At 59.5% G+C, this 54,298-nt stretch carries 53 protein-coding genes; 34 read left to right on the top strand and 19 right to left on the bottom strand.

Translation table 11 applies throughout. From position 1 onward, the window contains the following. Window positions 1-172: 172 nt before the first annotated feature. Both K0U62_11240 and K0U62_11235 read right to left on the bottom strand, forming a co-directional pair. The gene (locus K0U62_11240) at window positions 173-1,816 is read right to left on the bottom strand and encodes a glycerol-3-phosphate dehydrogenase/oxidase (protein ID MCH9802087.1); all 1,644 of its coding nucleotides are present in this window, start codon (window positions 1,814-1,816) and stop codon (window positions 173-175) included. 45 nt (window positions 1,817-1,861) lie between these two features. Further along, window positions 1,862-2,611 carry an SDR family NAD(P)-dependent oxidoreductase gene (locus K0U62_11235; GenBank protein MCH9802086.1) on the bottom strand — a complete coding sequence of 250 codons (750 nt, stop codon included), beginning with the start codon at window positions 2,609-2,611 and terminating at the stop codon, window positions 1,862-1,864. A gap of 98 nt (window positions 2,612-2,709) precedes the next feature. Between K0U62_11235 and K0U62_11230 the strand changes: the two genes are divergently transcribed. Together K0U62_11230 and pyrE are read left to right on the top strand one after the other, a co-directional pair. After that, complete coding sequence (locus K0U62_11230; protein MCH9802085.1) at window positions 2,710-4,518, top strand: acyl-CoA dehydrogenase; 1,809 nt, start codon at window positions 2,710-2,712, stop codon at window positions 4,516-4,518. Continuing rightward, window positions 4,515-5,069, top strand: a complete 555-nt coding sequence (pyrE, locus tag K0U62_11225) for an orotate phosphoribosyltransferase (GenBank protein ID MCH9802084.1) — start codon at window positions 4,515-4,517, stop codon at window positions 5,067-5,069. The genes K0U62_11230 and pyrE overlap by 4 nt, the downstream gene beginning before the upstream one ends. Window positions 5,070-5,073: 4 nt before the next feature. Here the strand turns inward: pyrE and K0U62_11220 are convergent, their stop codons facing one another. Both K0U62_11220 and K0U62_11215 read right to left on the bottom strand, forming a co-directional pair. After that, on the bottom strand, window positions 5,074-5,772 hold the full coding sequence (locus K0U62_11220) for a VTT domain-containing protein (GenBank protein ID MCH9802083.1): 699 nt from the start codon (window positions 5,770-5,772) through the stop codon (window positions 5,074-5,076). A gap of 177 nt (window positions 5,773-5,949) precedes the next feature. Then, window positions 5,950-6,270: an SHOCT domain-containing protein gene (locus K0U62_11215; GenBank protein MCH9802082.1), complete on the bottom strand. Its 321-nt coding sequence runs from the start codon at window positions 6,268-6,270 to the stop codon at window positions 5,950-5,952. 309 nt (window positions 6,271-6,579) lie between these two features. Between K0U62_11215 and K0U62_11210 the strand changes: the two genes are divergently transcribed. The 4 genes from K0U62_11210 (at window position 6,580) to K0U62_11195 (ending at window position 10,426) form a co-directional block, all read left to right on the top strand. Then, window positions 6,580-7,698, top strand: a complete 1,119-nt coding sequence (locus K0U62_11210) for an AI-2E family transporter (protein ID MCH9802081.1) — start codon at window positions 6,580-6,582, stop codon at window positions 7,696-7,698. A 1-nt stretch (window position 7,699) separates the two neighbouring features. After that, window positions 7,700-8,362, top strand: coding sequence for an RNA methyltransferase (locus K0U62_11205; protein ID MCH9802080.1), 663 nt, complete (start codon window positions 7,700-7,702; stop codon window positions 8,360-8,362). Next, window positions 8,292-9,800, top strand: a complete 1,509-nt coding sequence (locus K0U62_11200; protein MCH9802079.1) for an FAD-dependent oxidoreductase — start codon at window positions 8,292-8,294, stop codon at window positions 9,798-9,800. Before K0U62_11205 ends, K0U62_11200 begins: the two co-directional genes overlap by 71 nt. A 122-nt stretch (window positions 9,801-9,922) precedes the next feature. Further along, window positions 9,923-10,426: a DinB family protein gene (locus tag K0U62_11195; protein MCH9802078.1), complete on the top strand. Its 504-nt coding sequence runs from the start codon at window positions 9,923-9,925 to the stop codon at window positions 10,424-10,426. 39 nt (window positions 10,427-10,465) lie between these two features. Here K0U62_11195 and K0U62_11190 read toward each other — a convergent pair whose 3' ends face one another. The 3 genes from K0U62_11190 to K0U62_11180 form a co-directional block, all read right to left on the bottom strand. Then, window positions 10,466-10,615: a hypothetical protein gene (locus K0U62_11190; GenBank protein ID MCH9802077.1), complete on the bottom strand. Its 150-nt coding sequence runs from the start codon at window positions 10,613-10,615 to the stop codon at window positions 10,466-10,468. An 85-nt stretch (window positions 10,616-10,700) separates the two neighbouring features. Beyond that, the gene (locus tag K0U62_11185; GenBank protein ID MCH9802076.1) at window positions 10,701-11,213 is read right to left on the bottom strand and encodes a hypothetical protein; all 513 of its coding nucleotides are present in this window, start codon (window positions 11,211-11,213) and stop codon (window positions 10,701-10,703) included. Window positions 11,214-11,261: 48 nt separating this feature from the next. Further along, entirely contained in the window at window positions 11,262-11,414 is a 153-nt protein-coding gene (locus K0U62_11180) for a LacI family DNA-binding transcriptional regulator (protein MCH9802075.1), read from the bottom strand. A gap of 100 nt (window positions 11,415-11,514) precedes the next feature. Here K0U62_11180 and K0U62_11175 point away from each other — a divergent pair, with 100 nt between their 5' ends. Next, entirely contained in the window at window positions 11,515-12,354 is an 840-nt protein-coding gene (locus tag K0U62_11175) for an SDR family oxidoreductase (protein ID MCH9802074.1), read from the top strand. Between the two features lie 4 nt (window positions 12,355-12,358). On the opposite strand, the gene K0U62_11170 is transcribed toward K0U62_11175, so the two are convergent. Continuing rightward, a complete protein-coding gene (locus K0U62_11170; GenBank protein ID MCH9802073.1) occupies window positions 12,359-13,420 on the bottom strand; it encodes an alpha/beta hydrolase in 1,062 nt (353 codons plus the stop codon). A 104-nt stretch (window positions 13,421-13,524) separates the two neighbouring features. Here K0U62_11170 and fbaA point away from each other — a divergent pair, with 104 nt between their 5' ends. From fbaA to K0U62_11135, 7 genes are all read left to right on the top strand, one after another. Next, window positions 13,525-14,544, top strand: a complete 1,020-nt coding sequence (gene fbaA, locus K0U62_11165; protein MCH9802072.1) for a class II fructose-bisphosphate aldolase — start codon at window positions 13,525-13,527, stop codon at window positions 14,542-14,544. Window positions 14,545-14,689: 145 nt separating this feature from the next. After that, a complete protein-coding gene (locus tag K0U62_11160) occupies window positions 14,690-15,976 on the top strand; it encodes an adenylosuccinate synthase (GenBank protein ID MCH9802071.1) in 1,287 nt (428 codons plus the stop codon). A 64-nt stretch (window positions 15,977-16,040) separates the two neighbouring features. Then, entirely contained in the window at window positions 16,041-16,469 is a 429-nt protein-coding gene (locus K0U62_11155) for a pyridoxamine 5'-phosphate oxidase family protein (GenBank protein MCH9802070.1), read from the top strand. Then, window positions 16,466-17,740 (top strand): phosphoribosylamine--glycine ligase, encoded by a 1,275-nt coding sequence (purD, locus tag K0U62_11150; protein MCH9802069.1) that lies wholly within the window; start codon window positions 16,466-16,468, stop codon window positions 17,738-17,740. Before K0U62_11155 ends, purD begins: the two co-directional genes overlap by 4 nt. Before the next feature lie 108 nt (window positions 17,741-17,848). Then, complete coding sequence (purB, locus tag K0U62_11145; GenBank protein MCH9802068.1) at window positions 17,849-19,267, top strand: adenylosuccinate lyase; 1,419 nt, start codon at window positions 17,849-17,851, stop codon at window positions 19,265-19,267. A 176-nt stretch (window positions 19,268-19,443) separates the two neighbouring features. Further along, complete coding sequence (locus K0U62_11140; protein MCH9802067.1) at window positions 19,444-20,544, top strand: phosphoribosylaminoimidazolesuccinocarboxamide synthase; 1,101 nt, start codon at window positions 19,444-19,446, stop codon at window positions 20,542-20,544. A 101-nt stretch (window positions 20,545-20,645) separates the two neighbouring features. Further along, window positions 20,646-21,497 (top strand): pentapeptide repeat-containing protein, encoded by an 852-nt coding sequence (locus K0U62_11135; protein ID MCH9802066.1) that lies wholly within the window; start codon window positions 20,646-20,648, stop codon window positions 21,495-21,497. Window positions 21,498-21,546: 49 nt separating this feature from the next. Here the strand turns inward: K0U62_11135 and K0U62_11130 are convergent, their stop codons facing one another. Next, window positions 21,547-23,172: an AAA family ATPase gene (locus K0U62_11130; GenBank protein MCH9802065.1), complete on the bottom strand. Its 1,626-nt coding sequence runs from the start codon at window positions 23,170-23,172 to the stop codon at window positions 21,547-21,549. A gap of 521 nt (window positions 23,173-23,693) precedes the next feature. Here K0U62_11130 and K0U62_11125 point away from each other — a divergent pair. From K0U62_11125 to purL, 4 genes are all read left to right on the top strand, one after another. After that, window positions 23,694-24,815, top strand: a complete 1,122-nt coding sequence (locus K0U62_11125; protein MCH9802064.1) for a calcium/sodium antiporter — start codon at window positions 23,694-23,696, stop codon at window positions 24,813-24,815. A 99-nt stretch (window positions 24,816-24,914) separates the two neighbouring features. Then, window positions 24,915-25,166 (top strand): phosphoribosylformylglycinamidine synthase subunit PurS, encoded by a 252-nt coding sequence (purS, locus tag K0U62_11120; protein MCH9802063.1) that lies wholly within the window; start codon window positions 24,915-24,917, stop codon window positions 25,164-25,166. After that, a complete protein-coding gene (purQ, locus tag K0U62_11115) occupies window positions 25,163-25,855 on the top strand; it encodes a phosphoribosylformylglycinamidine synthase subunit PurQ (GenBank protein MCH9802062.1) in 693 nt (230 codons plus the stop codon). The genes purS and purQ overlap by 4 nt, the downstream gene beginning before the upstream one ends. Next, the gene (gene purL / locus K0U62_11110; GenBank protein MCH9802061.1) at window positions 25,852-28,152 is read left to right on the top strand and encodes a phosphoribosylformylglycinamidine synthase subunit PurL; all 2,301 of its coding nucleotides are present in this window, start codon (window positions 25,852-25,854) and stop codon (window positions 28,150-28,152) included. Before purQ ends, purL begins: the two co-directional genes overlap by 4 nt. Window positions 28,153-28,301: 149 nt before the next feature. Here the strand turns inward: purL and K0U62_11105 are convergent, their stop codons facing one another. Then, on the bottom strand, window positions 28,302-29,390 hold the full coding sequence (locus tag K0U62_11105) for a hypothetical protein (GenBank protein MCH9802060.1): 1,089 nt from the start codon (window positions 29,388-29,390) through the stop codon (window positions 28,302-28,304). Window positions 29,391-29,658: 268 nt separating this feature from the next. Here K0U62_11105 and K0U62_11100 point away from each other — a divergent pair, with 268 nt between their 5' ends. The 4 genes from K0U62_11100 to K0U62_11085 all read left to right on the top strand — a co-directional run bounded on the left by K0U62_11100 (window position 29,659) and on the right by K0U62_11085 (window position 33,090). Then, window positions 29,659-30,636, top strand: coding sequence for a glycosyltransferase family 2 protein (locus K0U62_11100; protein MCH9802059.1), 978 nt, complete (start codon window positions 29,659-29,661; stop codon window positions 30,634-30,636). After that, on the top strand, window positions 30,633-31,610 hold the full coding sequence (locus tag K0U62_11095; GenBank protein ID MCH9802058.1) for a sulfotransferase domain-containing protein: 978 nt from the start codon (window positions 30,633-30,635) through the stop codon (window positions 31,608-31,610). Before K0U62_11100 ends, K0U62_11095 begins: the two co-directional genes overlap by 4 nt. Before the next feature lie 211 nt (window positions 31,611-31,821). Beyond that, window positions 31,822-32,238, top strand: a complete 417-nt coding sequence (locus K0U62_11090) for a hypothetical protein (protein MCH9802057.1) — start codon at window positions 31,822-31,824, stop codon at window positions 32,236-32,238. Window positions 32,239-32,265: 27 nt separating this feature from the next. Then, window positions 32,266-33,090: an aquaporin gene (locus K0U62_11085; protein MCH9802056.1), complete on the top strand. Its 825-nt coding sequence runs from the start codon at window positions 32,266-32,268 to the stop codon at window positions 33,088-33,090. A gap of 141 nt (window positions 33,091-33,231) precedes the next feature. Here K0U62_11085 and K0U62_11080 read toward each other — a convergent pair whose 3' ends face one another. Both K0U62_11080 and K0U62_11075 read right to left on the bottom strand, forming a co-directional pair. Continuing rightward, complete coding sequence (locus K0U62_11080; GenBank protein MCH9802055.1) at window positions 33,232-33,963, bottom strand: DNA alkylation repair protein; 732 nt, start codon at window positions 33,961-33,963, stop codon at window positions 33,232-33,234. A 41-nt stretch (window positions 33,964-34,004) separates the two neighbouring features. Then, window positions 34,005-34,430, bottom strand: coding sequence for an Rrf2 family transcriptional regulator (locus tag K0U62_11075; GenBank protein MCH9802054.1), 426 nt, complete (start codon window positions 34,428-34,430; stop codon window positions 34,005-34,007). Window positions 34,431-34,533: 103 nt separating this feature from the next. On the opposite strand from K0U62_11075, the gene K0U62_11070 reads away from it, so the two are divergent. Then, window positions 34,534-36,237 (top strand): MFS transporter, encoded by a 1,704-nt coding sequence (locus tag K0U62_11070; protein MCH9802053.1) that lies wholly within the window; start codon window positions 34,534-34,536, stop codon window positions 36,235-36,237. Window positions 36,238-36,254: 17 nt separating this feature from the next. Here the strand turns inward: K0U62_11070 and K0U62_11065 are convergent, their stop codons facing one another. Further along, window positions 36,255-37,325 carry a TerC/Alx family metal homeostasis membrane protein gene (locus K0U62_11065; protein MCH9802052.1) on the bottom strand — a complete coding sequence of 357 codons (1,071 nt, stop codon included), beginning with the start codon at window positions 37,323-37,325 and terminating at the stop codon, window positions 36,255-36,257. A 68-nt stretch (window positions 37,326-37,393) separates the two neighbouring features. Here K0U62_11065 and K0U62_11060 point away from each other — a divergent pair, with 68 nt between their 5' ends. The 5 genes from K0U62_11060 to purM all read left to right on the top strand — a co-directional run bounded on the left by K0U62_11060 (window position 37,394) and on the right by purM (window position 41,656). Further along, window positions 37,394-38,059, top strand: coding sequence for a hypothetical protein (locus tag K0U62_11060; protein ID MCH9802051.1), 666 nt, complete (start codon window positions 37,394-37,396; stop codon window positions 38,057-38,059). Further along, window positions 38,056-38,427 (top strand): hypothetical protein, encoded by a 372-nt coding sequence (locus K0U62_11055; GenBank protein ID MCH9802050.1) that lies wholly within the window; start codon window positions 38,056-38,058, stop codon window positions 38,425-38,427. The genes K0U62_11060 and K0U62_11055 overlap by 4 nt, the downstream gene beginning before the upstream one ends. After that, window positions 38,424-38,930, top strand: coding sequence for a DUF3558 domain-containing protein (locus tag K0U62_11050; protein MCH9802049.1), 507 nt, complete (start codon window positions 38,424-38,426; stop codon window positions 38,928-38,930). The genes K0U62_11055 and K0U62_11050 overlap by 4 nt, the downstream gene beginning before the upstream one ends. A gap of 63 nt (window positions 38,931-38,993) precedes the next feature. Beyond that, window positions 38,994-40,517 carry an amidophosphoribosyltransferase gene (gene purF, locus K0U62_11045; protein ID MCH9802048.1) on the top strand — a complete coding sequence of 508 codons (1,524 nt, stop codon included), beginning with the start codon at window positions 38,994-38,996 and terminating at the stop codon, window positions 40,515-40,517. Further along, on the top strand, window positions 40,514-41,656 hold the full coding sequence (gene purM / locus K0U62_11040; protein MCH9802047.1) for a phosphoribosylformylglycinamidine cyclo-ligase: 1,143 nt from the start codon (window positions 40,514-40,516) through the stop codon (window positions 41,654-41,656). Before purF ends, purM begins: the two co-directional genes overlap by 4 nt. A 21-nt stretch (window positions 41,657-41,677) precedes the next feature. On the opposite strand, the gene K0U62_11035 is transcribed toward purM, so the two are convergent. After that, on the bottom strand, window positions 41,678-41,881 hold the full coding sequence (locus K0U62_11035) for a DUF3073 domain-containing protein (GenBank protein MCH9802046.1): 204 nt from the start codon (window positions 41,879-41,881) through the stop codon (window positions 41,678-41,680). A 379-nt stretch (window positions 41,882-42,260) separates the two neighbouring features. On the opposite strand from K0U62_11035, the gene K0U62_11030 reads away from it, so the two are divergent. Further along, window positions 42,261-42,545 carry a BldC family transcriptional regulator gene (locus K0U62_11030; GenBank protein MCH9802045.1) on the top strand — a complete coding sequence of 95 codons (285 nt, stop codon included), beginning with the start codon at window positions 42,261-42,263 and terminating at the stop codon, window positions 42,543-42,545. A gap of 143 nt (window positions 42,546-42,688) precedes the next feature. On the opposite strand, the gene K0U62_11025 is transcribed toward K0U62_11030, so the two are convergent. Continuing rightward, complete coding sequence (locus K0U62_11025) at window positions 42,689-44,815, bottom strand: alpha/beta-hydrolase family protein (GenBank protein MCH9802044.1); 2,127 nt, start codon at window positions 44,813-44,815, stop codon at window positions 42,689-42,691. Between the two features lie 192 nt (window positions 44,816-45,007). Between K0U62_11025 and K0U62_11020 the strand changes: the two genes are divergently transcribed. Next, the gene (locus K0U62_11020) at window positions 45,008-45,616 is read left to right on the top strand and encodes an ATP-binding cassette domain-containing protein (protein ID MCH9802043.1); all 609 of its coding nucleotides are present in this window, start codon (window positions 45,008-45,010) and stop codon (window positions 45,614-45,616) included. Continuing rightward, window positions 45,613-46,404, top strand: a complete 792-nt coding sequence (gene fetB / locus K0U62_11015) for an iron export ABC transporter permease subunit FetB (GenBank protein MCH9802042.1) — start codon at window positions 45,613-45,615, stop codon at window positions 46,402-46,404. Before K0U62_11020 ends, fetB begins: the two co-directional genes overlap by 4 nt. Window positions 46,405-46,407: 3 nt before the next feature. Here fetB and K0U62_11010 read toward each other — a convergent pair whose 3' ends face one another. Both K0U62_11010 and K0U62_11005 read right to left on the bottom strand, forming a co-directional pair. Beyond that, entirely contained in the window at window positions 46,408-47,376 is a 969-nt protein-coding gene (locus K0U62_11010) for a pyridoxal-phosphate dependent enzyme (GenBank protein MCH9802041.1), read from the bottom strand. An 86-nt stretch (window positions 47,377-47,462) separates the two neighbouring features. Then, window positions 47,463-48,614: a PQQ-dependent sugar dehydrogenase gene (locus tag K0U62_11005; GenBank protein MCH9802040.1), complete on the bottom strand. Its 1,152-nt coding sequence runs from the start codon at window positions 48,612-48,614 to the stop codon at window positions 47,463-47,465. Between the two features lie 144 nt (window positions 48,615-48,758). On the opposite strand from K0U62_11005, the gene K0U62_11000 reads away from it, so the two are divergent. Further along, complete coding sequence (locus K0U62_11000) at window positions 48,759-49,469, top strand: spermidine synthase (protein MCH9802039.1); 711 nt, start codon at window positions 48,759-48,761, stop codon at window positions 49,467-49,469. A 111-nt stretch (window positions 49,470-49,580) separates the two neighbouring features. Here the strand turns inward: K0U62_11000 and K0U62_10995 are convergent, their stop codons facing one another. Then, window positions 49,581-50,555: a nucleoside hydrolase gene (locus tag K0U62_10995; protein ID MCH9802038.1), complete on the bottom strand. Its 975-nt coding sequence runs from the start codon at window positions 50,553-50,555 to the stop codon at window positions 49,581-49,583. A 564-nt stretch (window positions 50,556-51,119) separates the two neighbouring features. On the opposite strand from K0U62_10995, the gene K0U62_10990 reads away from it, so the two are divergent. Together K0U62_10990 and K0U62_10985 are read left to right on the top strand one after the other, a co-directional pair. Further along, complete coding sequence (locus K0U62_10990; GenBank protein ID MCH9802037.1) at window positions 51,120-51,365, top strand: glycosyltransferase family 2 protein; 246 nt, start codon at window positions 51,120-51,122, stop codon at window positions 51,363-51,365. A gap of 18 nt (window positions 51,366-51,383) precedes the next feature. Beyond that, window positions 51,384-52,076: a hypothetical protein gene (locus K0U62_10985; GenBank protein ID MCH9802036.1), complete on the top strand. Its 693-nt coding sequence runs from the start codon at window positions 51,384-51,386 to the stop codon at window positions 52,074-52,076. Window positions 52,077-52,245: 169 nt separating this feature from the next. Here K0U62_10985 and K0U62_10980 read toward each other — a convergent pair whose 3' ends face one another. Beyond that, the gene (locus tag K0U62_10980; protein ID MCH9802035.1) at window positions 52,246-53,787 is read right to left on the bottom strand and encodes a CotH kinase family protein; all 1,542 of its coding nucleotides are present in this window, start codon (window positions 53,785-53,787) and stop codon (window positions 52,246-52,248) included. Window positions 53,788-54,298: the final 511 nt, after the last annotated feature.

Raw genomic sequence — 54,298 nt, 5'->3', positions numbered from 1 at the left:
ACCTTGGCCGAGGTTGATGGCACCTAGCCGGGCGGCCTTAGCCGACATATCCCCAAAGATAGTTTTCTCGTGTGGCTGCATGCGCTGCACCAAGCGATCCGGCATATCACTATCGTGCCGCATTCGAGTATCGAATCGTTGGGCTATTGCCGGTGGCCTTGCGGCGGTTGCGTCAAGGCGCTCGCAGTTCGGCCAATTCGGCTCGGCGCTCTTCGGTGAAGTACTCGTCGTAGCGTCGCTTAGCCTCCGAGCCGAAAAGCAGTTCGCAGGCTTCGTGGATACCTTCGGCATCCTCGACTTGATCGTTGCCGATCACCAGCGCGATTTTGGATCGGCGGCGCATGAAGTCGTCCAGCTTGGTGATCATTTCGGTCTTGGCTGCGTAGTACAGCTCCACCCGCACGTAGTCGGCCCCTTCGATCACGTCATCAGCCATAGTGGGGTCGTCCCGAATAGCCTCCAACATCGCGAAGGCTCGTAGGCCGTATCGCCGCCACAGTCGGGTGGCCAACGTCTCGTAGAGCCGTCCCTTGCGCACCCGATCCAAACCCATGAGCCGCGCCTGACGGAAGAACTCAGTCCGAGTCGCCTTCGGTGGTTCGCCGTACCAAGATTTACGGTCCTTGCTCAGTTGGATGCCCAGGCTAGCGATTTCATCACACACCTCATGACCCACGTTGACGCAGTCGGTCAGCTTGCCGCCGAAAATACTCACCCAGTTGTGGGCCTGATCAGTTTCCATCGCGTGCTTGCGAGATAGCGATGTCCAATCCACCTCATCAGAAGAATCGTCATCGGCAGTCACCACTAGTGGTCGCACGCCGCAGCGGGCTGAGATAATGTCATTGGGCGTCAACGGTGCAGCAAGTGCCAGCCTTGCGTTGATTTGTCCGAGCAGGAAGTCGCGGTCCTCCTTGGTCACGTGTGTCACCGGATCGTCGACGCGGTCATCGGTGGTTCCGATCACCGAACATGGGCCCATCGGGATCACGTAGAACAGTCGCTGAGTGTCATCAAAAAAGGCCAGCACACGCTCGTTTTCGGCTAGCCGCGGCACGATCAGGTGGATGCCTTTTGAAAAGACGATCTTGTGTCTGCTGCTGATGCCGTGCCGTTGATTGATCTCGTCGACAAACGGGCCGGCGGCATTGATGACGGTTTTGGCCTGTACCTGGAACTCTCGGTCGCCATCAGTGTCGCGTAGTTGGGCATGCCACATGCCATTGCGCTGTTGGGCTTGCTGCAACTCCACGTAGTTGGCGCAGATGGCACCGGAGTTGAGTGCCGACCGGATGAATCCGAAGACAAATCTGGAGTCGTTGTCGACGATGTAGGCGTCTGAGTACTCAATGCCGCCCAAGATGTTATCCGTGCGAATAACCGGCTCGCGATGGTGAATCTTATCGGTGCTCAGTACCGCCGGCGGTTTCGTAAAACCGCTGCCAATGACCCAGTAGGCGGTAGCTCCCAGCCCGGCGAACCATGCGGGGTAGGGCGAGTTATTGTCCAAGGCGGCTAGGAAGCGGATCTCTCGCAGATTGGCTGGATAGGAGCGAATCAGGTGATTGCGGGACTTGCACAAGTTGCGGACAAGCCGCAACTCGTAGTTCTCCATGTACTTGAAGCCCCCCCAAACCAGATTGGATGAATGCATGGAGGTGAAGCCAGCGAAGTCGCCGCGGTCCACCAGCGCCACCCGTGCACCTCGGCTAGCCAAGGCGGCTGCTGATACCGCGCCATTAATACCGCCGCCCACGATTAGGACGTCAAAGACTCCACCGTCGAACTTGTCGATATTTGCGTCTCGTAGCCCCATGATTGCAACGTAGGGCAACCAGTCGCACAGTGCGCGGCGAGCGAACTATCGGGGCCGAATCCGACGGATCAGCGGACGAGGCGCGTATCGAGTGAACAGGCTGATAGCCCGGTACTGCCGGCCGGCGACGCTAATCGGCTTGCCGCGACCGGCGTCCCGCAGTGCTCGCTCAACAACTTGATCGGCGTTCAGCCACAACCACTCGGGGGCGTGATCAACGCGCATGTCGGCTCGTTCGTGGAATTCGGTGTGGGTCAGGCCAGGACATACCGCCACCGCCTGCACGCCAGTCCCGACTAGATCGCGGGACAGGCTCTCGGTGAAGGTCGTCAGCCAAGCTTTCGCGGCGCTGTAAGTGCCGTTGACCATCCAGCCAGCGATGCTGCTTACGTTGATTACGGCGCCGGAGTTGCGTTTTACCATCCCGGGCAAGGCGGCGTGGCTCAGCCGCATCGGTGCGGCGACAAGGACGTCAAGCAGCTGCTGTTCAGCTTCGAGGTCGCCGCCGATGAACCCGTCGTTGATGCCGAAGCCGGCGTTGTTCACCAAAATCTCGATCGGCTGCGCTTCCTCGGCGAGTCGGGCTCCGACCCGATCGACCGCGGTGCGGTCGCTGAGATCAGCTGGCAACACCGCAACGGAGTTTCCGTGGGTAGCGCTCAAACGAGTCGCCACCTGATCTAACGTCTCACGCTTGCGTGATACGAGGACGAGATCCATGCCTTCGGCGGCAAGTCTTTCCGCGAAAGCTAGTCCAATTCCTGCAGATGCTCCGGTGACAAGGGCTGTGGCCATAAGCCGAGGTTACGTTGCCGTAGGTCAAGTGTGCTCAAGTCCACACCGCATCCGGTGTCGTGGCGCAGCTAGTTTCCGCGTATTCTCGTTCTAAGGCCTTGGAGGAGATTTCTGTGTCCCTGCTGTTCAATCCACGCACCTACGACCCATCTAACTTTGACCCGGAGACCCAACGGCAGCTGAAGTTGCTGATCGAGTTCTTCGAGAGCAAGGGCAAAGACATCAGCAAGGAAGAGTTCTACTCCGGGGTTTGGTACAGCGATTTCCTCGAAATGGTCGCCGATGAGGGCATCTTCTCCACCTTTGCTACCCCGTCCGAGGTGGGTCAACTCCTCGGTGGTGTTGAAGGTGGCGAACAGGCCCGCTGGGATACCGCCCGGATCAATGAGCTGAACGAGATTTTGGGTTTCTACTCACTCGCCCACTGGTACGTGTGGCAGGTCAGCGTTTTGGGTCTTGGCCCGGTGTGGACCAGTGACAACGATGATGCCAAAGCGACTGTTGGCAAAATGTTGGAGGCCGGCTCGATTTTCGGCTTCGGGCTGTCGGAGAAAGAGCACGGCGCCGACATCTACTCCTCAGACATGATCCTCAGTAGGTCCGGCGAGGGCTGGACTGCGAGTGGTGGTAAGTACTACATCGGCAACGGCAACAAAGCTGGTCGGCTGAGTGTGTTCGGGAAGTTTGCTGATGATGATCCGGAATATCCCGGCGAGTACGTCTTCTTCCTCGTAGATACTCAGCATGAAAAGTACGAGTTGCTGAAGAACGTCGTGCACTCGCAGATGTACGTGGCGGCTTTTGACCTTCATGAGTACCCGGTCTCCCGGGCGGACATTCTGCACGTGGGCAAGCCTGCGTGGGATGCAGCACTGGCAACGGTCAACGTCGGCAAGGTCAACCTCGGGTGGGCCAGCATTGGCATTGCTGAGCATGCCTTTTTTGAGGCGATCACCCATGCCAACAATCGGATTCTGTACGGCAATCGGGTCACCGACTTCCCACATGTCCGGCGGATGTTGGCGGATTCCTACGCCCGTCTGATTGCGATGAAGGTGTTCTCCGCTCGCTCCGCGGATTACTTCCGCTGCGCGTCCGAGGACGATCGACGCTTTCTGCTGTTCAACCCCATTACAAAAGCGAAGGTCACCAGCGAGGGCGAGCGGGTCATCGACCTGCTGTGGGACGTTATCGCCGCTCGAGGTTTCGAAAAGGACACCTATTTCAGTCGCGCCGTTACTGATATTCGGGCTCTGCCGAAACTAGAGGGAACTGTTCACGTCAACATCGCTCTGGTGCTGAAATTCATGCCGGCCTATCTGGGTGCAGCGCATGGCGCTGCGCAGGATTACGACGCGATTCCGGTTCGCCAAGATGTGGGAGACGACGGTTACCTGTTCAAACAGGGCCCAGCCAGCGGCCTGAGCAAGATCCGATTTGCGGACTGGACCCCAGCACTGAAGCGATACGCACACCTTCCCAACGTGACTATCTTCCTCGAGCAAATCGATGCATTGACCCAGCTAGTGATGACCGCGCCGCCAACCGAAGCGCAGGAGAAAGATCTGGACTACTTGCAGGTGCTCGGCCAACTGTTTGCCCAGGTGGTCTACGCCCAACTCATTTGCGAGTCAGCTGCGCTGGCCATGGACGACGGCGAGACCCGACCCGGCTCGGTGAGCGACCTATCAGAGCTCACTGAGGCACACATCGATCGGATGTTTGCGGTGTTCGTGCAGGACACCGCCGAGCAGGCGGTTGCATTGCATGGACAGGCATCCGCCACCGACCAGCAGCGCTCCGGTGCCTTCGGCCTGATCCGACATCCCGTCTTGGATGCTGATGCTGAGGCGAAGTTTGTCGATGAGGTGCTGTCTTACGACGGAGCTTACGAGTGGCGGCCGTGAGCGCCAGCCAAGACTCGGCAGTCAGACAGGAACTGCAACAGAAGATTAAGGACAAAGCAGTTGTCCACGGCAAGGTCGTCTTGTCCAGTGGCCGAGAAGCCGACTACTACGTAGACCTGCGTCGGGTGACGCTGGATGCGGAGGCAGCCCCGCTCGTGGGTCAGGTCATGCTGGATTTGACGTCCGACTGGGACTACGACGCTGTCGGTGGGCTGACGTTAGGCGCTGATCCGGTTGCGACCGCCATGTTGCATGCCGCGGCGGCGCGAGGCGAGAAGCTTGACGCTTTTGTAGTTCGCAAAAGCGAAAAGACCCATGGCCTGCAGCGCCGGGTCGAAGGCCCAGATGTTGCCGGACGGCGAGTGCTCGCGGTGGAAGACACCTCTACCACCGGCGGCTCTGTCCTCACTGCGGTGGAAGCGCTGCGTGAGGCCGGGGCGGAAGTTGTTGGGGTAGCGGTCATCGTGGACCGAGGCGCGGCCCCGAAGGTGGAGCAAACTGGTTTGACTTACCGCACCGGCTACACCCTGGCAGACCTGGGATTGGCCTAGCTGGCTAGGAGGTCGGATCGGTTTCGGTCTCGGGCTGGGCCGTTTTGACGGTCAGTGATTCTGCCGCAGCCGGCTTCTTCTGCCGGCGGTGCCGGATGTACTCGATGATGATGGGGATGATCGAGACGAACACGATCAGCAAGATCATCGCCTCGAGATTGTCCTTCACCCACGGAATGTTTCCGAGAAAGTAGCCGGCGATTGTCAGGCCAGCTGCCCACAGCACCGCACCGATCGCGGAGTAGATGAAGTACCGACGGAAATCCATCCGAGCTACCCCCGCGGTTGCAGTGATAAAGGTACGCACGATCGGGACGAACCGAGCCAGCACGATGGCGCGGTTGCCGTGTTTATCGAAGAATTCGTGGGTCTTGTCGACGTATTCCTTTTTGAAGATTTTCGAGTCAGGTTTGTCGAACATGGGTGGCCCGGCTTTGGCTCCGATCCAGTAGCCCGTCAGATTCCCTAGCATGGCCGCTAGGGCAAGAATCGCCGCGGCGGCCCAAATATTCAATGTGATGAAGCCGCTGCCGATGAAAATTCCGACAACAAACAGCAGCGAATCGCCCGGGAGGAAGAAGCCGATAAGCAAGCCACATTCAGCAAAGATGATGGCGACTGCTCCCCAAAAGGCCCACGGGCCGAGTTGAGTGAGCAGGTTCTCGGGGTCTAGCCAGTCAGGCAGTAGGGCAATCTGATCCACGCCACGAGGATATCTCGGGTTCGGGCCGACTGATCCGCATGGTGGCCATAACGGTTGGTGGGCGCAGCAACCGTTATGCGGCAAGCCAGGGGGCAAGGCTTAGAGCAGACTAGCCATGAGCAGCAGAAAGCCCCGACCGGATACTCGGCCGGGGCTTTCTGACAGCTAAGGCGGCTGCTAGGCCAGTGCCTTGGCCTTCAGATTGTCGAACTCTTCCTGGGAGATGACGCCCTGGTCGAGCAGCTGCTTCGCTTTGGCGATCTGCTCAGCCGGATCGGTTCCGGCGGCAGTCACGTTGCGGATGTATTCGTCCTGAGCCTGCTTCATCTTTTCGGCTTCTGCCACGGCGCGCTCGGACATCCCCTTACCGCGAGCGATGAGGTAGATCAGCGCAGTAATCGGCGGGAAGATAATCAAGAAAACGACCCAGATGCCTTTAACCAAACCCGAAGTGGTGTGGTCGCGGAACAGGTCGGAGAAGATGTAGAACAGGACCATCAAGAACGCGAATAGCAAGAAGATCCATAGGGTGGTCAGCAACACTGACCCAAAAGTCCACTCCACGAGGGACACCTTTCACTAGGAGCTACCGGTGCGGCGTTGCGCAGCGGTAACGTCGAATTGTGATCTGAGCCTAACAAGGCAGGGTGCTTGTTCTGCGTACCCCGCTGCTGTGGTGTGCTGTAATGCACACAAGATTTGTATGCCTCGTGCGGAAAGAAACGAAGAGTTGCGCAAGTTGCCCAGGGAGGTGCGATGTCGGTAACAACCCAAGACGCTCCATCTGAGGAGAAGCAGGGCCGGGACATCACCATCGTGCTGCAGAGCCGCAACGTTTGGCGAATCTCATTCGCGGTACTCGCCGCGGTTGCCGTGGCGCTCTTCCTCCGGTTCATCTTGGAGGACGGCGGGAACGTCATCTTCACCGTGCTGATGTCCTGGTTCGCGGCCATCGCTATGGCTCCGGCGGTCAACCGAATGTCACGCAAGATGCCGCGTGGCGTCGCGACGATTCTTGTGATGATCAGTTTCGCGATTTTCGTCATCCTGTTCACTATCGCTTTCGGTCAGCTCCTGCTCGATCAAATCGTGGGACTGATCCAGTCATTGCCGGGTCTGGTTGACAGCACGATCGCTTGGGTGAATCAACAGTTCAACCTTGAGCTGGACCAAGAAGCGATCCTGGAATCCATCGGGATCTCCACGGAGAATCTCGCCGAAGTCGCCCAGGAGGTGGGTGGGCAGGCCATCGGGATTCTTGGTTCGGTCCTCGGTGGCGTATTCAGCGTCTTCACCTTTGGTTTGTTCACCTTCTACTTGTCGGCTGATGCCCCGAGGTTCCGCCGCTGGCTGGCTACGCTGTTCCCGCCCCGGGCGCAGAGCGTGGTGATTAACGTGTGGGACATCACTGCCGAGAAGACCGGCGGCTACATTAGCGCGCGCGTCATCCTGGCATTCCTTAACGGCTCCACAACTGCCATCGTATTCCTGATCATCGGCATGCCGAACTGGTTGGCGCTGTCGATCTGGACCGGCATCGTGGCGCAGTTCGTCCCGACCATCGGAACCTACATTGCAATTACGCTGCCGGTCTTGGTCGGTCTGCTGAGCGACGAGCCCATAGTTGGTGTGCTGGCGTTGATTTGGGGTATCGCCTACCAGCAGGTTGAGAACCTGACCTTCGAACCGAAAATCAGCGCGAAGGCGGTCAACGTCCACCCGGCTGTCGCTTTCGGTTCGGTGATGATGGGAGCCGCACTGTTCGGAGTTGCAGGTGCCTTCCTGGCAGTTCCGGTCTCCGCCATGCTGCTCTCGCTGCTGAACATCTACACCCACCGCTACGAGTTACAGGGCGAAGGCGGCCGCATTGCCGATCGGGCGCCACCCGACAGCGAACAGTTGGAGCCGGCGGTCTCCGCTGACTGAGATGACTGACTCCGCTCACCAGGAGGACGGTGCGCCGTCATCCGCCGAGTCGGCCCCGCCGGTAGGTGTCGGCCCGCACCCGTTGCCGTGGCCGACGGACGACCGATTCGATCCGGACCTGCTGCGCGAAGGTGATCGCCGCAATGTGGCGGATCGCTATCGGTATTGGCGCATGACAGCCATCGTCGCGGACTTGGATGAACACCGATTCCCGTATCACGTAGCCATCGAGAACCTGCAGCACGATTTCAACATCGGTTCTATCGTGCGTACGGCCAATGCGTTCCTAGCCGCAGAGATTCATGTGGTGGGTCGCCGGCGATGGAATCGGCGGGGAGCCATGGTGACTGACCGGTATCAACACATTCGCCACCATGAATCGCCAGCAGAACTGGCCGAATGGGCAGCGAGGACTCAGATTCCGATCATTGGTTTGGACAACGTGTCTGGTTCGGTGCCGCTCGAGGGGTTCGTCTTTCCCCAGGAGTGCGTGTTGTGGTTCGGTCAAGAAGGTGCCGGATTGTCACCGGAGGCACTGGCCGCCTGCAATGACGTCGTGGCAATCGCTTCTTTTGGCTCCACTCGAAGCATCAATGTGGGAGCCGCCGCTGCGATTGCGATGCACTCCTGGGTCAGTCAACACGCCGGCGACCCGCCGGATTAGGGGCCAAACGGCTCTTCCCGGGCGTATTGCTACCGAGCGTGGCAGTGTGGGGTCCGTGCATGTTGTAGTAATCGGTGGCGATGCCGCCGGGATGTCATCGGCCAGTCAGATCAAACGGAAACTGGGCGAGAGCGTCGAAATCGTTGTTGTGAATGAGCAGGACTGGACCTCGTACTCTGCCTGCGGCATCCCTTACTGGGTTGCCGGTGAGGTAGCGGACGGGCCGGAGGCCCTCGTCGCCCGTAGCCCCGAAGAGCACCGCTCCAGAGGGATTGATGTCCGTAGCCGAGTGCGAGCTACGGCTATTGATCCCGTTGCACAGGTCGTTACCGCGGTTTCGGTCGATGCGCCTGCCGATGAGCAACAACTTGCCTACGACCACCTCATCATCGCCACTGGAGCCGCGCCGCTCACGCCGCCGATCCCAGGCATTGATCTGCCCGGCGTTCATCGGGTGCACACGTTAGACAACGGTCTGACCGCCATCGATGCGCTTGCCGAGTCACCCCGCACTGCGGTGGTGGTCGGAGCTGGCTTCATTGGATTGGAGATGGCTGAGGCTTGTGTGATGCGTGGCCTGGCGACAACCGTGCTCGATTTAGCACCAGAGCCGATGGCTGTCATGGACCCAGACATGGGAACGCTGATTCGCGAAGCCATGTCCGACCACGGCGCTGATTTCCGCGGTGACGAGCCTGCAACAGAGTTTGTGGCAGGTGCGGATGGCACGGTCGCCGCTGTTCGTACCGCTTCAGGGGAATACCCCGCCGACATTGTCTTTCTCGGCCTCGGTGTTCGGCCGCGCAATGAACTGGCCGTGGCCGCAGGGCTGCCGGTGGGTGATTCGGGCGGGATCGCTATTGACGATCATTGCCGGGTCGTCGGGACGACGAATATTTGGGCAGGTGGTGACTGTGTCGAGAACTATCACCGAATTTCTGATCGACCTGCCTACGTTCCGCTGGGAACCCACGCCAACAAACACGGTCGAGTGATCGGTCTCAACATCTCTGGTCTCGACGTCACTTTTCCCGGGATTCTGGGGACCGCGATCACCAAGTTTATGGATACCGAAATCGCTCGGGTCGGGCTCAGTGAACAACAAGCGATTGACTTGGGGTTGAACCCGGTGACGGCCACTATTACATCCCGCACCAAACCTGGTTACTTTCCGGGTTCGTCACCGATTTCCGTCAAGGTCGTGGCTGGTTCACCAGAGTGTCGACTGCTGGGGTATCAGATCGTTGGCGGACCTGGGTCAGGTAAGCGCATCGATACCGCGGCCGCTGCCCTGTGGAGTGGCATGACCGCAACGGACGTGGTTGACGTTGACCTGTCCTACGCCCCACCGTTCTCGCTGGTCTGGGATCCGGTGCAGGTGGCTGCTCGACGAGTGATGGCGGCACGGGACTTGCGTTGCCTGACGCCGCCAGATTGAGGCGCAGTGCCGCCGTTCACTCAGCAACGATCGGTGGTGAGGATCATGATGTTGCTGGGTAGCGGACAACTCGCTACGAAATGAACTGTCCAAGAGTTGGATCAGGAAAGGTGGCGATCACTATGGCCTATTCCGGTATTGACACTACGGCGGACGAGAAACGCATGTTGACGGGATGGTTGGACTTTCACCGGGCCACATTGGAGCGCAAGGCCGAAGGGCTCGATCCCGAGCGAATGAAGCGACAGAGCGTTCCGCCATCCAACCTGACCATGCTGGGACTGGTGCGTCACTTGGCGGACGTGGAGCGGCATTGGTTCCAGCGAGTACTGCAAGGAGAGCGGATCAAGCCGTTGTACTGGTCCAAGGATATTGCCGACGCGGACTTCACTGACTTGGCTGATGCAGATCCCTCGGCGGACTTCGCCGCTTGGTACGCGGAGGTGGAGAAGTCGCGCCAAATCGTGGCCGAGATTGCTGATCTCAACACGTTGGCGAAGTATCCGAAACTCGATGGCCCCACAAGTTTGCGGTGGATCTTGGTTCACCTGATCGAGGAATACGCCCGCCACAATGGTCATGCGGATCTGCTCCGAGAGACTATCGACGGTACGACCGGGCTCTAGCGACAACTCGCGCAACCTGCGAAAGCAGCCACCGGTCAGCTAGCCCGGAAATTTCCGTGGGCCGAGCAGCCAGGTCAGCCGCAGTGGCTGGGCTGGCTGGCCAGCAATCACGGCGCCAGCAATGTCGGCGAGTTGCTTGCCGAGGTCCTCGCCATCCAGGGTGAGTTGCTCGATCGATTGCTGCGCCATCGAACCCTGCGGCTCGGATCCGAGAGTGATAACCGGTAAAGCGCTGACCTCACGGCCCTGGCGGGTGAGTTGATCCACCAGCCAGTCAGGATCTAGCAGAACACCAAAAAATCCCGTCAGTCGTCTCGGGCACTTCGGCTAGTTGGTCTGATTCCGAGATCAACATCGTTGGCGGTATTGACTGGTCAGCACACCATTGCCGGTAGCAGGCTGCGGCGGGGTGCTGGGAGTCTGCGCCAGGGGGGAGAAACAGCGCTGGTTGCTTGGATCCCCGCTCGGCAAGGGCGTCAAGGGTCCAGGAACAGAGTCGTTCAAATTGACCCCGCAGATCTGCTGTTGAGCGGGAGTCACTGGTGAAGTCGATATCCACTACCCGGTAGTTGCGCCGGATTTCTGCGGGTAGGTCGTCCCCCACCCGCAGGTGTGCAAATACGATCAGGTCAAAAGGCAGACCATCGAGTTGTGCTAGATCCTGCAGCCTCATGGTGCAGGCGACGAAACCGCGAGCCAGCAGTTGCTCAGTGAACTCGGCCTGCAACTTTGGCCAATAGATTCGGGGCGCCGCGGCGGTGTCGTGGTCCTGAACGACAAGTGCCACGATCTGGCTGTGCCCGGTGGCGAGCGCACGCGCTTGCGCACTGGGGCGCTAGCCCATGGACTCAGCAGTCGCGATGATTCGCCGGCGAGTCTCGTCACTCATGCGGCCTTTGCCGCGTAAGGCATCCGACGCGGTCCCGAGACTGACCCCGGCATGCATCGCAACGTGCGCGAGTTTTGGGCGCCGAGGCGAGGTAGCCATGATTCGATTGTGGCCTACTCGAGCCACTGTCTGTCGCTGCGCAAGCTAAATCCCCGGCTTCGATCTGCCAGCAGGGCGATATTCTCCCTACGCTGAGGCCATGACTCAGGCATTACAGGTCGATCTATCCGGCAGGCGAGCATTCGTGACCGGGAGCAGTCGCGGGCTAGGTCTTGCGAGTGCACGAGCCCTAGCCCGTGCTGGCGCCGACGTGGGACTACTGGGTCGGCAACCAGAATCGGTAGCGGCCGCCGTGACTGATGTTGAACAGCACCGCGCCACCCCTGGGCAACGGGTAATGGCCTTTACCGGCGATCTGGCCACAACGGAAGGTGTGCAGGGCGTGATTGCCGACGCCACTAGGAGCCAATGGGACATTGTGGTGAACTGCGCTGGGGTGGCCCATCCAGGCTCGCTGGCTGAAATTGACCCGGCGGATTGGTCGGCAACAATGGCGGTGAACGTGACCGCACCCTTTCTCCTGAGCCAAGCGTTGTCAGTGCCGATGATGGAGCGCGGTTGGGGAAGAATCATCAGCGTCTCTTCGCACAGCGGTCTCCGACCAAGTAGAGGCTCGTTGGCCTACTCGGTATCGAAGGCAGCCCTGCAAATGCTCAGTACTTGCCTGGCAACCGAGTTGGGGCCGCACGGGGTGAGATCCAACGTCATTTGCCCCACCATTTTTCTTTCCGATATGGGTCGGGAATTTTGGAGTGACCTCGATGTGCTGAGCGGAAAGATTGAACAGATACCGGCCAAGCGGCTAGCGCGGGTAACGGAACTGGCAGATGTCATCCTCTTCCTGGCCAGCCCCGCCGCTGACTACATCAACGGTGCGGTGCTTCCAGTAGATGGGGGGCTTTTTGCTGGTAGACCGGCCGCCTCTGGGGTGACGCTGGCCAACCTGGACGAAGCCGAGTTGTCGCCGAATCAGCGATAGCGGCTCACAGTTGACTGTGGATCAGGGTGGCCAGTTGCTGCCCGAGACTGCGGGTTCGCGCCGCCCCACCGGGAAGAAAACCCATGTTGGCGAAACCGTGCACTTGATCGGTGAAGCACTGCTCCTGAACCATAATGCCGCTGTCACGAAGCTGTTGTGCGTAGGCGGAGCCCTCGTCTCGCAGCGGGTCAAACCCGGCAGTCCACAGCGCCGTGGCGGGCAGTCCGCGGTGATCACCGGCCAGCAGCGGTGAGACCTGCGGGTTGCGCCACTGTTCTGGGTCCGGCGCGTAGTGGCTGCGGTACCACTCCATGTCTGCTTTGGTGAGGAAGAAACCGTCGGCGAACTTGTTAATCGACGGCATGCCCATGCGCAGATCTGTACCCGGATAGATCAGGCCCTGGGCTGCCGGAAGCTGCTCGCCGGCGTCCCGCATGGCCATCGAGGTCACTGCCGCCAGGTTCCCACCAGCGCTATCACCCATGACGGCGACGATCCCAGGGAGATCTTCCGGCTGCGGGTTGTCTCGTAGCCAGCGAAAGGCGGCGACAGCGTCAATGACGGCAGCCGGGAATGGATGTTCCGGAGCCAGTCGGTAAGCCACGGACACGACCGTGCAGCCGCTGCCTAGCGCGAGTTGTCGACAGACGGCGTCGTGGCTGTCGAGATCACCTACCACCCAGCCCCCACCATGTAGATACATGATCACCGGTCGGGCTGCATCGGACCAGCCTCGATCCCGATACCGGCGTGCGGGTAGTGCTGTCGCGGATGTGGGAATGGTTAACTCGGCCACGGCGACCTGCCGCGGCGGTGTCATAGCCAGTTTGGCGCCCCGGACCATATCCTGTCGACGCCGAGTTACCGAGCTGCTGCCCGTACCGGCCACGGCGACTGCCTGATTCATTCGAAGCATCATCTGCACGGCTGGCTGTAACGTCTCACCATCCATGCTGTGGGGCGAGCCGGCCAGGCGACGGATCACTGATTCCGGCAGACCGAGCAAACCGGTAGCGGCTGCAGTCCCCAGTCGAGTGAGAATGTCCAACACAGCATCATTGTCCATCAAACGACGCAAGTGGCTCCGATTTGTTCTGGCATGCAGACCGGCTCTGCCTCACCGGGTCCAGTCTGCAAGGATTACGGCGCACCGCAAGAAGTGGAGATCCCATGCCCATTGCAACACCCGAGGTCTACGCACAAATGTTGGACCGGGCCAAAGCCGGCAAGTTCGCCTATCCCGCCATCAACTGCACGTCGTCACAGACGATCGTGGCGGCGCTACAAGGATTTGCCGAAGCCGAAAGTGACGGCATCATTCAGTTTTCCTGGGGTGGTGCGCAATACGCGTCTGGCCAAACCGTTAAAGACATGGTGCTCGGGGCAGAGGCACTAGCCGCCTTCGCGCACACGGTCGCGGATAAGTACCCCGTGAATATCGCGCTCCACACCGACCATTGCCCGCAGCAGCATCTCGACGGCTACATGCGCCCGCTGGTCGATATCTCACTGGAAAGGGTTGCCAAGGGGGAGCTACCGCTGTTCCAGTCGCATATGTGGGACGGCTCGGCTATCCCCCTAGACGAGAACTTGGATATCGCCGAGGAACTCCTCGATAAGTGCCATCGGGCCAACATCATCATGGAACTGGAGATCGGGGTAGTCGGTGGTGAGGAAGACGGCATCGAAGCAAAGCAGGATGCCAAGTTGTACTCCACACCAGAGGATGGCCTAGCAACCGCCGCCAAACTGGGGCTGGGTGAGCGGGGCCGCTACATGGTGGCTGCGACCTTTGGCAATGTTCATGGGGTCTACAAGCCTGGCAACGTCAAGCTTCAGCCGAAAATCCTGGACACCATCCAAAAAGCAGTCGGCGAGAACTATGGGGTGGAGAAGCCGTTTGATCTGGTGTTCCACGGTGGCTCCGGATCGCTGTTGTCCGAGATCCGGGAGTCATTGGATTTCGGTGTGGTGAAAATGAACGTCGACACTGACACCCAGTACGCCTTCACCCGACCGGTGGCCGACCACATGTTCCGCTATTACGACGAAGTACTCAGGATCGACGGCGAGGTCGGCAACAAAAAGAAGTATGACCCGCGTGCTTGGGGTAAGGCTGCCGAAGCAGGTATGGCTGCTCGGGTGGTACATGCTTGTGAGGATTTGCGTTCCGCGGGCACCAAGATCTGACCTGCAACGACGCCGGCCGCTGTCGGGTGGGGATGCGCCATTCCAGCTGTTGGAGCTGGGTGGGTGTGCTTTCTGACCACGCAGTCGTCCCGGTGCGTTACGCTCACTCACTGAATGCTGCAGTTGAAAAGAAAGGCTGCGACTGATGCCTGCAATCGTGCTCGTCGGCGCCCAATGGGGCGATGAGGGCAAGGGAAAGGCCACGGACCTGCTCGGTAGCCGGGTCGAGTACGTGGTGCGTTACCAGGGTGGAAACAACGCTGGCCACACCGTAGTGGTGGGCGAGCGGAGTTTTGCACTCCACCTGCTGCCCAGCGGAATCCTGTCCCCGGACTGCACCCCCGTCATCGGCAACGGTGTGGTGGTGGATCCAGGTGTCTTGTTTGAGGAGATCGCCGGACTTCAGCAGCAGGGGATTGATACCTCTCGGCTACTGATCAGCCCAGATGCCCACTTGATCACCCCGTATCACGTGACCTTGGACAAAGTTGCCGAACGCTTCCTCGGAAAATCCCGGATTGGGACTACCGGCCGCGGAATCGGGCCCACCTACGCCGACAAGGTCGCACGGCTAGGCATTCGGGTGCAGGACCTTTTCGACGAATCCATCCTGCAGCAAAAGGTCGAAGCAGCCCTCGATCTGAAGAATCAGATTCTGGTCAAGATCTACAACCGACGCGAGATTTCGGTTGCGGAGATCACCGACTACCTGCTGGAGTTCGCCGATCGGATGCGTCCCATGGTGGTCGACACCTCCCAAGTGCTCAACAAGGCACTCGATGCTGATCGGGTAGTGCTGTTGGAAGGCGGGCAGGGAACACTGCTGGATGTCGACCATGGCACCTACCCGTTTGTCACCTCCTCCAACCCAACTGCGGGTGGTGCCTGCACCGGTGCCGGCATCGGTCCCACCCGGATCAACCGCGTCGTGGGGATTCTCAAGGCCTACACCACTCGCGTGGGATCGGGGCCGTTTCCGACCGAACTGCTGGACGAGGACGGCGAACGGCTACGCACTATTGGCCACGAGTTCGGGGTGACTACTGGCCGGGACCGCCGATGTGGCTGGTTTGACGCGCCGATTGCGCGCTTTGCCGGTCGAGTGAACGGACTGACTGACTTCTTCCTCACCAAACTGGACGTCCTCAGTGGTTGGGAAAAGATCCCGGTATGTGTGGGCTACCGCATCGACGGTGGTACCACGGAGGAATTGCCGCCGTCCCAAAGCGACTTCCACGGCGCAGAGCCCATTTACGAGCTCCTGCCAGGATGGCAAGAGGACATCTCCGAAGTCCGAGACTTCAACGACCTGCCCCCGAATGCGCAGTCCTACGTAGAATTCCTTGAACAAGTCAGTGGCACGCGAATTTCGGCTATTGGGGTGGGACCCGACCGAGACGCCACCATCGTGTTGCATGATCTATTGGATTGAGGTGTCAGCGGCGCAACATCGGGGGGCGAGTGAGCCCCCGTACTAGGTCTGGGAGGATCGAACTATGGAGATTGACCCCCGCAATGGAATCCAAATTTTGGACGAATCGTCCTGCTGGGAAATGCTCGCCCGGGAAGCCCACGGCCGGCTCGCAGTAGCACCAGCCGGACTTCCGGACATCTTCCCCGTGAACCACCTCCACCACGACAATCGGTTGCTGTTTCGAACCGCTGAGGGTTCCAAGCTGGTCTCAGTTGCGGTGAATTCCAAGGTCGCCTACGAGGTAGATGGCTACCTCCCCGAAACCGGTGAAGCGTGGAGTGTTGTGGTGCAGGGAACGGCGCGCATCGTGGAATCCGACGAAGAGTCGGCGATGTTAGAAGAGTTGCCACTGACCCCGTGGAACGCTGGTCCCAAGAACAACTTCGTCGAAATAGTCCCAGAGCGGGTGAGCGGTCGTAGGTTTCGGCTTGGACTGGGACCAGACGCGTGAAGGTTCTGGTCGTTGGGTCCGGCGCCCGAGAACACGCGTTGGTAAGCAAATTACTCAGCGATCCCGGTGTTGAGCAGGTAGTTGCGGCGCCAGGCAATGCTGGCATCGCTGCGGTCGCTCCCGTGCTGCCGGTTGACGTCGCTGACCCGGTAGCAGTAGCTGATCTGGCAGCGCACGGTGAGTTCGATCTCGTCGTGATCGGTCCGGAACTGCCGTTGGTCAATGGTGCTGCGGACGAAATCCGGAGCCGGGGGTTGTTGTGTTTCGGCCCGAGTGCCGCTGCCGCGCAACTGGAGGGCAGCAAGGCCTTCGCGAAAGAAATCATGGCTGCTGCTGGCGTTCCCACCGCGGCGAGTGTGACCTGCACCGATGAGGATCAGGTTGTAGCCGCGCTGGACTGTTTCGGCGCTCCTTACGTGGTGAAGGATGACGGTTTGGCCGGTGGCAAGGGTGTCGTGGTGACCGACGATCGTGCTGCTGCGCTGCGGCACGCCCAAGAATGTCTCAGCAAGGGCAGCAGTCTTGTGGTGGAAGAGTTTCTCGACGGACCCGAGGTATCACTCTTCGTCATCACCGACGGTGCCGATGCAGTGCCACTGCTCCCCGCGCAAGACCACAAGCGGGTGGGGGATGACGATGCCGGACCGAACACTGGCGGTATGGGCAGCTACACCCCACTCCCGTGGGCGCCCCCCGATTTGGTTGAGCAGATCATGACTCAGGTGGCACGACCCACGATCACAGAGATGGCCCGCCGCGGAACTCCATTCGCGGGTGTCTTGTACTGCGGGCTGGCGCTGACTAGCCGCGGTTTGAAAGTGGTCGAGTTCAACGCTCGCTTCGGCGATCCCGAGATCCAAGCGGTGCTACGACTGCTGGATAGTCCGCTATTTCCGCTGCTGCGTTCCGCAGCTGCAGGAAGTCTGGGCCAGCAACCGGATCCGGTCTGGTCCGATGGGGCAGCGGTGTGTGTCGTGGTAGCGGCGAAGGGCTACCCGGTTTCGGTCCAGACTGGTGATTCGATCACAGGTATCCCCGAGGCTGAGCAAGTCACCGAAGTAGCAGTGGTGCATGCGGGGACTGCGACCGGTGAAAGTGGGTTGGTCACCAGTGGCGGTCGAGTACTCAGTGTCACCGCACGAGGCGCAGATCTCGCAGAGGCTGCTGATCGGGCCTACCAGGGCATCGATCGAATCGAGATCCGTGGCTCGCATCACCGTAGCGATATCGCCCGGGCGGCTCGGCTCGGCGCAATCGTGTTGCCCGGCTGAGGGACGGATCAGGATCGCGACGAAGACCAATGACCCGGTTCGATCGAGTAGCGGGATACTGCTAGCGCAAAGCGGTAGTTGAGAGAGGATGATAGAAGCGTGAGTTCTTTGGACATCGGAAATGTTTTGGCCTCGCGCTACGCCTCAGACCCGATGGCCGACATCTGGTCGCCGGAGCACAAGATCGTGTTGGAGCGGCAGTTGTGGCTAGCGGTGCTGGCGGCACAAGCCGATCTTGGCGTGGACATCCCCCAAGGCGTAGCTGCTGACTACGAGAAGCAGTTGAACGTCGTTGACCTCGCCGCAATTGCTCGCCGTGAACTGGTAACCAAACACGATGTGAAGGCCCGGATCGAGGAGTTCAACTCACTCGCTGGACACGAACACATTCATAAGGGGATGACCAGTCGCGATCTGACCGAGAACGTCGAGCAGATGCAGGTCCGAGATTCGCTGGTGGTGATCCGGGACAAAATGGTGGCTGCGTTGGCGATGTTGGCCGATCTTGCGGTGCAGCACAGTGAGGTGCCGATGGCCGGCCGTTCCCACAACGTCGCGGCCCAGATGACCACCCTAGGCAAACGATTCGCGTCAGCCGCCGAAGAGCTCCTGGTCGCCTACGAGCGGGTGGAGAGACTGATTGGTCAGTTGCCGTTGCGGGGCATCAAAGGGCCGATGGGGACCGCCCAGGACATGCTGGATCTGCTGGGTGGCGATACCAACAAGTTGTCCGAGTTAGAGGAGCGCGTCGCCGCTCATCTGGGGTTCCAGCGAGTGCTCGCTTCCGTCGGTCAGGTGTATCCGCGATCGCTGGATGCGGAAGTGCTGGGCGCGCTCACCCAAGTAGCGGCCGGTCCGGCCTCGCTTGCCACCACGATTCGATTGATGGCAGGACAGGAACTCGCCACCGAGGGGTTCCAGCCGGGGCAAGTTGGATCCTCGGCGATGCCCCACAAGATGAATGCTCGATCCTGCGAACGCGTCGGCGGGTTCATGGTGCTACTGCGGGGCTACGCGACCATGGCCAATGACTTGGCTGGGGCGCAGTGGAACGAAGGGGACGTGTCCTGCTCGGTGGTCCGCCGGGTGATGCTGCCGGATGCCTTCTTTGCAGCGGACGGCATGTTTGAAACTTTCCTGACAATCCTGCGCGACTTCGGTGCCTATCCGGCGGTGATTGCAACCGAACGCGACCGCTACCTGCCCTTCCTCGCTACTACGAAGGTACTGATGGCTGCCGTTCGTAACGGTGTTGGTCGCGAAGAGGCGCACGAGGCGATCAAACGGAACGCAGTTGCGGTCGCGCTAGCGATGCGCGAATCCGGTGCTGACAATGACTTGATCGAGCGGCTGGCGTCAGATGATCGACTAGGGCTTTCGACTGAGCAGATCGAGACCGTACTAGCTGATCCGATGACGTTCACTGGAGACGCGTCGAGCCAGGTACGCACCGTGGCAGATCGGATTGCCGCAATCGTTGCCGAGCACCCGCGGGCCGCCAACTACCAACCAGGAGAAATTCTGTGAGCGAGCAGGAGCAACTGCCCACGATCAAAGTCGCGGCTCTTGGCGGCGCTGTCGGTCCGGAGCTCAAGGAGCAAATTCTTAGTGGCGATCGGGTGGCGATTTTCGTCGCGGACCAGAGCCGGGCTTGGCTCCCGGGGGAGAAGTTTCGCCTAGTTGACGAAAGCGACGCGACCATAATGGTGGCTGAGGTAGTGGATGCGGCGAGTACCACGATAGTGACCGCCACCTGGGCGCAGGCGGAAGCAGAAGGGTCAACAGTCGTTTCGCTAGCGGAATGGCAATCGGCAGCATCAGCTCGGGCTGAGGAAGTGACAGGTGACGTTGAGCCGATAGCGCCACTCACCTGGTTACGCTTTAGGGTGATAACGCCGTGGCTGCCGCTGCCGCCTAGACCTACTGCCGGTGACCTAGATCTACCGGAGGGCTATCGGCACGCCTATTCCGGAAAAGTAAGAGATCTGTTTGCCACCCCTGACCACAATCTGCTGGTCGTGGCCAGCGACCGGATTTCCGCTTACGACTGGGTGTTGCCAACACCGATCCCGGATAAGGGCGCCATTCTGACCCAAATGAGTCTGTGGTGGTTCGACCAGCTGAGCGATATCGTTCCTAACCACGTGATCTCAACGGAAGTTCCCCACCGGGTTCGAGGTCGAGCCGTGGTGTGCGAGACGTTGCAGATCTATCCAGTGGAATGCGTTGTGCGTGGCTACTTGGCTGGCTCCGGTCTGGCGGACTACAACGAATCGGGCAAGGTGTGTGGCGTGCCGTTGCCGGGGGGCTTGGTCGAAGGCGATGCATTGACGGAACCGATCTTCACGCCAGCCACCAAGGCTGACATCGGCAACCATGATGAAAACATTTCCCTTGAACAGATGAAGGAAGTTGTCGGTCGGCAGACGGCAACCCAGTTGCGGGAGTTGTCGCTGCGGGTCTACTCCCGGGCAGAGGAGGTCGCCCGCGACCGGGGCATTATTGTCGCCGATACCAAGTTCGAGTTTGGACATCGCGCTGACGGCAGCGGCGCGATCCTGGCTGATGAGGTGCTGACCCCAGATTCCTCCCGATTCTGGCCATTGGACACCTGGCAACCGGGCCGCAGCCAGCCATCCTTCGATAAACAGTTCGCTCGGGATTGGCTGAAGTCTTCGGAATCCGGTTGGTCACCGAGCAGCGATGAACCGCCGCCGCCACTTCCCGATCAGATCGTTGAGCAGACTGCTGCGAGGTATCGAGAGGCCTACCGACAACTCGTCGGTTCAGATTTTTCTGGCTAGCGGCTGCTCGGGAGTCCGATTACCTGAGTGATTCATCCAGGATGGCCGGAATATCCGATTTAGCCTGACTCACATGACTCAGCAGAGGTAGCGTCATCTTCATGAAGAGTTCCCCGATACCTGCGCTGAAGCCCTCATCCATTGCGCTCGCAGTCGTAGCCTTGCTGGTGGCAGCGCTGCTGCCGGGTTTGAATCACGGGGACGCTTCAGCCGGTCACGACCCTGGGCTGCCCTGCAACTTCGCGCCGGGAGCCGACTGTGACAAGGCGGATCTGACGGATATCACTCTCAACGGAGTGGATCTGCGGGGGATCTCACTCAAAGGTGCCTTGCTGTACCGCTGCTCACTCACCGATGTTGACCTCAGCGGAGCGGATCTGGAAGGGGTGGAGATCTTCCAATGCCCAATGACCAGGGTCAAACTCGATGGCGCCAACCTCAAGGATGCGCACTTCATCCGATCTGACTTCAAGCAGGTCAGCGCGAAGAGCGCGAACTTCAGCAAGTCAGAGGTCTACCAATCCGTTCTCGCCGACAGTTCGCTCAAGGGAGCGTCCTTTCACAAGGCGTTAGTCAAACAGGCGACTTTGCGCGACGTGGACTTGCGGGACGCGGATCTTCGAAAGATGGTGACATTGCAAGTCGATCTCCTCCGCACGAACCTCTCCAAGTCCAACATGAACAAGTCGAACTATGAACAATCCACGATGAAGAAGAATGTAAAGCTGCGGAAAGCATCTATGCGCGGGGTGACGTTTGTCGAAAGCAACCTCAAGAAGGTAGATCTTGCTGGTTCTGACTTGACCGGAGCGTTCTTTTGGCGGGTGGATACAACCGGAAGTCGAATCAGCAATTCCAATTTCGAAGCGGCTCAGTGCACGTCGGTTGTTCTCCCAGACGGTAGTGAAGTCAACCGCAAAATCTACCGCGGCCCGTGCACGCCGACCCCCTAGTTAGACAACAGGCTGCTGCTAACCCGCTGCCGCATTGAGCCATTGCGCGCTAGTCTGCTTGCTGCTGAGCGGGAAGCAGAGCCACCGACTGGTTGGCCGCTTCGATCACATCCAGAATCTCGGAACCGATCAACTCGTGACGGTCTAGGAGCGCATCTCGCAACGCCTCCACCACGTGTTTGTTCTCCCGCATCAGGCTGGCGGCGCTTTCTTTGAGTGAAGTCAGCAGTTCCTCTAATTCTTGCCGGGATTCCTTGTCTGCCAGCACCCGACCGACAAGGTTCGTGTTGGAGGATTGGGACCCGGAAACTGCTTGCAGGCTGATCAAAGAGTTACCCATCCCGCAGGAGCCAATCATTTGACTGCCCACTGTGGTGGCGTAGGTGAGATCACTGCTCGGGCCAGTGGAGACTTCGCCGAAAAAGATTTCCTCGGCAATCTGGCCGCCAAACGCGATCTGGATCATCGCGGTCATCTCTGACTGCGAACGAGTGAATACGTCCTCGGAATCGCCGTGTGCCAGCATGCCGAGGGCATCCTTGCGCTTGATGATGCTCAAGATATCCAGCCGCCGATAGGGCGCGACCAAATAAGCGATGGTGGCATGCCCGGCTTCATGGGTGGCAATCAGCCGCCGCTCATGGTCGGTGTAGGCGACCGGTTGACCCATGCCTACCTCTTCGGTGAGCCTGGCTTGTTCCACATCTCGGCGATCGAGGGCATTGGCCCCACGGCGCAGTGCGTTGACCAGCGCCTCATCGAACAGGTGCTCCAGCATGGCCGGGGTGTAGCCCTGTGTGACCGCACCAATTGCTGCCCGCACCTGTGGGGCGTCCAGTTCGGCGTCGTGGCGGCAGCGATCGAGCGCATGGTCAATCAGTAGTAGCCGGCCCGCCAGTGCAGGTGGCTCAAATGCGATCCGTCGATCAAAGCGACCCGGTCGCAGCAGCGCCGGATCGAGATTGTCGGCACGGTTGGTGGCCGCGATGAGCAGAATATTGGCGCGGTCGACCTTCGGGCGAGATAACTGGTGTCCGGCAGGCAAGAACAGGTTGGCTTTGTCAATCAGCCAGGATTGAAAGTTTTGCCAGCCGACCGGCTCATCAAAGGACTGCATCTGGATGAGCAGTTCGTTGACAACACCACCGACTCCTTCTGACACAGCTTTGTGGACAACTGACTTGTCTTGCTGCTCGGGGAGGGCTGAGCTGTTAAGCCCAGATCGTGCCATTGCAATCGCATCAATTTCCTCGATGAAGCCGATGGCCCCACCTTCAGATCTGGCGACCTTGCGCAGTGACTTGAAGTAGGAACGGATCTTGCGACTGGTTGCGCCGTAGTACATAGATTGGAAACTGGTGGCACTGACGAACAGGAACGGAACCCCGGCATCTCGCGCGATGGCCTTGGCGATGTAGGTCTTCCCGGTTCCGGGCGGACCCTCGAACAATAGACCGCGACGCGGGGTGCCGCCCATCTCGCGAGCAAAGGTTTTGTGGGCCAGGAACAGATCGACCGATCGGTTGATGTCTTCTTTGATCGGCTCAATGCCAACGACATCGTCCAAGCCAATTTCGAGTTGCTCGGGTCGGTAGAGCACGTGGGGTGATCTGCCTGCACCTAAAGTCATGGCAAACAGGAAGATCAACATGAAGAGGAAGAAGACCCCCATCATCAAGTAGATCGGATCAATCTGCGGCAGGCTGAGGCCCGTCAGCGTAAACGGCTCACCAACGCTAATGCGCCAGTACAACAGCGCCGCCGGAATCACCAGAATCAAGGCAAGTTTGCGTAAGCGATCTAGCCGTTTGGATTCACGTGTCTCCGCGACGTCACTCACGTCCCGCAAGATCGACTGATCAGGTTGTTCGTTGGTTTCTGAGGTGTTCACCAGTCTGTCCTCCGCCGGTACTGGTTTGTGGTGAGCGGTTGCCCGCCACGAGTTGAACGCCACTTGGGAGAGCGACGGACCGCTCAGTAGTCGTTAGTCGCGGAATGATCCGGGATGGATGCACCATTTCTCCCTAGCGCCGTTGTCGAAATATCGACGTGTTCATCTTCTCCCTCGAAATCTGGTGGGGGTAAAGGCTAAACAATCAATCTTGAGGCTCTCTTGAGATTAGTTACTCCGAATGGGTCACAACTGATCTCTGCGCCCGCCGACACGCGAGCCCAACTGACCATTAGCCTGAGATCATGAGCCCCGAGGCGCTCGCCGGGATCGTCGGCGGCTTAGTTCTTCTCGTTCTCGGCGGTGAGGTGCTGGTCCGCGGCGCGGGCAACATCGCCACAGCGGCAGGTCTTTCCCCTTTGGTCGTGGGACTAACGGTGGTGTCGAGCGCGACCTCGGCACCGGAGTTCGCTGTGACCATGGATGCGGTGCTCGCTGATCTACCTGGCCTGGCAGTCGGGGATCTCGTCGGGAGCAATATTGCCAATGTCCTGTTGGTGCTCGGAACAACTGCTGCGTTGGCAACTGTGGTGGTGGACCGCCAGTTGTTGCGGTTCGACGTCCCGATCCTGATCGGTATTTCCGTGCTGGCCACCTTCTTCGCATTCGGTGGCGCAGTGCAACGGTGGCAGGGTGGTGTCCTTTTCCTAGCCTTGCTGATCTACCTGGTGGCTGCATTTAGGACTCGTGAACGCGTGCCAAGTGAGCCTGCCGAGTTGACGCTAGGGCCAGTCGATGTGAGCCGCTGGCCCCAATCTCGGGTGGTGGCAGCCAGCGTGGTGCTGGTCGGGTTTGGTGTAGGTCTGTTGGTCATCGGGGCGGGTGTACTCGTCGCAGGAGCGGAATCCATAGCGGTGTCACTCGGCATCAGTGATGTCGTTATCGGGATCACCGTGGTTGCAGTTGGGACTTCGCTGCCGGAACTGGCCACCAGTGTGGCGGCAGTCCGGCGCGGCAAGACCGACCTCGCCGTGGGCAATGTGGTGGGCTCCTGCATCTTCAACTTGGGTGGTGTTTTGGGGTTGGCTGCGATATTGGTCCCCGGCGGCATCCCCGTCGCGCCCGGAGCGGCCTACTTCGACTTCTTCGTCATGACCGGGGTGGCGTTGCTGCTGTTGCCGGTCGCCTACGTTCGAAGCCGAATCTCTCGGATCGAGGGGGCGTTGTTCCTGATCAGCTATCTGGTTTACATGCTGTTTTTGCTGCTGCGCACCCAGGAGCACGACGCCTTGCAGCCGTTCAGCTATCTCGTGGTTTTAGTCCTAGTTCCGGTCATCGTCATTGTCTTGGTCATTCAGGTGGTGGCGGAGTGGCGGTACCGGGCTCGCCACCCCGATCGGGCGGTGGTCACCACTGAGCACGACTGATGCCACTGCGCAGGCCACGCCTGCGCGGCGGCGGCAGTCGGCACAGTTACGCTGGTACTGGTTCGCAACCGCGGACCTCACCGTGACCCTGGAGTGGTTGTGACTCGCGTCGTTGTTGATGTCATGTTGAAGCCGGAGATTCTCGACCCGGAAGGTCGGGCGATCCAAGCGGCCCTGGCGAGATTGGGTCTGGAGGGAGTGGCCGATGTCCGGCAGGGCAAACGGTTCGAGATAACTCTCGACGGTCCCGTGGAAGCGGAACGAGCTGCGGCGGTAGACCGGTTGGCTGCCGAGTTACTGGCTAACCCGGTGATTGAGGACTACACACTGCGCCTGGAGAACGAGCAGTGACCGCTTCCGTCGGAGTCATCACCTTTCCCGGTTCGCTGGATGATCTGGACTCCCGTCGAGCTCTTGATGCTGCTGGACTTTCTGCCCAGCCGGTGTGGCACGCCTCCGATTCGTTGGATGGCGTCGACGCCGTGCTGGTGCCAGGTGGATTCTCCTATGGCGACTACCTGCGGTGCGGTGCGATCGCCCGTTTCGCTCCGATCATGTCTGAAGTCATTGCGGCCGCTGGACAAGGAATGCCCGTACTGGGCATCTGCAACGGATTCCAAATCTTGTGTGAATCACATCTGCTGCCGGGAGCGCTCACGCGCAACGAGTCGTTGCACTATGTCTGCCGAGATCAGTGGCTGCGGGTGGACAACAGTCGCACCGCATGGACCAACTCCTACGATGAGTCGCAGGAAATCCTCATCCCGATTAAGCACGGCGAAGGCCGCTACGTTGCCGACGACGCTACGTTGGATCAACTCGAAACGGATGGTCGGGTGGTGGTGCGCTACATCGGTGGCAACCCCAACGGCTCTTTCCGCGACATCGCCGGCATCTGCAATGAAAGCGGCAACGTGGTCGGTTTGATGCCTCATCCGGAACACGCGATCGACCCGCTGACTGGCGCACCGGGAACGGATGGCCGCGGGTTCTTTGAATCAGTACTTAACAGTCTGGTCGGAAGTGGAGGGTTGCGATGAGTTTGGATACCGTCTCAGCGGCCACTACCGGGACCGACATGGAGCAGCCGTTCGCCGAACTCGGTTTGAAGGCGGATGAGTATCAGCGCATCCGGGAAATCCTCGGGCGCCGACCGACCTCCAGTGAGTTGGCCATGTACTCGGTGATGTGGAGCGAGCACTGCTCCTACAAATCCAGCAAGGTTCACCTGCGGCAGTTTGGCGAGAAAGCGCCGAAGAGCGATGCGCTGCTGGTCGGTATTGGTGAGAACGCTGGCGTGGTGGACATCGGCGATGGCTGGGCCGTCACTTTCAAAGTGGAAAGCCACAACCATCCCTCCTACGTGGAGCCCCACCAGGGAGCAGCCACCGGCGTCGGCGGCATTGTCCGCGACATCATCTCCATGGGTGCCCGACCGCTGGCAGTGATGGATCCACTCCGGTTCGGTGACCCTAAGGAGCTGGACACCCACCGTGTTGTCCACGGGGTGGTCGCCGGCATCGGTGGATACGGCAATTGCCTGGGACTGCCCAATATCGGCGGTGAAGTGGTCTTCGACCCCTGCTACCAGGGAAATCCGCTGGTCAACGCTTTGTGTGTTGGGGCGATGAAGCACGAGGACATTCATCTAGCTAGCGCCAAAGGCCTAGGCAACCTCGTGGTGCTCTACGGTGCTCGCACCGGTGGTGACGGCATCGGTGGCGTGTCGGTGTTGGCCAGTGAGACCTTCGAGGCGGACGGACCCGCAAAACGACCGAGTGTTCAGGTCGGCGACCCGTTCATGGAGAAATTGCTGATCGAGTGCACGCTGGAGGTGCTGCACGCCGGTCTAGTTGAGGGCATCCAGGACCTGGGTGGTGCTGGCATTTCGTGTGCGACTAGTGAACTAGCCAGTAATGGCGACGGTGGCATGCACGTATGGCTGGATCGGGTGCCATTGCGCGATCAGACGCTCAGCCCCGAAGAAATCCTGATGAGTGAATCCCAGGAGCGGATGTGCGCGGTAGTCACGCCAGAGCACATCGAAGACTTCCTAGCGATCTGTGGGAAATGGGATGTCGAGGCCACCGTGATCGGAGAGGTCACCGACAGCGGTCGACTCACCGTCGATTGGCACGGTGAGCAGATCGTGGACGTTCCGCCGCGCAGCGTTGCCCACGACGGCCCGGTCTACGAACGCCCCATGCAACGCCCGGACTACCTCGATCAACTGCAGGCCGCCGGACCCCAAGACCTGACTAGGCCCAGCACCGCGGCCGATATCGGTAGCACGCTGCTGCAATTGTTGGGTTCCGCGAACCTGGCAGATAAGTCCTGGGTCACCGACCAGTACGACCGGTACGTCCGGGGTAACACGGTGCTGGCACAGCCAGAGGATTCCGGCATGATCCGTATCGACGAGAACACCGGCCGTGGTGTGGCGATCTCCACCGACTGCAACGGTCGGTTCGCCAAACTAGACCCTTACGTTGGCGCCCAACTGGCTCTGGCTGAGTCCTATCGCAACGTCGCAGTCACCGGTGCGGTACCGCTGGCGGTGACTAACTGTCTGAACTTCGGCTCACCGGAAGACTCAGGCGTGATGTGGCAGTTCGCCGAGGCCGCTCGTGGGCTTGCGGACGGCTGCTTGCAGTTGGGGACCCCAGTGACGGGCGGCAACGTATCGTTCTATAACTCCACCGGCGATGTCGCGATTCATCCGACCCCGGTGGTGGGGGTTCTCGGTGTCATCGACGATGTCGAGCGTCGCACCCCGCAGGCCTGGCAAGCCGATGGCGAAGTGATCTACCTACTGGGTGACACTCGGGATGAGTTCGGTGGCTCGGAGTGGGCGCACGTTGTGCACGGTCAGCTTGGTGGTACCCCGCCGGCGGTTGATCTGGAACGGGAGCAACTCCTAGCTGAGGTGCTGGTGGCGGGTAGTCGGGACGGCATGATCAGCGCCGCCCACGATGTTTCCGATGGCGGTGTTGCGGTGGCGTTGGCCGAGATGGCGCTGCTGGCAGACGTGGGTGCTCGAGTGTGGATCCCAGATGACATCGACCCGTTCGTGCAGCTGTTCAGTGAGTCCGCCGGTCGAGCCGTCGTGGTACTACCCCGCAGCGAGGAACAGCGCTTCACCAGCATGTGCGCTGCTCGTCGATTGCCAGCGGTACGGATCGGAGCGGTGGATAGTGGGCTGGGCGCTGATCACGGCCACGCCGATCAGCAGGTTCTCGCCGTAGACCGAGTCTACGGCGAGACCGTGGTTTTGCCGCTGGATATCTTACGAGCCGTCCACAGCGAGGTGCTGCCGGAACTCTTCGCTTACGAGTGAGCACGGCGATCCGCACGCACCACTTGGCAGCGGGATAAAGTCGCCCAGCGAGTCCGTTGGGGTGCCACCGTTACTGGGTAGCCGGGTCACTGGCGAGGCGGGAATGGGAACCGAGGACCCCTTGGAACAGTGATCGTTGCTGCTCGGGCCTACTTGGACCGAGACCTAGCACTCTTGAGCAGTTTCCGGTAGCGCCGCTCTGTCGAACTGGTCTCAGATTCAGAAGACTTGGCGGACCGCTTGCCTAGACCGAAGTCCAGGGCCGCTTTGCTTGCGATGAGTGCGTAGGGGAATGGGACTGAACTTGGTTCTGGAAGTGAATCGACAGTCGGGCGAGTCGGTACAGCCAGTTGATCGACGTCTCCGATGAGAGTGGCAGCTGAGGCGCGTAGATCAGCTGCGAAGCTTGCGGCCACCGGCCGGATGCCATCTGCAGCCCACGTGGGTATCGGAATTGATTCGCGGATTTGTTCTGATTGCGCGAGTCTTCGGCGAAGGAGTTTGGAGAGCTTGCGTTGCTTATCCCTGGTGGGTAGCCCTGATTCTAGAACCACTTGTCGCAGGAGCTCTGCTGCGTCGTACGACAAGGATTGATTCGATTCCCGGGGCTTTCCGTCGACTCCTAGCGTTGTTTGCTCTAGACCCAGCAACCGTTCAGTCACTCGAGGAAGGATATCGGGAGACCTCTTGTCGACCATGACGAAGACAAGGTTCTCTTCACCTGCTGCGGCCCCCCAATTTTGCAGGATTTTGGCGAGATCCTGTTTCTCCCAAAAGACAGCGTTCGAGCGCTGCTCGTCCGCAATAATCTCACGGAGCCAATCTTGGTACGACAGCTTTAGGCTCCTGCACATCTTGATCCGCTGCTGCCAGGTAGACGGCAGTAGATCGGACATGGAGCGCATGGAAACCATGACCGTCACCGGCCGGTCTAGCCGACTGACGAGCCGCTCTGCCTGTTCTGCAGTTGCCGCGCAGATCGATTCGTTGCTAATGACTACCCGGCCAGTGTGACCCGAAATCTCTTGTTCGAGTTCCTGCCAGGCCTGCTCTCGCGCAGGTTTGCCGTCCATCAGACTGTAGTTCTTGTACCAGGTGTCTGGTGTCTTCACCAAGATGTTGGACCGCTGCAACTGCCCAAGTGAACCCAACAGATCTCGTTGAAGACTGGTAGTTCCGGTCTTCATCACACCAATGTGCAGCAAGACACCCGACTCGGGGATGGCTCCCAGTTCCACGAGTAGAGAGTACTACAGCGGGATTCGACTTGAATCTGGGTCGCAGGTGCCGGTTAGTGTGAAGTGCGTTGACCGGGTGGGGGCGGCTTCGCTACCTACGGGTTTGCTGATCGTCGTGGCAGCCGGGCCCCCAGTTGCAGATTTCTGGGGGCGAGGAGTGGCTAGGTAGGACGCCAAATGCCACTCGCATACTACGATTGTCGCGATTGATGTTTCATTGTCGGGTGATCGTCGATTGGCGTGAAGACCCAAAGGAAGATCTGAGTAAATGCGAGCCAAAATGGAAAAGGGTCCATCGGACGCTATTGCGGGTTCGCGACCACGGGTCGCAACAGCCACCGTCTTAAAGACAACGCCGGAGCAGACTTTCCAGTTTGTCTCATACCACCGCCACCTAGGTGTCGATGAAATCATCTTGTTCTTTGACGATCCGACTGATGTGGCGGCGGACGCGCTTGACGGTGTTGAAGGTGTCACCGTGTTCAGATGTGACGCAGCGCATTGGTCGGGTGTGGGGCCAAAGGGGGAAAGGCCCGCGCGGGTTCCACCCCGACAAACAGCTAATGCAGATTGGCTATTGCGAACTAGGTCGGAGGATCTTGACTGGATCATCTTCATCGACAGTGACGAACTGGTGTACGCACCTGACGGGTTGCACGAGTCGATAGCCCGAGAGTCAGAGGGTTTGACGGTCCTCCAGTTGAGAGTCCTTGAGGCGATTCCCCCGAATCCCAATATCTCCCGACCCTTTCAAGATGTGTCACTCTTCCGCGTGCACAACAGAAAGAAGTATCGGAAAGCGAAACGCCTTCACCTGACCACGGGATTCTCGAAAGTGGAGCCAAGAAGATTCTTCCGAGGGCACGTAAGCGGCAAAGCCATAGTGAAGCCGAACGGCGTTGTACGTCGCATGGGGATTCATCGCCCTCGAGAAGTCGACGAAGAGAGGTTCCGCAGAGAGCCAAGCGGCAGCATGTGGGTGCTCCACTTCGATGCCGCGTCCTTCGACGATTGGAAGCGTAAATGGCGGGGACGCTCCGAGTTCGTTGGCCACGGCTACAGCGACAGACAGTACCAATGGGATGAGTTTGTTCGGTTGGACGAACAACAAGATGACGATGGCCTGTTGGAGTTGTACACAAAGCTCTATATGTTGCCCAAGCGCGAGATTCCCTTCCTGCGGATGCTGGGAATGGTGCGGAAGATCAAGCTGGATCCGAGCTGGTTTGGATGGTCACCGACGTGACGAAAATTATCCTTCATATCGGCACGGAAAAGACTGGATCCACCTCAATTCAGTCGAACCTGAAAGCCAACCGGAAGTTGCTGTTGGAGCGTGAAATTTGGTATAGCAAACGTCTGGGAAATCTGTTGTGGCAGTTGGTTCGCTGGCCGCAGCGGTACTCGCAGGCACGGCCACACATTGAAAAAATATTGGAGACGGCCGCTGTCTACGACACAATCTTGTGCTCGGCCGAACGGCTGCACTCCAGGTTGAAGTCACGTGAGCTCATTGAAGATCTGAAGATCCTGCTGGAAAAGTTTGGGCTAGAACCCACGCTTGTAATCGTCTATCTGCGAAATCCTGCCGACATCGCTAACTCGATGGCATCTACCGCAGCACAGCACAACAAGTCGCTTCAACAAGAGCCGCTGAGCCCCTATCTTGACCTGATCTGTGACCACCGATCCACTATGAAGAATTGGGCGGGAGTCTTTGGCGGATCAGTTGTGACTCCGCGAGTGTTTGAGTCGAGTAGTTTCATTGCTGGCTCCCTGACAACCGACTTCTTGGCAGCCGCCGGCATTCCCGATTACGAGGACTTCGTTCAGCTCCCGCGAGCCAACGCTCAAATCTCGCATACTGGTATCACAGTGATGAACCACGTCAACGATGTCCTAGCCAGGGACCACACTTACCTCAATAAGGAAGACCTCAGTCGGTTACGACAGTTTGTCTATCGAAATCTTGTCGAGCCATTCTTTAACTCTCCTCGATACAGCCAACCTGACTACGTGTGGCGCTACTACGATCGTGCCTTCGCTGATAGCAACGAGTGGGTCCGGCAAGAGTACTTCCCGGGGCGGCCAACTCTTTTCAATCCCAAGACGCCACCGCCTGCGACTCAGCCGGAGATCAGCGACGAAGGCGCAGCAGTCGTGGCTGCTTCCCTCGTGAGCGCGGCGGTCGCACTCCAGGAGAACTCGGGCAACCAATGATTCTCCGCCGAGACCAGTTTGGTCGCGCTGCCGATGTGAGCACGAGGTCCACCGGACTTTAGCCGCTAGCAGGATTCTTGCCACCGCCATCGTGAGTGGCTGTGTTGTCGGTGATCAAACCGCGGCTGCCGTGCGCAGGCGACCCCCCGGTATTCCGGCTAGGGTCATGTCGAAGCGCGGGTGTCTGCCCGTCACGGTCTAGAGGTCACACATGTCAAAAAAATCTGTCGCAGAGGTTGCCAATGACGCCGACTCAGTGAACTGGAAGGAGCAACCGGACAACCATGATTACCCGGCCGCTGCCAACTACTTGGGCCTTGTCGCACCTCCTGGTGAGGCGCAAACACTTGCGGACCGCCTTGAGAAGGCCCCAATAGAAATGTTTAAGGCGAAAGACATCCTGCGCGCCGCGCAGCTCCCGCGATTGGGCGCGGATGACCCGCACGTGCAGATCGATCTGAATAAGGCTGTCAATGGGGAGGCTTGGTCACCGGTACTGCTGATCCGGGGAAATATTCGTCACGGTCTGCCAGCTGTGATTGCTGATGGGTATCACCGAGTGTGCGCCAGCTACGTCCTGAGCGAGAACACCGATATTCCAGCACGTGTTATCGATGTTGATAGCTAGGCACGACCCACAAGCTTCGGCGAAACCGTGACCGCAGATCAGCAGCCGCCAGCGAATGATACGAGTCTGTTGCAACAGTTTGCTGCGGATGCTGAGGCTCGTATCCAAGACTTCGCCGATCCACATCAAGAGTGGCGGCGATTATGTTCCGAATTTGTGGGGACATTCTTTCTCGTCCTCGTCGCAGCTGGTGCCCCCATGGTGGGAAAGCTGTACCCGGGTACCTTCTCGCAAGCTGCCGCGGTGATCGCACCCGGTGCCATGGTCATGGCGATCATCATGTTTATGGGAAAAGTGTCAGGGGCGCACCTCAATCCCGCTGTGAGTTGTGCGTTCGCCCTGCGAGGGGATTTTCCGTGGCGTCGAGTCCCTGGCTACATCGTTATCCAGTTACTAGCGGCCACCACGGCCGCATTGTTTTTGCAGTGGCTGGTCACTGTCAGCGCCAAAGAAGGAGGTTCCTACCCAGGGAGTAGCACCACCGACTTCGCAGCCCTAGCGACAGAGGCAATTTTGACCTTCGGATTGGTGAGCGTCATTTTGGGGACCGCATCTGGTGCGCAAAACATCGGGATCATTGCGGCGATTGGAGTCGGTTCCTATATCGCCTTGGCGGGCCTATGGGCGGCCTCCTTGTCGGGTGCCTCAATGAATCCAGCCCGCACCTTCGGGCCCAACTTCGTCGGCGCCGAGCTGAGTACCTACTGGATCTATCTGATCGGGCCGTTGGTCGGTGCAGCAGCCGCAGTCGGTTTCGCTTTTGTGCTTCGTGGCCGAGGTGGTGGTCGGTCTGGATCGCTGGCTGGCCAGGGAGACCTTTTCCCCGAGATCGCTGATCCCGACAAGGCCTAGGAGCGGCTCGCGCTTCCGTCGACGGCGTTCAGGTCAGCAGTTGACCCAACACGTATCTGTGCTGGCGTGTGCAAGGGCCATTTTGATCTCAGGCGGGGCGAATCTGCGCAAGAGCGGGTAATGGCTCGACTGCATCTCGTACTACCGACGCCGGTACGGGCCGGGTCGCAGTTTGGCGGTAGCCATCCGACGAGCTTCGGCACTGAGTTCTGGGTGGCCAGTGACGTATTCCGTCACTAAGTCCGGTTCGGCGAGCGACATTTCTCGTAGCAGCCAACCCACCCCGGTGTGAGCAAATCGCTCAACTGACGCTTGGATGTTGCCGTCGCAGGCTAACAGCAGCTTCTCCGGCAAATCGGTAAGAAAGTCCCGCGGCTGCTGCGCGTGAGGGACGAAACTCACCACAGCCGCTCGCCGCTGCCATAACTGATCTGAGTTCGCCCAGGAAAGAACCGCGTCGCTGCGCTGTTCTCGGTCACCTCCGGCGACAAACTTGGCCAGTGCTTTGGTGCTGTACCAATCCACGATGTTCCAATCGGCAAAAGCGCCGGAGGACAACGGTTGCACCAGCATGGCGAGATCGTCGTCAGTCAGTTCGTTGGCAAGACGTTCCGCAAGCAGTAGCACTGCCGCGAGTCGCTCCTCGGTGTAGGGCTGGGCTGCCCAGGCCGAGAACACCTGTCGCTGCTGCTCAACACCAGCGTCGACCAATCCGTTGTGCCAGAACTGGGTCACAGTGGCCCGCACTCCTGCCATCGGCACGCCGATGAAATCAGCCTCGCCCTTGAGGTAACGCTGCCAATGTTTCTGCACCGCCGGATCGGACCGCTCGGCGAGCGCCGCTCGCAACGCATCGGTTCCGAACTCGTTCATCGGTTCTCCCATTAGCTCCCGGCAGCAGCTGGGCTACTGAGCTAGAGCTCCTGCTTGACGACTTCAGGCAGATCATCTTTGATGATGTCGGCTAGCGTGACCTGTTCCAGAACTGCCCGCTCATGGGCCCGCAGGGCAAGCCACACGTCTCGCAAGGGTTCGGCGGCACCGCGGTAGTTGACATCATCGGGCCGCTCGCCGCGGACCTCGGTGAGGGGCCCGTCCACCGCTCGGATGATGTCGGCCAGCGTGACAATCTCTGCTGCGCGATCCAGTGCGTAGCCGCCGTCATGACCGCGCTTGCTGGCTACGATCCCAGCCCGGCGTAGATCGCGCATGGCTGCTCTGACGTATTCCGTGGGCAGCCCCTGCGCTTCGGCCAGTTCATCTAGGGGGACGTAGCCCTGTCGAGCCGCGAGTTCTACCGCGGCCCGCACGGCGTAGTCGATCCGGCCGGTTAATCGCACCTTCCGACAGTACTCCGCTCGTTAAGCGCTTCGACCTTGGCGTGGCTTTCGACCGATTGGCGGCATTCACTGCGATGCGGGGGCTGATACGAAAAGATCAACTATGGCTGAGTCAACATCAAGCACAGGAACTAGTTCTGTCGCCAGCGACACTGGCGGCAAATCTTCCGGGCAGCGCACGCTGGTTATTACAGCCATGGTGTTCGTCACCGGGATGACCTTCATCGATCAGACGATCGTCTCCATCGGTGCGCCGGTCATCGAGAAAGATCTCGGCATTTCCGATGAAGCCGTTCAGTGGATCATCAACGGGTATCTGTTGGGATTGGCTGCGACCTTCGCCCTGATGGGTCGGATGGCCGATGTCTACGGCCATCGTCGCATGGTCATCATCGGGACCGTCGTCTTCGCCTTTTCCTCGCTTATGTGCGGGCTGACACCCAGCGGGGAGTGGGCCGGGGTGTGGTTGATCGGCTGGCGCTTCATCGAAGGAGTCGGCGCCGCCATGCTATTCCCGGCGGCGCTGGCCATCGTCGTAGCGGCATTTACGATTTCCACTCGCGGTCGAGCACTGGCGCTGTTCTTTGCCATCACCGGTGGACTTACTGCCATTGGTCCACTGCTCGGCGGGTACCTAGTCGAGTGGGACTGGCGGTCGATCTTCTGGGTCAACATTCCGATCGCGGTGATCGCTCTCGTCCTTACCGGCCTGTGTCATGTGGAGACGCAACGCCAGGATGAGCCGATCGACTGGGGCGGGGCGGTGTTCACGATTGTTGGCATGGGACTGTCGGTCCTCGGCTTCCAACAGGCGGGAACTTGGGGGTGGGAGAGTCCGGCGACCTGGAGCTGCATACTCGGTGGCTTCGCCGTGTTAGCACTGTTTTTGCGTTACGAGACCAAGCAGGAGTACCCGCTCATCAAGGTCCAAATCTTCACCGACCGGGCATTCCAGGCGGACAACGCGGTGCTGTTTTTCTTATCGATGGCTTTCGTCCCGGTGTTCTTCTTCTTGAGCGTCTACGCCCAGGCCGCACTCGGATATAGCGCACAAGAATCTGGTCTATTCCTAATGTGGTTCTTCCTCGGATTCGTCATCGCAGCCCAAGTCGGTGGTGCGCTGCTGGATTCCCGTGGTTCGAAACCCCCGATGCTGCTCGGTGGGCTTATCGGAGCAGTGGGCTACACCGGCTGGGCGATCAACGCAGACTCGCTATCGGCCGGGGCGGTCTCGCCGTGGATCGTGGTCGCTGGTGCGGGTGCAGGTCTAATGCTGGGCCCAGCGAGTACCGACGCAGTAAACCGGGCGATCAACGCAACCTACGGGGAGGTTACCGGCATCACGCAGACGGTGCGCAACTACGCCGCTGCGCTGGGTTTAGCCATCCTGGGCTCCATCATGTCCAACCAGATCGCAGACCAGATTGCTGCCAGTGCGGAGAAGTTTGGCCTGGATGAGTCGACCTCGGAGGCGCTAGTCGGCAGTTTGAGTGGCCAGACGAGTGGCGGAGCTGCCGGGGCGCTCGCTAACGTGCCCGAAAAAGTTCAGGAGGCATTCCTATCCGAGGTTCCCGGTGACATCGCTTCGGCACTGACCTGGGTGATCTACGGGATGGCGGCCGTCATGCTCTTGGCGGCGTTGTCTGCGCTGCGTCATCCAGGTGGACGGGTAGCTGCGATTGAGGGAGAGCAAGCCGGCGATGCCGCGGAATCATCTGGCTCCGCAACGAAGCGGCTGCTGAAGTTCCTGGGGATTTTTGTCGGAGTCGCGGCCGTGATCTACGTAGTGATCTGGCTGGTCACCTAGGCGCAACTCGCTGGTCGCTACGACTCGGTGGGTCGTTCATCACTGGGAGTCTCAGCCGCGGGCGCCGCTGGTGTGTCGTCGTGGCCGCGGACTGAGCCGGCATGAGCGACCAGGCTCGGATCCTTACGCACCGCTAGCACGCTGGTGATTGTGGTGATGGTGATGACGACGAGGATAACGGCCAGCGAGAATCCGGTGCTTACTTCAGGAACTGCCGGCCAGATCCCGTGCGCCCAATGCAGGACGAGCTTGACGCCGATGAACACCAAAATGATGGCCAGGCCGATTGACAGATGTACCAGCCGGTCTAATAGCCCCTTCACTAAGAAGAACAGTGCCCGCAGGCCTAGCAGGGCGAAGGCGTTGGCGACGAACACGATATATGGCTCTGAGGTCACGCCGAAAACGGCGGGGATCGAGTCCAATGCGAACAGCAGATCGGTGGTGCCGATGGCTATTAGTCCGATGAACATCGGGGTGGCAGTGAGCTTACCTTTGATCCGGGTGAAGAGTTTCCCGCCGACATATTCATCCGTGGTGGGTAGGAGTTTCTTAGTGGCAACCACGAGTACGTTATCGCCAACATCGGGGTCCTCGTCACGGTGCTTGTATAGGGCGAACCCGGTGTAGATCAGCAAAACGCCGAAAAGTAGGAACATAAAGGAGAAGTAGGCAAGCAGCGCGGCACCCATGGCGATGAAGATCGCTCGCATGACTAACGCCAGCGCGATTCCCAAAATGAGGAGTTTCTGCTGGTGCTGGGGCGGTACCGCGAACGCCGACATGATGATTACGAAGACAAACAAGTTGTCGATCGACAACGTCTTTTCCACGATATAGCCGGCAAAGTACTGCGCCCCGAAATCACCCCCGGCCCACACGCTGAACACAATGCCAAAGACGATGGCGACGCCAATGTAGAAGACTGACCAGATCGCGGCCTCGCGGAACCCCACTGCATGCGGGCGGGCAACCGCCATACCGAGGTCCAGAACAAAGAGCCCGAGTATGACGGCTAGCGTGACGAGCCAAACGCCCGCCGTGAGCTCAAGATCCACCCGACGAGTGTACGGGCAGGGTCCAAGCATTACGATTTTGCAACGGCCTGGTCTAGTATTCGGGGCGCCGAGGGTGGAAGATGTGGGTGGGAGGACTTATGTCGATTGCTTCAGTGGAGCCTGTTTTACGGCGCCCGAGCACCATCAACCCCGCACCTGATGCCTGGGCGGTCATCGGAACCGGAATCCGCGGGTCTACCGCTCTGCGGGCCCTGCAAGCGGTGGGAATCCCGGCGGTGGGCTACGACCGATCGCCGGACATAGTGGTAGCCGGCGCGGCCGATGTCCTCATCGGGCACGAGGTCATCGCGTTAGAAGAGATTGAAGACATCGACGCGCTGGGCGTTACCAGCCGCGACGTCACCAGCGGAGAAATCAGTACTGACTATTTCGCTGGCGCAATCATTGCCACCGGCAAACTGAATCCGCTCACCGATCTTGCTTTTCTCGACAGTGAGATCCTGAATGTCCATGGCGATCAACCGCGGCTGGCTCGCAAGATGTTCACCCCACACCACCCAGCACTCATCCTGCTGGGGATTAGCGGCGGATACCTGGATTCGCTGGATCAGGAATCCCGACTGGTAGCTAGCTATGCCGCTGCGCTCCGAGAGAATCCGCGGAAGGCGCTGGCCTACCATCGCCACATATGCTTGAGCCTGCTGGATTCGCTCGCTATGTCGCAGCATCCAGATCGGGCGGAAGTCAGCGAAGAGCAGCGCCGCAACCTGATTGCGGACGATCTGCTAATTCTTGGGGCATGACCGAACAACGGTTGCGGCTTTCGATAGCAGCCACAACTGCGCTGCAGCAGTGGCGCACCGATGGCACCGGTACAGCGGTAGCGGTCAGAGCCGCCCTGGCCGACTTGAATCGGCAGTTCCCGGGTCGGTCCGTTGAGCTGCGGGTGATTCCAGTCGCGGCGACGCAGATCATTGCTGGGCCGGTTCATCGGCGAGGCACCCCTGCGGCCACGGTGGAAATGTCAGCGGAATCGCTGCTAGGCCTGATCACGGGGGATCTGTCCTGGCAGGATCAAGTAGGGAGTGGAGACATCCACGCGAGTGGGGAGCGCTCCGACTTGTCGGTAATGTTCCCGGCAGTGCTAGCGGACAGGACACAGACACCATGAATCGGCTGGCAATTGCGGCGGTCGCGGCACTAGTCACCGCGCTTACTGGGTGTATCTCAGCCGAAGATCCAGCGGATGTGCCGACCGCAGCGACAACCGCACCCGCTACTGCGGATCAACGCTGTGATCTGGTGACATCGGAACAACTCCAGCAGCTATTTGGCAAAGAGTTCACCGGTCCCACCCCCACTTCGGCCTCAAATCAACAGCAAGCAGAATGTCAATGGACGGCCGCAGATCAAGCCGCGCTGGTGCTGGTGAAGGTTTCTGATGGTGGCGGCAAGTTCCTATATCGCGAAAATGTTCGCGCGGCCGAGGAAAATATCGGCGCCGTACAGCAGGTCAAGGTGAAGGGGGCTGAGTCTGCTTACCTCCTTCCCCGTCTAGGGAGAGTCGGCATGATCGTGGCTGGCAACTACACCGAGGTAACCACCCTGATTCCCGGTGCTACTGATGAGCAGATTGTGCAGTTGGCTGAGGTTGTCGCAGGCAATGCCAAGTGACTCAAACTCCCCGACACCCCCACAGCGTTTCGGTGTATTGGCAGCGCCCCCTACACTGGGTTGGTGACGCGCGGAGACGGGCGGTTGAATCACAACCTTCTCGATCATGACAAGGCCCCTCAAGACGAGTGTGGCGTGTTCGGAATTTGGGCGCCCGGTGAGGCGGTTTCCCAACTCAGTTACTTCGGGCTGTACGCGCTGCAGCATCGCGGGCAAGAGTCAGCGGGGATCGCGGTAAGCGACGGCAGCCGGATCGTGGTCTACAAGGAGATGGGGCTGGTTAGCCAAGTCTTCAACGAGGAAATTCTGGAAAGTATGCCAGGGCACTTCGCGATTGGGCATTGCCGCTACTCCACGACTGGTGCCAGTGTTTGGGAGAACGCGCAACCTACATTCCGGCCAACCTCCGGTGGCAGTATCGCTTTGGCTCACAACGGCAACCTGACGAATACGGCGCAACTCGCCGATCAGGCAGCCGCAGCCGCGGCCGCGGCCGAGTCTGGCGAACTTGAGTTGGGCGCCGGTCTGGCCCAATCAGACACCGAACTGATGGCGACGCTGTTGGCAGCGCATTCTGGCGGGTCGCTCGCCGATGCCGCGCTGTCGGTACTGCCGGATTTGGCAGGGGCGTTTTCGCTGGTCTTTATGGATCAGCACACCCTGTATGCCGCTCGTGATCCGCACGGTATCCGTCCGCTGGTGCTGGGCCGGTTGCAGCAGGGGTGGGTGGTAGCGAGCGAAACGGCAGCCCTCGACATCGTCGGTGCCGCCTTCGTGCGTGAAATCGAGCCAGGCGAACTCATCGAGATCGATGACTCTGGTGTGCGTAGCCAGCGCTTCGCCCCGGCTGAGCCGAAAGGCTGTCTGTTCGAGTTTGTCTACTTGGCTCGGCCTGACACTCGGATCTCCGGTCGCCAGGTTGAAGAAGTGCGCACGGACACTGGCCGACGGTTGGCTCGTGAGTTTCCGGCCGACGCTGACCTCGTCATTCCGGTCCCAGAGTCTGGCCGATATGCAGCCATCGGCTATGCCCAAGAGTCCGGGATTCCGTTTGCTGAAGGATTGGTTAAGAACTCCTACGTAGGCCGTACTTTCATTCAGCCGTCACAATCCATCAGACAGCTCGGCATCCGCTTGAAGTTGAACCCACTTCGAGGAGTTATCGAGGGTAAGCGGTTGGTCGTTGTCGACGACTCCATCGTGCGGGGCAACACTCAAGCCGCCTTGGTCAAAATGCTGCGGGAGTATGGTGCTCGTGAAGTTCACGTGCGCATTTCCAGCCCACCAGTGAAATGGCCCTGCTTCTTCGGCATTGACTTCGCTACTCGGACCGAGCTCATTGCTAACAAGATGACAGTCGCCCAGATTTGCGAATCTATCGGCGCAGACAGCCTGGGATATGTCTCGGTAGCTGAACTCACGGAGGCCACCGGCGTTCCTGCTGATCAACTTTGCCGGGCTTGCTTCGACGGGGTCTATCCGATGCCACTTCCCGCGGAACACGCGCTGGGGGATGTGCTCACCGCCTCGCTGCCAGGTGCCACGATGTTGCGCGATGGGACTGAGGTTGGAGCCCAGCCGTCATGACTGGTGCTGATGGTGCTGCTGGCAATGGCCAAGCCGCTCCGGCGCCTGCGTCTTATGCGGCGGCCGGGGTTGACGTGGTCGCGGGTGAGCGTGCCGTCGATCTGATGCGGACCAGTGTGGCGGCAGCCACGCGACCGGAAGTTCTCGACGGCTTCGGCGGTTTTGCCGGGTTGTTCGACCTATCGATCGCCAAGGAATATCAGCGACCGGTACTTGCGACGTCCACTGATGGAGTGGGCACCAAGGTCGCCATCGCCCGCGCGCTAGATCGCCACGACACCATCGGTCGAGATCTCGTGGCAATGATCGTGGACGACATTGTGGTCACCGGCGCGGAGCCATTGTTCCTTACCGACTACATTGCGACTGGTCGAGTGGAACCTGAGCGAATCGCGGCCATCGTGTCGGGGATTGCCGCCGGGTGCGCGGAGGCGGGTGTTGCCTTAATCGGCGGAGAGACCGCGGAGCATCCTGGACTGATGGCTCCAGACGAGTACGACCTCGCCGGGGCAGCAACCGGTATCGTCGAAGCAGACTTGCGACTGGGTCCGCACCTCGTAAAGCCCGGCGACGTGCTAGTCGGCCTTGGGGCCTCGGGGTTGCACTCCAATGGCTACTCGCTCGCTCGGGCGGTGTTGCATCGGGACGATCCGGCGGCACTTGCCGAGGTCGTCCCAGCGCTTGGGCGGACCATCGGGGAAGAACTACTGGAGCCCACTCGGATTTACACTCGACTCTGCTTGTCGTTGGCTCGCTCGAACATCGGGGTGCACGCGATGTCCCACGTCACTGGCGGCGGTTTGGCTGCCAACGTGGGCAGGGTACTTCCGCAGGGTCTGATTGCGGTGATTAGTCGTGCCACCTGGGCGCCACTACCGATCTTCTCGCTGATCGCAGAGCGGGGGAATATCTCGCGACTAGAGATGGAGACCGCCTTCAATATGGGCATCGGCATGGTTGTGGTGGCTGAACCGGCATCGCTAACCGGAATTTTTGAACAGGCTGCTCAAGCCGGGGTCCCAGCGGTAGCTATGGGCGAAGTCCGGGTGCAGCAGCAGGGGGATCAGGGTGACGCACCCGCGAAAGGTGGCACAGGTGGCATCGCTATGTTGACGGGAGATTACCCCACGGCTGGCTAGGAACCCGGGGCGTCCTGTCCGTCAGTCGTCAGATTCTGAGTCCTCGATGTATTTCGCGTACGGATCATCGGCGTATGAATCGTCTGGTTCGGCGTCGCTGACCTCGTCATCGTCGCCCTTACCTGTCAACTCGGCTTCGAGTCGTTCCAGGTCGGTGTCAGGTCCGCTGTACTTCAGTCGTCGCGCGACTTTCGTTTGCTTCGCCTTTGCCCGGCCGCGCCCCATGGCTCGACCCCCTCGCACATCGATTGGCCCGTGGTGTGGGCTCGTTCACTGAAATCTCGTACCCACACTCTACTAGTTGTGGGGCCCACCCGGCGACACTTATGGGCAGTTGGCTGTGACCAGGGTCGTTCAGCGGCAACGCGACACCTTGTCTGTCTGGTGATCGCCGCCATGACGCCGGGCCGCCAACCGCAAACCGGACCGCTCCCTAGCAGTTTTTGCCCGGTTGCAGCGGGTTGCGCAGTAAAAGCTGAAGAAAGTTGTATTCGATTTGTGACAATCGGTTGCCGGAAAGTGTGACGTGTGCAACATTCACAGAATAACAGCAACAAGGCGGGTGTCGGGACAGTCCGAACCGCCGGGTCCTTAGGAGGCTCCCATGGCTGGACGCTCACTTGACGGCGAGGAACTCTTGACTCCCTCGGAGGTGGCGTCACTCTTCCGGGTGGACCCCAAGACAGTCACAAGGTGGGCTAAGGCTGGCAAGTTGACGTCTATCCGCACGCTTGGTGGACACCGACGCTTCCGCGCCGAGGAGGTTTACAGTCTGCTGCGGCAAACGACCGGCCACCGACCGGCAAGCCAGGTCCCCATCCCGCAACAGACCAATGCCCGCTCCAACACTATCGATCTGGCAGGAGCGCGCGACAGCGCACCGCGGTAGTACTCCAGGGCACCGCCGGCCGTCGTTGAGCCGGGCAAACGCTCTTCCGATTGCTCTCAACGGCCCAACTTGGCCTGCTAGCGATGTGATGTTGGCACCCACCGCAGCGCCGCACTCAGACAGGCGCCCTGCTCGCTGAGTCCCTAGTTGCTGGAATCTCCCAATCCTTCCATTTTACTCGATAGCGTTGACATCACGCCGTTGTCTTTGGCCTGCTGCAGCAAAGCCGGGAGGCTGAATCCTTGCTCTTCGGCAAACTGCAATGTCATTGCTGATTGACCCCATTTGTCCAATGTGGCCGAGATATTGGTCAACGCCCGATTCATGTTCCGCAGCACCATTCGCGCTTGCGCCCACATCTCCTCACGAGTCCGCAAGGAACTTTCGATCGCATCTGCTTGCGTACGCGACGATCGCAGGTTGTAGGCCTTCTCGAGAGCCTGGCGCATGTCGATCCGATAGTCGTGTCCGACGCGAACAAAGTTTCCGGGTCGCTGATCCATACCGTTCATGAGATCGATCAGGGTGATCACGAAACTGGCTACCGGGCGGAATAACACCTCACGGGGGACTTTGGGTGGCCGATCTGCAGGTGGGCCGAACCAGTCTGGACGCTTAACGACCATTTCGTAGCTGAACATGTTCACCGGATCGTCGTGGTGCACGAGCATCAGATGCATCCCGGAACGACGCGGAGCTTCATCAGCATCTGGTGACAGCACCATTCGGCCATCGGGATCGATGATCTCTCGGTCGCGCTTCCAGATGTTCCAAGCCTTGCTGCGGAATGGCACCCCGAGGTAGAGGCCGCCGGAAACCCCCAACCGATCCAGTCGGTCGATGCCGCCCTCGGCAGCAACATCCAACGCGGTTTGCGCTCCCAGACTTTCACCGAACTGGAAGATTCGTGGCCGGCGGACTTCGGGAATGCCTTCCAGCCGTTCCTGTAGGAGACGCAAGATCGCTCCCTGCAGTTCGGTGCCCTCGTCAGTCTTGTTGAGTGCCAAAGCGGAGGGAACCATCGCGTACTGCGGAACAACAATGGCGCAGTTGCCCAGCGTCAGATACTCCAGGGCTTCCGCCATGATGTAGTTCACGTAGCCAACGCCGGTCGGTGAGGCGACCACAATCATGGACTTTTCCAGTCCGCCCAGCCGTTCCAACTCATCGACGGCTAGTTGGGCGCGATCCGCAATTGCGCCCTCCCGAGGAATCACAGCGCGAACTGGCTCAGCGGCCTCCTCACCCATGACGTTATTGATCTGCTTGGCGTCCAGCGTCATCAGGACAAACCGCCGGCCTTCCTTCCCAATGTCGTCGAATTCCACCAGGCTGGTTGGGCCACAGGAAACGTGCGGTGACTTGGGCGGATCGGGGTACGCCGGTTCGATGACTTCGTTGTCCCGCGCAGTCCGCGTCCGAACTCGCTGCAGACCGGCATAGGCGACGCCAGCGAGTGCCACCGCGGTAAGACCGTGGCCTAAAAGGACACCAGTTTCACCCAGTTCTCGCCCCACCAGCCTGCTGAGCCCGCGATCGATAGCTCGAGAAGCGGCTTGCTCCCCGACCGCTAGCGCGGCAATCCCGACGGTAGTGCCGGCACTGATCACAGACATGGATGCGTAGGCCTTGGGACCACGCATTTTCTTGACCGCGGCTCGCTCTTCTTCCACCATGCCGAACTTGCGAGCCCGTCGGTGGCGGCGGACCAAAGTACCGGTGGCCATGATCGCTCCGGCGCCGATGTCAATAGCCAGGGTGGTCTTGATGCCTGGTTCCTTCTTCAGCAGGCCATGAATGAGCATGTCGGAGGCCAGCACTAAGCCGCCAGCAAGGGAGGTGGTGGCGGTGGTCTTTGCAGCGGTCCACGCGGCGGCTGAGGCGAAGTTTTCCCCGGAGACCGGGCGTAGTTGTCGCTCCAAAGCCAGCGACGTGGTCCCGGTAGTTGCGGCGGTGATCGCCAACGCCCGCTGTCCGGCATGATGGCCAGGGACACCAGCGGCAATGGACGAGATGAGAGACCAACCAGTGGTTCCCAGCGCATATTGCGCCGCGGCGTTGACGCCCACGATGATTGCCTGCTGGCTGGGGCTGCGTGGCAAAAGCCCGCGAGCAAAGGATGGGGCGACGCTCCACGCCGCTTGCAAGATGCCGACCCGAACCGCCGGATCGGTGGTGAACTTGCTCAGCGTCTCGCCGATATTCTTCCGGGCTGCCGCCATGAATTTGGCCATGAGAGCCATCATGCCGGTTATCGAGGGCCCTGACACGCTGCCACGGTAAGTTGTCGCGATCTTCCCGCTTTGCTCCGTTGGCTACAGCCGGGGGCCGGGGGCGCGTACCGTTGAGATGTGACTGGCCCGGTGCCTGAAGGAAAACCCGTTTCGGCGCCCCTTTTTGCGGTGAACTCGGTGTCGCTTGTCAGCGACGGCAGCCCGCTATTGGATCGGGTTGACTGCTGGATGCCGCGGGGTGCGGTGACAGCACTGCTGGGTCCCAGTGGGGCAGGGAAGACGCTGCTGCTGCGGCTACTCAATCGATTTGAGGAACCCGATCAAGGCGAGATCCTGTTGGATGGAATGCCGCTGCCTGAACTAGACGTGCTAGCGCTGCGGCGTCGTGTTGGGTTGGTGGGCCAGCGCCCGGTGGCGCTCACTGCGACGGTGGCAGACGAGGTGCGCGTAGGCAGATCGGAGTTGGGGCGGTCTGAGTTGATGGAATTACTGCGAGTGGTGCGGCTGGCCTACCTAGATCCGCAACGCAGCACCGCAGGACTTTCCGGCGGTGAACTGCAGCGGCTATCACTGGCTCGTGCGCTCGCGGTTGAGCCAGAGGTGTTGCTGCTCGATGAGCCGACCAGCGCCTTGGACGCCGAGGCCGCAACGGCTGTCGACGAGATCATCGGCAGTCTGGCTGATCACGGTTGCGCGGTGGTTGTGGTGAGTCATGACCTCGACCGAGTCCGCCGCCTCGCTGATCATGCCGTAGTGCTTCGTGCTGGGCGAGTGGTGCAGCAAGGGCCACCCGAATCGTTGTCCTATCTTGCTGAGGAATCCGGAGGTACACCATGACTGAAGTGGCACAAATTCCTACCTGGTCGGGGGTGGCGGCCGCACTGAGTCTCGTTCTGGTTGCCGGTCTGGTGTGCTGGCGATTGCAGCTCGGCCTGACGAAGGAACTCGTCATTGTTGCGGCGCGTGCCTTCGCCCAACTTGTCGCGATCGGATTGCTGTTGGGGGTGATCTTCGAATTCGGGGGTTTGCCTGCTGCTTTCGGGTGGCTAGCGATCATGGTGGTAATTGGCGGTCAGGTCGCCGGACGGCGAGCTGCCGGTCTGCCGAGTTCCCGCAAGGTGGCCACGATCGGTTTGGCTATCGCTGCTGCTGCCACCATCGGGTTGTTACTGGGCTTGCGGATCATCGAGACCACCCCCACTGTCGTGATCCCGGTGGGTGGCATGGTGATCAGCGGCGCGATGGTTGCGACCGGGCTATCGCTGCGAGGCATCCGTGACTCCGCAGCCGCTGCACGCGATCAGGTGGAAGCACGGCTCGCACTGGGTCTGTCTGCGGAGACGGCCTTCGCTGCGCAACGGCAGGGTTCGGTCCGCGGTGCTTTGCTGCCGGCGATGGATTCCACGAAAGTGGTCGGATTGATCGCCTTGCCTGGGGCGATGACGGGTTTGATTCTGGCGGGTACCGAACCAATGGAGGCGATCCGCTACCAGATTGTGGTGATGTACATGCTGCTGGCAGCGCCAGCGATAGCGGCTGCGGTGGCAACCCGGTTGGCGGAGCGCAGCCTGTTCGACGAGGCCCATCGATTGCGCCGCACCACAACCGCAGCGGCTAGTTCGTGATGGTTATTTTCCGGAGGATAGTTCTGCGGGAACGGAAAACCAATGTTGGTAGCTATGGGTGAATAGCGCTGGCATACCACCGCTGTGCACGAACACGATGGGGGCATCGGGAAGGTCACTGTTGCGGGCACGTTCGATGAGTCCCGCCATAGCGCGACCGGTATACACCGGATCGAGAACCAATCCGATGGCTCGGGCGGTGAGCCGGATGGCTTCGTGGGTGGCGGCAGTCGGCTTGCCATACGGCTCCCGGGCTTGGCGGCGATCCACTGACCAAGCCCCCACCGGGGTGGGTCGTCCCAGCAGTTCCGCACAGTCGTTGATCACCTGCGGCACCGTGTCATCGAGATCTCGGATTGCCGCAACGTCGAATCCCAGTACCCGCTCGTGGTCGCCCATCCCTACTGTCAGCCCGGCTTGGGTGCCACCCGTTCCCACCGCGCACACGGCAACGGGGTCAGGCACTACCGTCACGATCTCCTCGGCGGCAGCGACGTAGCCGGAAGCCCCCAGCGCGTTAGTGCCGCCGATGGGGATGGGATACGGGCGGCGACCTTGTTCGGCAAGTTCGGCAGTAGTTGCCGCCAACTGTGACTGGCGCTCATTCGGATGACACCAAACAACTTTCACATCAAACAGATCGTCGAGCACGAGGTTTCCCTCAGCCTGATGCTGCGCGCCCAAGGTAGACAGCACCGCCACGCAGTCCATCCCGCTGGCTCGCGCCGCTGCTGCCGTTGCGCTGACGTGGTTACTTTGGGCAGCTCCAGTGGTCACTAGTACGTCGCAACCTTGATCGACGGCGTCCCCGACGAGGTACTCCAGTTTGCGCGCCTTGTTGCCACCCGAGTTCAGTCCAGTGCGGTCATCTCGCTTGATCCACAGCCGCCCGGGAGTCAGCCCCAACTCCACGGCGAGGGCATCAACTCGCTGGATAGGAGTATTGCGAGCCTGAAAGTCGAGGACGGTCATAGCGCCATCGTGCCACTCTGGTCGGGCAGATAGCAGTATCCAAAACCGATCGGGTGCGCACCGCCTTGTTACGGGTAGTCAGCGAATCAACCAACCAAGCGGTAGACCGCACCACCCAACGAGACCACGTATACCCGTTTCTTGCTGTCCTCACCGAAGGACACCAGACTGGGCACCGAGATGCTCAGTTCACGTTCCTGTGAGGCCCCTGCGGCCGCGAGTACTGCTGAGCGAATCTCCCCGGCGCAGAAGTCGCCGTAGAGATAGTTGCCAAACGCACTGGATTTCGGGTCCCGCACTACATAGCCACCGGTGATCGAACACCAACCCTCCGAATGATCAACCTCGATCACCGGCGGTGTCAGACCAGCGGTGGGTCCGCCACTGAACCGATCGGTGCCTTCCAGGATTGGCCAACCAAAGTTCGCACCACTGGCTTCGCCGACTGGCGTGTAGTCAATCTCTTCGATCTTGTTCTGGCCAACATCGCCGATAGTGAGCGCACCGTTGTCCGCGTCAAACGAGAACCGCCACGGGTTCCGCAGCCCGGACGAGTAAATCTGTGGCCTTACGCCTGACTTGCCAACGAACGGGTTATCGCTGGGAATGCGGTACTCCTTGTTCCCTTTTGCGCGCGGGTCAATTCGCAGCATCTTGCCCAAAAGCGATTCCATGTTCTGGGCGTATCCGTCTGGATCACCGGCGCCGCCGCCGTCACCCATGCCGATGTACAAGTAGCCGTCCGGGCCGAACTGAATCTGACCACCGTTGTGGTTGCTGTAGGGCTGCTTGATCTTCATCACGTTTCGGGCTGACTTGTTCTTTACCCGGTTGGGATTGTCCTTCTTGACTTTGTATTCCGCGATGCGGGTGTGACCTTCCTTGTCGGTGTAGTTCGCGTACAACTTGCGGTTGTTGGCGAACTTGGGGGAGAACGCTATCGACAGCAAGCCACGCTCAGCATCAACGCTGGTCTTCTTACTGATGTTGAGCAGCGGTTTGCCCAGCAGTTTGCCTTTCTTGAGCACGAGGACCCGGCCAGCGCGTTCCACCACGAAGACCCGTTTGCCGTCACCTGGGGCACCAGTAACGTAAATGGGAGTGTCAAAGTTGCCAATCTTTTTCAGTCGCACGTCCTCCGGTCCCGCACCACTCGCGGTGGTCGCGGTCAACCCAGTCAGCGCCGCGGCGGTCAGGCCAGCGACGGCGACAAATGTGAGAGTCCTTCGAGGCGCCATGCCGCGATCCTAATCCGGGTAGGTCGCATCGATCTAGACCCGGGCTGGTGGAATCTCGTTCGCAAGCGGCTGCAAGATCCCGCACCGCTACAGTTGCGAGTCTGGACCACTTCGTGGCTCAGACATGTACCGGGAGATGATGACATGCCGAGCCGCTTCGAGGAACTTGATTGGCAGCAGACCCCGATCGGTGAGATTAGCTTGCGCCGGCGGGTGGAACCAACACTTGGCGTAGAAGTCTACGAGGTGAAACTTGGCGAAGAGTTCCTGATGTCTAGTCTGTTCACCGTTGCCGAAGAGGAATTGGCACGGCTGGGGTTGGCACAACCCACGGTAGATCGGATCGATGTTTTGGTGGGTGGTCTGGGACTGGGCTACACCGCAGCGGCAGCGCTTGCGGATCCTCGGGTCAGCGAGCTCATCGTGATCGATGCGGTGGCACCCGTTATCGATTGGCATCGCCGCGAACTTCTGCCGGAGACGGTTGGACTGGCAGCCGACTCACGGGTTCACCTCGTCGAAGATGATTTCTTCCATGTGATCGCTCAGATGGGTCCGGTGGCAGCCGGTGCTCCGGCACAGTTCGATGTGATTCTGTTAGACATCGATCATTCACCGGATCATGTGCTGCATCCCAGCCACGCCAGTTTTTATCGAACTGATGGGTTGACTCACCTGTTGGACCACATGTCTTCCGACGGTGTCTTCGCGCTGTGGTCAGATGATCCACCGGACGAAAGTTTCATGACTCGGTTAGCTGAGGTCTTCCCGGCAGTGGCAGCTCACGTGGTGGAGTTCCCCAATCCCCTTACCCGGGGAACGTCGGCAAATACGGTGTACGTGGCACAGCGCTAGCAGGTTGGCACAGGTACCGAGATCGGAATGATGGCGAGTGAACGTATTCGCATGAGGCCTCCGGATTCTCACTCATCACCGTAGCGATGGATAGACCCCGAGGATGTGATCTTAGCTCGCTGATGGACCCACAGCGCCCTCGGTGAGACGTCCCATGAGCAGTTCGTGAAAACGGGTTGTTCGTACTTGAGTGGCGCATTGCAGCAGCACTGCTCCGGGAGTGTCCGCCGGACGTTCTAGCGTTCGAAAAATACCGTCAACCGTGGTGGGCTCGATCCAGAGATCCTCGTAGACACAAACATCGGAGGCGAAGGTGGTTGCGACTGTCAATGGGTCATGAAGGAAATCGGCGTTGTTGGGGTCGTAGTTGTCGCCAACTCCAACTCCAACTCCGGTGAAGATGGCCTGCTGAATGGGGGCCCAAGCTTGCACGCATGTCTGCAGGGCCTGCCCAACCGGCCCGGTGGTTCCCAGAAGATCTGCGTCGGCGAAAGTCAGCCAAGTCTGCAGTGTCACTTCGCACGGGATCAAAGTGATCGTGGCCCCAGAAGTGAGCGCAGTCATGGACGCAGCTGGATCAATACACAGGTTGTAGTCGATACCGGGTCCGATCGTCGTATCGGCATAGACCGTTGGTCGGATTTGGCCACCCATGATGGTGATTCGCGAGATCTGGTCGGTAATGTCTGGGTAGGCAGTAATGGCCCGCGCCAATGTCGACATAGACCCGATCGCGACAACCTCCAGATCAGGGGTGTCGTTCGACAGATCTCGATAGGCTTCTACACCTGATCTGGGATCTAACTCAAGTTCTTCGTCATCAGTGATGACCCCTTCGCCCTCATGACCGAACCAGTACAGTTCACCTTCGCCGACCGGGACATCCGCCCCTACGAACACCGGAACCTGTGGCCGTCCCGCCAGGTTAAGGAACTTCTTGGCGAGTCGAGCTCGATGTCGTGCTTCCTTTCCGGTGGCGATGACACCGACGATCTCTAGTTCAGGGCTGGCGGCTGCTAACGCAAGCGCAATTGCATCATCAGAGTCCGTCCCGATGTCAGTATCGATGAGAATCTTCTTTGTCATGAGCTCATTCCCTCACTCGATCTACATCCTGTCAGGCTTGCGCCCCTAACGTCGGGTCACACCGATCGTCATCCAGCGGCCATACCCCCGGTTACTTGGTCTGTGGCCTGGCGGTGGAACTGGTCCGTTCGTCTGCTGTGACGCGCGTCGAGCACACTACAACGCGACCAACGCGATCTTGGTAGTCCCACAGTGGTATCTGGTACATGATTACTCCCTCCTTGCCTGCGTCCACACTGGACTGGTTGGCTCTCGATCAGGAGGTGCCCGATGCTCGCGCGACTAAACCACGCGGCTGGAAGAAAGTTCGAGGTGTTCAACTGGCTGTGAGAAGCCGGTGCGGGGACGAGGTCGCCGTGACCGATGCGGTTGCCAATCGGTGTCATCACAATTCACGTCGTCGAATCGTCTACGCATGTAAATCGGGACTCTCCGGAGGCGTCAAGTGTTTCTGCGGGGCTTCGACGTCACTTGTCTAAACAGATAGGAAACTCACCGATGTAGACTTCGGCCGGATGACGCGACGCCTGCCACGGCTCGCTTTCGCTGACTGGATGGGAGCTGATGACGACACGACGACCGAGAATCGCTTCGGTCACAACTCTCAAGGCGCCAGTTGATCAGGTCCTGCAATTCACGGCCTATCACCGTCATCTCGGCGTAGATGAAATTATCCTGTTCTTTGATGATCCTCAGGACCCGGCTATCGGAGCAGTTAAGAGTAAGCCAGGGGTAACCGCAATCCCGTGTGATGACGAACATTGGCGTCACGTGCGCGATCCACGACCGGATTTTGTCCAACACCGGTAACTGTCTAACGTCAACTGGGTGCTTCGAGAGCGACGACAGGACCTTGATTGGCTCATCCACATTGATAGTGATGAGTTGATTTACGCACCGGATGGCCTGATCGAAAGCGTTATCGCGGAAGATGACGGACTCTCGGTCTTGCGTTTGCCGCCGCTCGAGGCCATTCCACCTTCGCCCGATATGTCAGACCCCTTTCTGGAAGTGCGATGGTTCAAGCAGCACGACCCCAAGGATCCGGAGCCCAAGTTGCGGGCCAAGAGGTGGGGCGTCGCTAGTGGATTTCAAGGCAAGAGATTCCTGCGAGGCTATTCGTCCGGAAAGATAGCCGTCAAACTTGATGGGGTGGTTTCTCGGGTACGGCTTCATCGCGCATCGATTTACGACAAACAAGAAATGCGGAGTTTAAAGAGTTCTCGCTTGTGGGTGTTGCACTATGACACGGGCTCATTCGATCAGTGGTACGACAAATGGCATGATCGCAGTGGCTTTGCGGAGAGCGGCTTTCGCGGCAATCGAATGAAACACTTGAAAAAGTTTCGAAAACTTGATCGGGCGGGTGGCACTGCCGGATTGAAAAAGATGTACCGGGATAGTCACATGCTCCCTAAATGGCAACTACCGATATTGCAGCGCCTCGGTCTGGTTAGACGCATCAAGCTGCCAAAGAAGAGTTTCCGCTGGGAGGCGAATCCCGGCGGCGAATCCGGCTGATCGGGGATTGCTGGCGTGTGCTGCTCGGACATTGGTTCGGTCCCGATCGGGGCCACCGTTGGCGGGTGGTTCGAGGCGGTCGGTGTCCAACTTCTGGCCGGAAGGGGTGAGGTGCCCAGGTTCCGGACCTGTCCGCCTGGGTCGTTAGCCACCAACTAGGGTCGCGAACTCAGAGGTTGGATCCCATCCAGTCGGTTCGTTCGTTCAGCCATTGGGTGACGAACTTGAGTTTGTCGATCTCTCCAGGCTCATTATCTGGCCAGCGCTGGGTGTTGCTCTTTCGAGCTTTCTTGATCTCGGCATTAGTTTTCTTGAGGAAAGTTTCGACCCCTCTAAAGCCGGGGACCTCTTCAGCCCACGCCTGCCGTGTCTGGCTGGCGAAGGTGGGATCGGTGAAGAGCCTGGAGTACCACGGCGATTCCTCTCTCAATATCCAACCAACGGGAGACCTTTCCACCTCTTGCCGGCCTATCGCATGGTCGAAATCCCACAGGGGTCCGGCAAATAGTAGTCCAGAACGGGGTTTGTATAGGAAGTTGGAGGCGAAACTGGAATCGGGATTGCGAACAAGCTCTTGGACGAGGTACCAGTCGATGAACGAGCGAGTATCGATGAATTGCGCGTATCCCGAGGGAAGGCTGGCTTCGAAGCCGTTCACATAGTCACTGATATATGCCAGTTGGGGGGCGAGGTCCTGCTCGGAGATCCCATCCTTGGCATCCGGTTCTGGATTCTTCACCACGATGTCTTGTCCGAGCTTAGAAAGAAAGCCAAACTCCTGATTCTCCACACGACGTCCGTCTTGTTCGAGCAAGTAACCGCCGGTGATATCCACTGGGCCTGTGTCACTGGGCGACATTTCGATTATGTCGACTCGGTTGCCTTCGATTCGAACCGTTTCCGCGAGTTGGTAGAGGCCCATGTACTTGCCGTTGACTTGCACTTCGACGTGGCGCATTTTCGGAGTCCATGCCAGCGTCGTTTGCTCCCCGAGGAACATGGCTGCTGAGTTCCGTAACTGGCTAGGGTCAGCCCAGTTCGCCAGGAGCGCCCAGTGCTTACTTTCGGGCATCCCCATCAGCTTGCTTTTCTCCGCCAGTTTCAGCTTGTACGGCTTCCTCGGCAAAGTCCATGAACTGTTGCCGCGCCCGCGGATTTCTAGGTCTCCTTTGAAGCTCTTCACTTTCGTCCCGTTGGGCTTGATCTTCATTGAAGCGTCAAGGTAATCGTCTTTGCTGACGATGGGTTCTCGCTTATCGGTGACGATGGAAACGATAGGAAGCGTGGCCACGTATGACTGGGTCGTGCGCTTGGCCCATTTCCCGGTCCCGGTCGCATTCCGAGCTCGAACCTGAAACTGGTACTTGCCTTTCTTAAGACCTTTCACCGTCATCGACCGTGAACCTGTGGTTTTGATCTTGGACCACTTTGATTTGGACTCCAGCCGGTGCCGTTCTTCGTACTTGACTTTCCCGCCGCTCGACGGCTTTTTCCACGTCAACTTCAGCTTCCCGGCGCCGGATAGGGCCTTGAAGTCACGAGGTTTACTTGGCTTGGCCTGCCTAAGTTCCCGCTCGGCTTGCCGTGCCGCATCGCCAGTGGACACCGCTACATCTTCTGGCTGATCTACCCGTGTGGAGTTTGGGCCTTGTGCATGACTGGGGGCGGCAAAAACCATCACCCATGCGAGTCCAGCTACAGACAGCGTCACCGCTGTTGGAAATCTGCGAGCAACCATGACACTTCCCTGTCTGTCATCTCACTTCGACGTGAGCCATCTGCCTACGTCACCTGACAGGTTATGAGTGAAAACGTATCCCAATAATGCCCAACTTGAGCAACAAAGGCCCAGCCAAGCGCTACCTCTCCTCAGGAAAGGCGCCGGTGCCCCTAGGAGCCAAAGGGCAGCCAACACGGATCGCTAGGAGATGTGTCCGGAACCGTGCCGCATCACGGTGGCGGTTCCATGCCTTGAGCGGCGGGCGTCGAAGGTTAATCAAGCGCATGACGAACGACGTACTGGATGCACCAAACGTGACCTTTGGGGTCCCCGCAAGTGGCTCAGAGTTTAACTTCGTGTTCTCAGAGGTTGGCTCCCATCCAGTCGGTTCGTTCGTTCAGCCATTGGGTGAGGAAATCGACCCGATCAGTTGATTCGGGCTTCATCTCTGGCCAGCGCTGGGTGTTGCTTTTTCGAGCTTGCTTGATCTCAGCATCGATTT

The organism is Actinomycetes bacterium, assembly GCA_022599915.1.
In the GTDB taxonomy this organism is placed as follows: domain Bacteria; phylum Actinomycetota; class Actinomycetes; order S36-B12.
This window is presented reverse-complemented; position numbering and strand designations above follow the sequence as displayed.

Excerpts from the sequence above, each read along its gene's own strand:
- K0U62_11240 (MCH9802087.1), bottom strand. The coding sequence starts at position 1,816 with ATGGGGCTACGAGACGCAAATATCGACAAGTTCGACGGTGGAGTCTTT.
- K0U62_11235 (MCH9802086.1), bottom strand. The coding sequence starts at position 2,611 with ATGGCCACAGCCCTTGTCACCGGAGCATCTGCAGGAATTGGACTAGCT.
- K0U62_11215 (MCH9802082.1), bottom strand. The coding sequence starts at position 6,270 with ATGGTCCTGTTCTACATCTTCTCCGACCTGTTCCGCGACCACACCACT.
- K0U62_11205 (MCH9802080.1), top strand. The coding sequence starts at position 7,700 with ATGACTGACTCCGCTCACCAGGAGGACGGTGCGCCGTCATCCGCCGAG.
- K0U62_11200 (MCH9802079.1), top strand. The coding sequence starts at position 8,292 with ATGTGGGAGCCGCCGCTGCGATTGCGATGCACTCCTGGGTCAGTCAAC.
- K0U62_11195 (MCH9802078.1), top strand. The coding sequence starts at position 9,923 with ATGGCCTATTCCGGTATTGACACTACGGCGGACGAGAAACGCATGTTG.
- K0U62_11190 (MCH9802077.1), bottom strand. The coding sequence starts at position 10,615 with ATGGCGCAGCAATCGATCGAGCAACTCACCCTGGATGGCGAGGACCTC.
- K0U62_11180 (MCH9802075.1), bottom strand. The coding sequence starts at position 11,414 with ATGGCTACCTCGCCTCGGCGCCCAAAACTCGCGCACGTTGCGATGCAT.
- K0U62_11175 (MCH9802074.1), top strand. The coding sequence starts at position 11,515 with ATGACTCAGGCATTACAGGTCGATCTATCCGGCAGGCGAGCATTCGTG.
- K0U62_11170 (MCH9802073.1), bottom strand. The coding sequence starts at position 13,420 with ATGGACAATGATGCTGTGTTGGACATTCTCACTCGACTGGGGACTGCA.
- fbaA (MCH9802072.1), top strand. The coding sequence starts at position 13,525 with ATGCCCATTGCAACACCCGAGGTCTACGCACAAATGTTGGACCGGGCC.
- K0U62_11160 (MCH9802071.1), top strand. The coding sequence starts at position 14,690 with ATGCCTGCAATCGTGCTCGTCGGCGCCCAATGGGGCGATGAGGGCAAG.
- K0U62_11155 (MCH9802070.1), top strand. The coding sequence starts at position 16,041 with ATGGAGATTGACCCCCGCAATGGAATCCAAATTTTGGACGAATCGTCC.
- K0U62_11140 (MCH9802067.1), top strand. The coding sequence starts at position 19,444 with ATGGTGGCTGAGGTAGTGGATGCGGCGAGTACCACGATAGTGACCGCC.
- K0U62_11135 (MCH9802066.1), top strand. The coding sequence starts at position 20,646 with ATGAAGAGTTCCCCGATACCTGCGCTGAAGCCCTCATCCATTGCGCTC.
- K0U62_11130 (MCH9802065.1), bottom strand. The coding sequence starts at position 23,172 with ATGATGGGGGTCTTCTTCCTCTTCATGTTGATCTTCCTGTTTGCCATG.
- K0U62_11125 (MCH9802064.1), top strand. The coding sequence starts at position 23,694 with ATGAGCCCCGAGGCGCTCGCCGGGATCGTCGGCGGCTTAGTTCTTCTC.
- purL (MCH9802061.1), top strand. The coding sequence starts at position 25,852 with ATGAGTTTGGATACCGTCTCAGCGGCCACTACCGGGACCGACATGGAG.
- K0U62_11100 (MCH9802059.1), top strand. The coding sequence starts at position 29,659 with ATGCGAGCCAAAATGGAAAAGGGTCCATCGGACGCTATTGCGGGTTCG.
- K0U62_11090 (MCH9802057.1), top strand. The coding sequence starts at position 31,822 with ATGTCAAAAAAATCTGTCGCAGAGGTTGCCAATGACGCCGACTCAGTG.
- K0U62_11080 (MCH9802055.1), bottom strand. The coding sequence starts at position 33,963 with ATGAACGAGTTCGGAACCGATGCGTTGCGAGCGGCGCTCGCCGAGCGG.
- K0U62_11070 (MCH9802053.1), top strand. The coding sequence starts at position 34,534 with ATGGCTGAGTCAACATCAAGCACAGGAACTAGTTCTGTCGCCAGCGAC.
- K0U62_11065 (MCH9802052.1), bottom strand. The coding sequence starts at position 37,325 with ATGCTTGGACCCTGCCCGTACACTCGTCGGGTGGATCTTGAGCTCACG.
- K0U62_11060 (MCH9802051.1), top strand. The coding sequence starts at position 37,394 with ATGTCGATTGCTTCAGTGGAGCCTGTTTTACGGCGCCCGAGCACCATC.
- K0U62_11055 (MCH9802050.1), top strand. The coding sequence starts at position 38,056 with ATGACCGAACAACGGTTGCGGCTTTCGATAGCAGCCACAACTGCGCTG.
- K0U62_11050 (MCH9802049.1), top strand. The coding sequence starts at position 38,424 with ATGAATCGGCTGGCAATTGCGGCGGTCGCGGCACTAGTCACCGCGCTT.
- purM (MCH9802047.1), top strand. The coding sequence starts at position 40,514 with ATGACTGGTGCTGATGGTGCTGCTGGCAATGGCCAAGCCGCTCCGGCG.
- K0U62_11035 (MCH9802046.1), bottom strand. The coding sequence starts at position 41,881 with ATGGGGCGCGGCCGGGCAAAGGCGAAGCAAACGAAAGTCGCGCGACGA.
- K0U62_11030 (MCH9802045.1), top strand. The coding sequence starts at position 42,261 with ATGGCTGGACGCTCACTTGACGGCGAGGAACTCTTGACTCCCTCGGAG.
- K0U62_11020 (MCH9802043.1), top strand. The coding sequence starts at position 45,008 with ATGCCGCGGGGTGCGGTGACAGCACTGCTGGGTCCCAGTGGGGCAGGG.
- fetB (MCH9802042.1), top strand. The coding sequence starts at position 45,613 with ATGACTGAAGTGGCACAAATTCCTACCTGGTCGGGGGTGGCGGCCGCA.
- K0U62_11010 (MCH9802041.1), bottom strand. The coding sequence starts at position 47,376 with ATGACCGTCCTCGACTTTCAGGCTCGCAATACTCCTATCCAGCGAGTT.
- K0U62_11005 (MCH9802040.1), bottom strand. The coding sequence starts at position 48,614 with ATGGCGCCTCGAAGGACTCTCACATTTGTCGCCGTCGCTGGCCTGACC.
- K0U62_11000 (MCH9802039.1), top strand. The coding sequence starts at position 48,759 with ATGCCGAGCCGCTTCGAGGAACTTGATTGGCAGCAGACCCCGATCGGT.
- K0U62_10995 (MCH9802038.1), bottom strand. The coding sequence starts at position 50,555 with ATGACAAAGAAGATTCTCATCGATACTGACATCGGGACGGACTCTGAT.
- K0U62_10990 (MCH9802037.1), top strand. The coding sequence starts at position 51,120 with ATGACGACACGACGACCGAGAATCGCTTCGGTCACAACTCTCAAGGCG.